Below are 57,671 nucleotides of genomic sequence, written 5' to 3'. Positions count from 1 at the left end.
GGCGGCGCGACCCTCCTGCCGTTCGTCTGGAACGGCGTCACGCTGCACGCCGCCGGCGCCTCGGTGCTGCGGGTGCGGATCGAGCGGCTGAACGGCGACGAGGTGTCGGCCATCGAGGTGGCCGACAGCGAAGGCCGGCCGGTCGCGACCATCGACTCGCTCGTCTCGCGTCCGGTCCGCCGGGAGCTGACGGCGTCGTCCGCCGAAGTTGACGGCTCGCTGCTGAAGATCGCCTGGCAGCCCGTTTCCGTGTCGCAGTCCGACGCCGAAGTCGTCGCCATCGGCCGCGGCCGCGTCGGGGTGGCCGCCACCTACGCCGGGTTCGCCGACCTCACCGCGGCGATCGACCGCGGCGAGCCGGTGCCCAGCCTGATCATGCTGACCGTGCCCGGCGCCAGCGGGGAAGTCACTGCCGACGTCCCGGCGGTGGCCCGCGAGAACGCCGCGTGGCTGCTCGCCGAGCTGCAGGCCTGGCTGGCCGAACACCGGTTCGGGATCACCAAGCTGGCCGTGGTGACGCAGGACGCGGTGCCTGCCGGTGAGTCCACTGTGGACGTCACGCAGGGACTGCTGTGGGGCCTGGCCCGTGGGGCTCAGGCCGAGCACCCCGGACGGGTGTTCGTCATCGACGCCGATTCCGACACAGTGGCCGCCTCGATTGCGGCGGTCGTCGCCTCCGGGGAGCCGGAGGCCGCGATCCGCGACGGTGCGGTGCTCGTGCCGCGGTACGCCAAGACCGAGTCCGGCGAGACCTCGCCGTGGCAGGCCGGTGGCACCGTGCTGATCACCGGCGGCACCGGCGGGCTCGGCAGCCTGCTGGCGCGCTACCTGGTGGCCGAGCACGGCGTCACCGACCTGGTGCTCACCAGCCGGCGCGGGATCGGTGCGCCGGGCGCCCGGCAGCTGGTCGAGGACCTGGCCGACCTGGGGGCCCGGGTGCGGGTCTCCGCGTGCGACGTCACCGAGCGCGCCCAGGTCGAGAGCCTGCTCGGGGCGATCGACAACCTCACCGCCGTGGTGCACGCGGCGGGCACGGCCGACAGCGGCGTCTTCGACTCGCTGACCGCGGAACGGCTCGACTCGGTCCTGCGGGCCAAGGTCGACGCCGCCTGGCACCTGCACGAGCTGACGAAGGACCTCGCCGCGTTCGTGCTGTTTTCGTCTGCTGGTGGCCAGGTGCTGCCCGCGGGCCAGGCGAACTACGCCGCCGCCAACGCGTTCCTCGACGGCCTCGCCGAGCACCGCAAGGCGGCTGGGCTCAAGGCGACGGCGCTGGCCTGGGGTCTCTGGGCCGAGAACACCGGTCTCGGCGGCGACCTGGCCGAGGCGGACCTCGCCCGGATGGCGCGGCTCGGCCTGCCCGCGGTCACCGCGGAGCAGGGACTCGCGCTGTTCGACGCGGCGACCGCCGCCGACGACGACGCCGTGATCGCCCCGCTGCGGGTCGACGTCGCGGCCCTGCGGGCCCGGACCGATGACCTGCCGGCGCTGCTGCGCGGGTTCGTCCCGCCGAAGGCCCGCCGGACCGCCAAGGCGGCGAAGGCGGCCGACAACGCACTGGCCGCGGAGCTGGCTTCGCTGGCCGACAACGAGCGTGACCGCGTGCTGCTGGACATCGTCCGCACCCAGGTGGCCACCGTGCTCGGCTACGCGGACAAGTCCGAAGTGGACGGCACCCGCGCGTTCAAGGAGCTCGGCTTCGACTCGCTGGCCGCGGTCGAGCTGCGCAACCTGCTCGGCACCGCGACCGGCCTGACCCTGCCGGCGACGCTGATCTTCGACCACCCGACCGCCAAGGCGGTGGCGGACTTCGTCAAGGGCAAGCTGCTCGGCGCGGTCGCCAAGGTCCCGGCCACCACGACCCGGACCAACGCGTCGATGCAGGAGCCCATCGCGATCGTCGGCATGGCCTGCCGGTACCCCGGCGGCGTCCGGTCGCCGGAGGACCTCTGGCAGCTGCTGGTCGACGAGGTCGACGCGGTGTCGGAGTTCCCGACCAACCGCGGCTGGGACATCGACAGCATCTACGACCCCGAGCGCGGCAAGCGGGGCAAGACCTACGCCCGCGAAGGCGGCTTCCTCCACGAAGGCACCTTGTTCGACCCGGCGTTCTTCGGCATCGGCCCGCGCGAGGCGCTGGCCATGGACCCGCAGCAGCGGCTCCTGCTGGAGACGGCGTGGGAGGCCATCGAGCGGGCCGGCATCGACCCGACCGCGCTGCGCGGCAGCATGACCGGCGTCTTCACCGGCGCGATGTACGACGACTACGGCAGCCGCGTCCCCGGCGCGCCCCTCGACGTCGCCGCCTACATCCCCAACGGCAGCTCGGGCGCGGTCGTCTCCGGCCGCATCTCCTACCTGCTGGGGCTGGAAGGCCCGTGCATGACGGTCGACACCGCGTGCTCGTCCTCGCTGGTCACGCTGCACCTCGCGGTGCAGGCGCTGCGGGCGGGGGAGTGCGGGCTGGCGCTGGCGGGCGGCGTCACGCTGCTCTCGCAGCCGGACCTGTTCGTCGACTCCAGCCGTCAGGGCGTGCTTTCGCCCAACGGCCGGTCGAAGTCCTTCTCCGCGGCGTCCGACGGCGTCGGCTGGGCCGAGGGCGCGGGCCTGCTCCTGCTGGAGCGGCTGTCCGACGCGCAGCGCAACGGCCACGAGGTCCTGGCCGTGGTCCGCTCCAGCGCCGTCAACCAGGACGGCGCGTCCAACGGCCTCACCGCGCCGAACGGGCCGTCGCAGGAACGCGTGATCCACGCGGCATTGGCCGCGGGAGGTCTGACGCCGTCCGAGGTGGACGCCGTCGAGGCGCACGGCTCGGGCACGAAGCTGGGTGACCCGATCGAGGCGCAGGCGCTGCTGGCCACCTACGGGCAGGACCGTCCGGACGGGCGGCCGCTGTACCTGGGCTCGGTGAAGTCCAACATCGGCCACGCGCAGGCTTCCGGCGGCGCGGCGGGCGTGATCAAGGTCGTGCAGGCCATGCGGCACAACATGCTGCCGAAGTCGCTGCACATCGACGCGCCGTCCCCGGTCGTCGACTGGACCACCGGCGACATCGAGCTGCTGAGCGAGGCCCGGCCCTGGCTGCCCAACGGGCGTCCGCGCCGTGCCGGCGTCTCGTCCTTCGGCATCAGCGGCACCAACGCGCACATCATCATCGAGGAGGCGCCACCGTCCACTGTGGAGCGTCCGCGGCGCACCGCGCCGGCCCTGCCCGCGGTCCCGCTGCCGATCGCCGGCACCACGGCCGCGGCCCTCGCCGGCCAGGCCGCCCGGATGGCCGCGTGGATCCGGTCGAACCCGGAGCTCGACCTCACCGACGTCGGCTACTCGCTCGCCACCGGGCGCGCGGCCCTCGACCACCGCTCGGTGGTCCTGGCGGCCGGCCGCGACGCCGCCTTGAAGGCGCTTGACGGTCTCGCCACCGGCGGGACCCCGGCGGGCACGGTCACCGGCGCGACCAGCGCGGCCGACCTGACCGCGTTCCTGTTCACCGGCCAGGGCGCCCAGCAGCCGGGCATGGGGCGTGAGCTCTACGAGGCCTTCCCGGTCTTCGCGGGCGCCTTCGACGAAGCGTGCGGCCTGTTCGACACCGAGGTCCCGCTGAAGCAGGTCATCTGGGCGGAGAAGGGTTCCGCCGACGGTGAGCTGCTGAACAAGACCGCGTATACGCAGTGCGCCCTCTTCGCGATCGAGGTGGCGCTCTACCGCCTGGTCGAGTCGTGGGGCATCGCGCCGGACTACGTCGCCGGGCACTCGATCGGCGAGCTGGCCGCGGCGCACGTCGCCGGGGTGCTCTCTCTGACCGACGCGTGTGCGCTGGTCGGTGCCCGCGGGCGGCTCATGCAGGCGCTGCCCTCCGGGGGAGCCATGGCGGCGATCGCGGCCACCGAGGACGAGGTGCGCGCCGCGCTCCCGTCCGAAGGGGACACTGTCGACGTCGCCGCGGTCAACGGCCCGCGCTCGGTGGTGATCTCCGGGCCCGAGGCCGCGGTGAAGGCGGCCATGGCGGCCTTCAAGGCGGCCGGACGGCGCGTGAAGCAACTGGTCGTCTCGCACGCCTTCCACTCCTCCCTGATGGAGCCGATGCTGGCCGAGTTCGCCGTGGTGGCGGAGAAGCTGACGTACACGGCCCCGCGCATCCCGGTCGTCTCCAACGTGACCGGCCGGATCGCCACCGCCGAGCAGCTCTGCTCGCCGGAGTACTGGGTGGACCACGTCCGGGAGGCCGTGCGGTTCGCCGACGGCGTCGGCGCGCTGCTCGCGGCCGGGGTGACCCGGTTCGTCGAGCTGGGCCCGGACGCGGTGCTGACCGGCATGGCCCGCGAGTGCGACACCTCGGCCGCCGACCGGCCCGACCGCGTCGTGGGCGTGCCCGCGTTGCGCCGGGGCCGCGACGAGGTGCAGACGCTGTTCACCGCGATGGCCACGCTGTACTCGCGCGGTGCGAAGCCCGACTGGAGTGCCGTGTTCGCCGGGCGCGGTGCGTCCACTGTGGACCTGCCGACCTACGCCTTCCAGAACAAGGAGTACTGGCTCAACGCGACGAAGCGGGCCGGCGACGTCGGCTCGCTGGGCGCCAAGTCCGCCGGGCACCCCCTGCTGGGTGCGCTGGTGGAGCTGCCCGACGGCGGCGCGGTGCTCACCGGCCGGCTCGCGGTGGACCGGCAGACCTGGCTGGCCGACCACGTGGTGATGGGCCGGACGATGCTGCCGGGCACCGCGTACGTCGAGCTGGCCCTGCACGCCGGCGACCAGCTCGGCTGCGACGTCCTGGAAGAGCTGACCCAGCAGGCTCCACTGCTGCTGCCGGCCGAGGGCGGCGTCGACATCCGGGTCGTCGTCGGCGCTCCGGGCGCGGGCGGCCGTCGTGAGCTGTCGGTGCACTCCCGGATCGAGGACGTCTGGACCCAGCACGCGGCCGGCACGCTTTCCGCCGGTGCGCAGCCGGCGGAGTTCGACCTCTCGGTCTGGCCGCCGGAGGGCGCCGAAGCCACCGACCTCACCGGGTTGTACGACGACCTGGCCGGGCTCGGCTTCGGCTACGGCCCGGTGTTCCGGAACCTGCGCGCGGTGTGGCTGCGCGATGGGGAGGTGTTCGCCGAGGTGACGCTGCCCGAGGGCACCGCGGCGAGTGAGTTCGGGCTCCACCCGGGTCTGCTCGACTCGGCGCTGGGCGCCACGGACTTCCTCGTCCCCGGTGGCCCGAAGGCGCTGACCGAGACGACGATCCCGTTCGCCTGGAACCAGGTCTCGCTGCACGCCGCGGGGGCCACGACCCTGCGGGTGTGGGTGCGCAAGGAGGGCAAGGACGCCTCACTCGCGCTGGCCGACGCGACCGGTTCCCCGGTCGCCTGGATCGAGTCGCTGGTGACGCGGCCGGTGTCGGAGGGGCAGCTGGGCGCGAAGGTGCCCGACTCGCTCTACCGGATCGACTGGCAGCCCGCGGCCGGTGTCCGCCTGGTCAAGTCGCTCGAGGGCTGGGCCGTGCTCGGCACCGACGACCTCGGCTTGGGCGTCCCGACGCACGAAGAGCCGGTGGCGGCGGATGTCTTGGTCCTGCCGGTCAGCGCGGCCGAAGGCGATGTGCCGGCCCGGGTCCACGCGACCGTGCAGGAAACCCTGCGGCAGCTGCAGACCTGGCTCGACGGGCCGTCCGACGGCAAGCTCCTGGTCGTCACGCGCAACGCCGTGGCCGACAGCCCGGACCTCGCGCAGGCGCCGGTCTGGGGTCTCGTGCGGGCCGCGCAGGCGGAGAACCCCGGGCGGATCCAGCTCGTCGACGTCGACGAGCTGTCCCAGTCGACGCGGGCGCTGCCCGCGGTGGTCGCCTCCGGTGAGCCGGAAGCGATCGTCCGGGTCGGCGAGGTTCGCGTGCCGCGGCTGGCCAAGGTCACCAGCGTCGGCGACCCGGTCGAGTGGGACCCGGCCGGCACGGTGCTCATCACCGGTGGCGCCGGCCTGCTCGGCGGGCACCTGGCCCGGCACCTCGTCGCCCGCGGGGCCCGGAACCTGGTCTTGACCAGCCGTCGCGGTCTCGACGCGGCCGGGGCTCGCGAACTCGTCGACGAGCTGACCGAGCAGGGTGCCGAGGTGAGCGTCGCGGCCTGCGACGTCACCGACCGGGCCGAGCTGGCCACGCTCATCGGGTCGCTGCCGGACCTCACCGCCGTGGTGCACGCCGCCGGGCAGATGGACAGCGCGGTGCTGAGCGCGCTCACCCCGGCGCAGGTCGAGAACGTCCTGCGGCCCAAGGTCGACGCGGCCTGGCACCTGCACGAGCTGACGGCTTCGCTGGACCTCAAGGCGTTCGTCCTCTACTCCTCGGCGGGCGGCCTGCTGCTCGCCGCCGGGCAGGCGAACTACGCCGCAGGCAACGTCTTCCTGGACGCGCTGGCCGAACACCGCGCGGCGCTGGGCCTCCCGGCGACGTCGCTGGCCTGGGGCCCGTGGGAGGGCAGCGGGGACGCCGTCGACCTGACGCACATCGCCCGGTCCGGGGTCGCGGAGCTGGCCGTCGCCGACGGTCTCGCGCTCTTCGACGCCGCGCTCGCGGCCGGCGAACCGGCGCTGGTGCCGGTGCAGCTCGCCGACCTGCGGGACGCCGACCGGCTCGCGCCGCTCCTGCGGGGCCTGGTCACGGCCACCCCGCGGCGGGCCGCCGCGGCGGCGGGACCGGTGGCGGCGGCCCCCGAAGCCGGGTTCGCCGAGAAGCTGGCCGGGATGTCGGCCGACGAGCGGGAAACCGCGTTGCTCCAGCTGGTCTGCGAGCACGCGGCGGCCGTCCTCGGCTACGACGACGCTTCGGCGGTCGGCGTGGAGAAGGGCTTCACCGACCTGGGCATCGACTCGCTGGCCGCGCTGGAGCTGCGCAACCGGCTCGGGGCCGCCTGCGGGCTGCGCCTGCCGGCGACGCTGATCTTCGACTACCCGAGCCCGCTGCCGCTGACCCGGTTCCTGCTCGGGGAGCTGCTGCCCGAGCTCGGCGAGCCGGTCGAAGAGGTGGCCGAGGCCAACGGAACCGACGAGGTGGCGGCGATCGCCGGGATGGACCTGGCCGACCTGGTCCGGTCCGCGATGGCCGGCACCCAGACCGATGATGGAGGGGACTCGAAGTGACTCAGGCGCCGTCCACCGAGCAGATCGTCGCCGCGCTGCGTCAGTCCATGATGGACAACGAGCGGCTCAAGGCGGACAACCAGAAGCTCACCGCGGCGATGAGCGAGCCGATCGCGATCATCGGGATGGGCTGCCGCTACCCCGGCGGGGTCACCACGCCTTCGCAGCTCTGGGAGCTCGTCGCGAGCGGCACCGACGCGGTCGGCGAGTTCCCCGAGGACCGGGGCTGGGACACCGCGTCGATCTTCGACCCCGCCGGCCGGCCCGGGACGACGTACTCGAAGGAAGGCGGCTTCCTCCACGAAGCCGCCGACTTCGAGCCGGAGTTCTTCGGGATCTCCCCGCGCGAGGCCCGCACGCTCGACCCGCAGCAGCGGGTCGTGCTGGAGACGGCCTGGGAGGCCGTGGAACGCGCCGGCATCGTGCCGTCGACGTTGCGGGGCAGCAAGACCGGCGTCTTCGCGGGCGTGATGTACCACGACTACGGCGCCGGGAGCAGTGACGGGAGTCTCATTTCGGGCCGCATCTCCTACACCCTCGGGCTCGAAGGCCCGTCGGTGTCGGTGGACACGGCGTGCTCGTCGTCGCTGGTCGCCTTGCACTGGGCGGCGCAGGCGCTGCGCCGCGGCGAGTGTTCGCTGGCGCTGGCCGGCGGCGTGACCGTGATGGTGACGCCGGACATGTTCGTCTACTTCAGCGAGCAGCAAGGGCTGTCCCCGGACGGCCGGTGCAAGGCGTTCGGCAGCGGCGCCGACGGGGTCGGCTGCTCCGAGGGCGCCGGGATGCTGCTGCTGGAGAAGCTTTCCGACGCGCGTCGCAACGGCCACCACGTCCTGGCCGTGCTGCGCGGCAGCGCGGTGAACTCCGACGGCGCGTCCAGCGGCATCACCGTGCCGAACGGGCCGGCGCAGCAGCGGGTGATCCGCGCGGCGCTGGCCGACGGCGGACTGGAATTGTCCGATGTGGACGCTGTCGAAGCGCACGGAACCGGCACGAAGCTGGGTGACCCGATCGAGGCGCAGGCGCTCATCTCGACCTACGGCAAGGTGGCGACGCCGGAGCGGCCGCTGCACGTCGGGTCGTTCAAGTCGAACGTCGGCCACACACAGGCGGCGGCCGGCGTCGGCGGCGTGATCAAGATGGTCGAGGCGCTGCGGCGCGGCGTCCTCCCGCGCACGCTGCACGCCGAAGAGCCGTCGCCGCACGTCGAATGGACGGACACCGTCTCGCTGCTCACCGCGGAACGGCCGTGGCCGGAAACGGGACGGCCGCGGCGGGCCGGGGTGTCGTCGTTCGGCATCAGCGGGACCAACGCGCACGTGATCGTCGAGCAGGGCGACCCGGTGGCCGTCTCTTCTTCCTCGGAAGACGGCCCGGTGACCTGGTTCCTTTCCGCCAACGACCCGGAGGCCCTGCGGGCGCAAGCGGGCAAGCTCGCCACGTCCGTGGGCGATACGTCCACTGTGGACGTCGGATACTCGCTGGTGACCACCCGTACCCTCGCCGAGCACCGCGCCGGGGTCGTGGCCGCCGACCGGGCGGGCGCGATCCGGGCGCTCACCGAGTACGCGGCGGGTCGCCCGGCCGGAGTCGTCGAGGGTGTGGCCGGGGCGGGGCGCACGGCGTTCCTGTTCACCGGCCAAGGCGCGCAGCGCGCCGGGATGGGCCTGGAGCTGGCAGCCGCGTTCCCCGCGTTTTCCGAGGTCTTCGACCTGGTGGCCGCCGAGCTGGACAAGCACCTGGACGTTCCCCTGAAGACCGTGCTCGGCTCCGGCGAGACCGGGTACACGCAGCCCGCGTTGTTCGCGGTCGAGGTCGCGGTGTTCCGGCTGCTCGAGTCGTGGGGCGTCCAGCCGGACTACCTGCTGGGGCACTCGATCGGCGAGCTGGCCGCGGCGCACGTCGCCGGGGTGCTCTCGCTCGAGGACGCCTGCACGCTGGTGACGGCCCGGGCGCGGCTGATGCAGGCGCTGCCCGCCGGGGGCGCGATGGTCGCCGTGGCGGCAACCGAAGCCGACGTGGTGCCGCTGCTGACCGACGGCGTGTCGATCGCCGCCGTCAACGGGCCGGCGTCCGTGGTGCTCTCCGGTGACGAGGACGCGGTGCTCGCCGTGGCGTCGAAGTTCGGGAAGACTTCGCGGCTGAAGGTTTCGCACGCGTTCCACTCGGCGCTGATGGAGCCGATGCTGGCGGACTTCGCCTTCATCGCCCGGAACCTGACCTACCGCACGCCGGAGATCCCGATCATCTCCACGGTTTCCCCCGACGCCGACCTGACCTCGCCGGAGTACTGGGTGAGCCAGGTCCGCGACGCCGTCCGGTTCGCCGACGGGATCCGCACGCTGCTCGACGCGGGCGTCACGACGTTCGTCGAGGTCGGCCCGTCGGCGGTGCTCACCGCGATGGGCCAGACCTGCCTGGGCGCGGACGACTCGGCGACGTTCGTCCCGGTGCTGCGCAAGGACCGGCCCGAAGCCGAGTCGGCGGCCGCCGCGGTCGCGGCGCTCTTCGTCGGTGGGTCTACTGTGGACTTCTCGGCGTTCTACGCCGGGGGCACGGTGGTCGAGCTGCCGACGTACGCCTTCCAGCGCAAGCGCTACTGGCTGGAGAACCCGACCGGTGCCCGCGTCCGCGGTGTCGCCGAGATCGGGCAGCGCGATGCCGAGCACCCGCTGCTGGGTGCCGTCGTCGTCGCGGCCGACTCGGGTGGCGTCGTGCTGACCGGCCGGCTTTCGGCGTCGACGCAGCCGTGGCTCACCGACCACGTCGTCCAGGGCTCGCTCGTGTTCCCCGGGACGGCGTTCGTCGAGCTGGCGGTCCGCGCGGGCGACGAGGTGGGCTTCGGGCGGCTCGACGAGCTGACCCTGGCCGCGCCGCTGATCCTGCCCTCGGAAGGGGCCGTCCGGCTGCAGGTCGTCGTCGGCGCTCTCGAATCGGAGCAGTGCTCTCTGTCGATTTATTCGCAGGCCGAGGACGCGTCCGAGTGGGTGCAGCACGGCAGTGGCCGGCTGTCTTCCTCGGCCGTCAGTCCGGCGCCGGCGGCCGAGTGGCCGCCCGCGGGGGCAACCGAGATCGACGTGACCTCGCGCTACGACGACCTCGCCGCCCAGGGCTTCGACTACGGGCCGGTGTTCGCCGGGCTGCGCCGCGTGTGGCAGGACGGCGACCGGCTGGCCGCCGAGGTGGCGCTGCCGGAGGACACGGACGCTTCGGCGTTCGGCCTCCACCCGGCGCTGCTCGACGCCGCGCTGCACACGATCGGCCTGGCCGGGCCGACCGAGGACAAGCCCGTACTGCCCTTCGCGTGGTCAGGCGTGTCACTGCACGCCGCGGGGGCGTCGGAGCTGCGCGTGCTGATCTCTTCGGACGTCGAGAACACCGTCTCGCTGAACGCGACGGACGCCACCGGTGCGCCGGTGCTCAGCGTCGAATCGCTTTCACTGCGGCCGATCGCGGCCGACGCGTTCCGCGCCACGCGCTCGGCGGTGGACGACTCGCTCTTCCGCGTCGAGTGGCAGCCGTTCGCGGGAGACGCCGTTTCGGGTGTCTCGTCCGCGGTGCTCGGGGCCGGCTTCGGGTTGCCGGGTAAGTCCTATGTGGACCTCCCGGCCCTGGTTGCCGACGGGGTGGCGCCTGATGTGGTGTTCGCGCCGTTCGTGGCGCCTGACTCGGCTTCGCCGGTCGCGGCCCGTGAGGCGACGCATCGGTTGCTGGCTCTGGCTCAGGCTTGGGTCGCCGAGGAGACTTTGGCGTCATCCCGGCTGGTCGTGGTCGCTGCGAACGCGATCGGGACGCGTCCCGACGAGGGCGTCGACGACCTGACGCACGCCGCGCTCTGGGGCGTGATCCGGACGGCTCAGCTGGAGTACCCGGACCGGTTCATGGTCGTGGACGTCGACGGTGGTGACCTGCCGCTCGATGCGGTGCTCGGGGCGATGTACGCCGACGAGCCCGGTGTCGCGGTGCGGGACGGCGCGGTGCTGGTGCACCGGCTGGCGAAGTTCGTGCCCACGCCTGGCGGGGCCGGGCTGGATCCCGACGGAACGGTGCTGGTCACCGGCGGTACCGGCGTGCTGGGCCAGCTGATCGCGCGGCACCTGGTGGCCGAGCACGGCGTCAAGAACCTGCTGCTCACGAGCCGTCGTGGTGCTTCGGCGCCGGGGGCGGCCGAGCTGGTGTCGTCGCTGACCTCCTTGGGGGCCACGGTCTCGCTGGAAGCGTGTGATCTCGCCGACCGCGACGCGGCTGCGGCTCTGCTGGACGGGGTCTCGCTGACGGCGGTGGTGCACACGGCCGGCGTCGTCGACGACGGCGTGCTGCTCGCGCTGACGCCCGAGCGGATGGACGCGGTGCTGCGGCCGAAGGTCGACGCGGCGTGGAACCTGCACTCGCTGACCGCTTCGCTGGACATTCCGTTCGTGTTGTATTCGTCGGCGGGCGGCACACTCGGTGCGGCGGGCCAGGCGAACTACTCGGCGGCGAACGTCTTCCTGGACGCGCTGGCCCACCACCGGGCGGCCTCCGGGCGGCACGCGGTGTCGCTGGCGTGGGGGCTGTGGACCGAGGGCGGCATGTCAGGCGAGCTCGCGGACACCGACCTGATCCGGATGGCGCGCTCGGGCGTGCTGGGCCTGTCGTTCGCGGACGGGCTCTCGCTGTTCGACGCGACGTTCGGGACTCCGCAGCCGTCGCTGGTGCCGGTCCGGCTGGACATGTCCGGCGTCCGGGCCGACGCGCACAGCGTCCCGGCGATGCTGCGCGGCCTGGTCCGCGGCGGGCGGCGTCGAGCGGAGGCCGTCGACGACTCTTGGGCCAAGGTGGTGGCCCTGCCGGCGGCGGAGCGCGGACGTGCGCTGCTGGACCTGGTCTGCGCCACGGCGGCGGTGGTACTGGGCCACGAGCGCCGCGACGCGATCGACCCGCGCAAGGGCTTCATCGAGCTGGGTTTCGACTCCCTGACCGCGATCGAGCTGCGCAACCGCCTGGAGTCCCTGACCGGGCAGCGGCTGCCGGCAACGCTGATCTTCGACCACCCGTCGGCGGCGGCGCTGGCTACGTTCCTCGGTGCCGGGCTGGCCGACCCGCCGTCCGCGGTCGAGGCCCGGCTCGCGGACCTGGAGACCGAGCTGCGCGCGCTGGACGCGTCCGCGCGGGCATCGGCGGTGGGCCGGCTGCGCGAGCTGGTGGCGACGTTCTCCCCGGCCGACCGCGAGCTGGCGGAGGCGGGCGCGGACGAGCTGTTCGCGATGCTGGACGAGGAACTGGAGTCACAGGGCTGAGAACTCCCGGCCACCTCCCCCGGCCGGGCCAGGGACCGCTTCCGCCAACGGCGTCGGAGGCGGTCCCTTTGCGTTGGGGCGGCTTCCGCGGCGGCGCCCGGAACGTCATGAACGACTCGTTCATGGCGTCGGATGAGGTGAAAGAGTCTTTCATGACGTCCCGGCCGGGCGGGCGGACTGCGGGAGGGCTCACGGATCGCCGCGCGGGTGGGCGTTCGACGCGAAAGAGAACGGGCGCCGCGGCTGAGGGAATCCCGGCGGCTGCGGGCCGGCGGACAGCCGCTCGGCGCGAGGGAGAGGGCCGCGGCCAGGGCACTCGGTACCGCGGTGTCTTGGAATGACTCATTGAGGTCTTGAGAGCTCCTGAATGACTCATTCAAGACCTTCGAAGACACCAGGCTCGCGGATCGCCGCACCAAACAGGGGCGCTCGACGCGAGCCCAAAACACCCGGACGAACGCCCCCAGGCGTCCGCCGCGGGGTCCTCACACCTCGGCGAGCAGCCCCAGGGAGCACAGGGACCCCGCCAGCAGCATCATGTCGTAGCGGGTGTCCTCGACGTCCGTCTCCCACAGCTTCGCCAGCACCGCGCTCGCGCGGTCCATGTCGCCGTTGTGCTGCTTCAGGGCGATCCACATCGCCGCGGCCACCGGCTCGCACTCGACCTGGCGGCTCGTGTTGCGGCAGCTCAGCTGGAGGTGGCCGTTGGGGAGCATCCGCTGGGTGACACCGGGAACGGTCTGGATCGCCATCATGACTACCTCCGGGGGGTGGGTCGTTTTCTCGATGTACCCAGTTTCGCGGACCGGGACCCGCCGGACCATGGGGTCCGCACCTGAACTCCGCCTGGGGTTTCCTCACCCCACCCCCTAGGGGCTCCAGTCACCCAGCCGGGCCTTGACACTGGCGAGGACGCCCTCGAGCTGCGCGTTCAGGTAGAAGTGCCCACCGGGGAAGACCTCCACGACGCACTCGCCGGTCGTGTGGACGCGCCAGGCGTCCGCCTCGGCGATCTCCGTCACCGGGTCGGCGTCGCCCACCAGGACGTGGATCGGGCACTCCAGCTCGCGTCCCGCGCGGTGGCGGTACGTCTCGACCGCCGTGTAGTCGCCGCGGATCGCGGGCAGCACCATGCGCAGCAGCTCGTCGTCGCCCAGCACCGCGCTGTCGGTGCCGCTGAGCTCCTTGATGGCCGCGATCAGGCCGTCGTCGTCGCGCTGGTGGATGTATTCGATCCGCTGGGCGGACGGTGCGCGGCAGGCGGACGCGAACAGGCCCAGCGGCCGCGCGCCCCGCGCTTCGAGACGTAGGGCGACCTCGTAGCCGAGCGTCGCGCCCATGCTGTGGCCGAAGAGCGCCACCGGGCGGTCGAACCACGGGCCGAGGTCGTCGGCGATCGCGTCGGCCATGGTCCCGACGTCGTCGTGGCAACGCTCACTGAGGCGGTCCTGGCGGCCGGGGTACTGGACGGCGACGATGTCGGCGTCCAGCCCGGCAGCGGTGGCCGCGCGCGAGAACGGGAAGTAGGCCGTCGCCGACCCGCCCGCGTGCGGCAGGCAGACGAGCCGCACGGCGGCGTCGTCGGCCGCGTGGAAGCGCCGGATCCACCGGCTCGTTCTTTCGTTAACGGCAGTCACAGTTTCCGAAGTGTTCGGGGCTTTCCCCGCTCTGACAACCCCTAGCGAAACTGTGTCGGATTCACTCCGTTGGGTGACTTTAGATTGCGGTTGGCCCTGCTTAGGCGCCTGCTGCGAACGTCGTAGGGGCAGGAAGACAACCGCCTGCTTCGAGGAGCTTGCGATGGGCGCGATCTGGGGGCAGAACCGCCGTGAAAATCCGCAGGGGGCCTTGGCTTTTCTCGAGGACCTGCTGATCGAATGCGACGCCGGCGTGGGAGAGACGGTGCTGGTCGGTGGGGGACCGGCCAGCGGGAAGACACACTTGCAGCACCAGGTGGTGGTGCGGGCGAAGGAGCTGGGCATCGTCACGCTCGCCGCCGCCGGCGCCGCCGACGAGCGCGACGTGGACGGCGGGGTGATCGACCAGCTGCTGGCGAGCCCGCTGCTGCCGCCGTCGCTGATCGGGCACACCGCCGGCGGTGGCATCGACGAACGGATCGCCGCGCTGTGCAACGCGGTGCACCGGCTGGCCCGCGAACGCGCGGTGCTGGTGGCCGTCGACGACCTCCACCACGTGGACGAGACTTCGGCGCGGCTCCTGCTGCGCCTGCAGCGCCGGGCGCCGTCCGCCGCGCTGCTGCTGGTCCTGAACCACGCCGACGGGTCGTACGCGGACTCGCCGTTCACCTCGCTGCCGCACCGGCACGTGGAGCTGACGCCGCTGTCGGTCCAGGCCATCGCGGAGCTGGTGCCGGCCGGCGGTGCCGGGCTGCCCGAGCAGATCCACGAGCTGAGCGCCGGGAACCCGCTGCTGGTCCGGGCGCTGGTCGATGCCCACCGCGGCAGCACGGACACCGGCTCGGCGTACTCCGAGGCCGTGCAGCGGCTGCTGCACCGCTACGGCTCGCCGCTGCGCGAAGTAGCGACCGCGATCGCGGTGCTGGACAGCGACGTCACCACCGAGGCCGTGGCCATCGTCGCCGGGGTCGACCCGCTGGAGGCCGAGGCGTCCACCGGGCGGCTCGCCGAAGCGGGCCTGGTCGCGGGCGTCCGGTTCCGGCCGCCGGCCGCCGCCGCGGTGGTGGGCGGGCTGCGCGGGCCCGAGAAGGTCCGGCTGCACGAGCGCGCCGCCGAGGTGAAGCACGCACGCGGGCTGAGCCCGGCCGAAGTCGCCCGGCACCTCGTCGCCGCGGGGGAAGCGGAGGCCGACTGGGCGCTCCCGGTGCTGGTCGCCGCGGCGGAGCAGGTGATGCTCGGCGACGACATCGAGTTCGCCACCCGCTGCCTGAAGCTCGCCGCCTCGGTCGCGAAGGCACGGTGGGAGCAGCAGACGATCTCCCAGCTGCTCGCCAAGATCACCTGGCGCGTCAACCCGGCCGCCGCCGCGCCGCACCTGAGATCGTTGCGGGAGGCGGGTTCGCTGGACCGGTCCGACCGGATCGGGCTCGCCCGGCAGTCGCTGTGGCTCGGTGACCGGGACACCTTCGAGCGCTCGTTCGCCGCGCTCGAGCACGACGTCGAACCGCTCGACCCGCGTACCTCGGCTGAGCTCATCCTGGCCGGCTACTGGCACTACGGCGTCTCGACGACGACAGCCGACCCGGGCGATCCCTGGCTGCACACGGCGAACTCCCTGGCCGCGGTGTGGCGCACCGGGGGCACCGAGACGACTTCGGCGTGCGCGGAACGGATCCTGCAGAACTGCCGGCTCTCGGACACTTCGCTGGAAGCGCTGGCCACGGCGATCCTCGCGCTGGCCCACGACGACAAGGCCGACCGCGCGGAAGGCTGGTGCACCTCGCTCAGCGAGGAAGCCGAGTACCGGGGCGCGATCACGTGGAAGGCGATGCTCGACGCGATCGGCGCGAGCCTGCTGCTGCGCCGGGGCGACGTCGCCGGAGCCGTGGACCTCGGGAACCGGGCGCTGGCCATGCTGGACGCGCCGAACTGGGGCGTCGCGATCAGCTACCCGCTGGCGACGCTGCTGATCGCGCACACCGCGTCCGGGGCGTTCAAGGACGCGGCGGCGGTGCTGCGGCAGCCGCTGCCGGACGCGGCGTGGGCGACCCTGGGGGGCATCCGGTACCTGCGGGCCCGTGGGCACTTCCACCTGGCGACCAACCGCGGCCTGGCGGCCGTGAGCGATCTGCAGCAGTGCCGGCGGATCCTGCACGAGCAGGAGCTGGAGCTGCCGGCGGTCCTGCCGTGGCAGGCCGACCTCGCGGAGGCGAACCTGGGGCTGGGCAACACGGCCATCGCCGTCGAACTGGCCAAGCAGTCGCTGGCCGGCCCGGCCGACGTGTACTCGCGCGGGTCCGCCCTGCGGGTGCTGGCGCTCGCCGGCGACGCGGCGGCCCGCCCGGGGCTGCTGAACCGGGCGGCGGAGGCGTTCAAGGCGTCTGGCGACCGGCTGGAGCTGGCGAAGACGATGCGCACGATCAACCACCTGAGCCAGCGCGCGGAACGCGCCGGCAGCCTGGTGAAAACGGTGCAGGTGCCGCGCCAGGGCCGGTCCCGGCCGGCGGTTCCCCGCCCGGTGGCGCGCCCGGAGCCGGCGTCGCCGTCGGCGTCCGTGCTGAGCGAGGCGGAGCTGAGGGTGGCCGAGCTGGCCGTGGAGGGCCGCACGAACCGGCAGATCGCGGAGACGCTGTACATCACGGTGAGCACGGTGGAGCAGCACCTGACCCGCGTGTACCGCAAGCTCGGCGTCGCGGGCCGGGCCGCACTGGCCGGCGAGTTCGCCGACGCCGAGGGCGTGCAGTGAACGAGCTGCTCACCGAAGTCGAGTTGCGGGTCGCCGAGCTCGCCGCGGACGCGACGGAGATCGAGGCCATCGCGGAGGCGCTGAAAGTCGGGCCGGACGAGGCCGCCGGGCTCCTGGAGACGGTGTACCGCAAGCTGGGGCCGGCCGGGAGCGCATGAAAGACCCTTTCACCGCGTCCGACGCGGTGAAAGAGTCTTTCATGGCTTCTCGGCGCCGAGGAACCCCCCGAACGCGGCGAAGGCCACCCCGGGCGAACCGGGGTGGCCTTCAAAGCAACCAGCTCAGGAACCGCGCTGGTCCGCGACGACCGCCGCGATGATGTCGTCCAGCGTCCGCGTCGGCGAGAACCCGATCTGGCCCAACGCCTTCTCGCAGTTCGGGATGCGGCGCTGCATGTCCTCGTAACCGTCGCCGTAAGCCTCCTCGTACGGCACCTTCGCGATCGTGCTCGACGAGCCCGTCGCCGAGATCACGCGCTCGGCGAGCTGGGCGATCGTCGTCTGCTCGGTGCTGCCGAGGTTGAACACGTTGCTGTACGCCGTTTCGTCGGACAACAGGGCGACCAGCGCCGGCACGACATCGTGGACGTGGCAGAAGCACCGCGTCTGCTGGCCGTCGCCGAACACCGTGATCGGTTCGCCCGCCAGTGCCTGCTTGACGAAGCGCGGGATGACCATCCCGTACCGGCCGGTCTGGCGGGGGCCGACCGTGTTGAACGGGCGGACGATCACCGTGCGCAGGCCGTGCTCGACCGCGTACAGGTACGCGAACGTCTCGTCCAGCGCCTTCGCCTCGGCGTAGGACCAGCGGTTCTTCAGCGGCGAGCCGATGATCCGGTCGGCGTCCTCGGTGAGGCCGTCGGCGGTGTTCTTGCCGTAGATCTCGCTCGTCGAGGCGACCAGGATCGGGACGTCGTGCTGCAGCGCGGCGTCCAGCATGTTCTCCGTGCCGTGCAGGTTGGTGCGGAGGCTTTCCATCGTCTTGTCGAGGATGGTGAAGACGCCGACCGCGGCCGCGAGGTGGAAGATCGCGTCGATGCCGGCCATGCACGCCTCGACCGCCGAGGGGTCGGTCACCGAGCCGCGCACGAAGCGGAAGCCCGGGTTGTCCCGGAAGCCGGCGAGGTTGTCGAGCGTGCCGGTGCTGAGGTTGTCGAGCGCGACGACCTCGTGGCCGCGCTCCAGGAGGTGCTCGGTCAGGTGGGAGCCGATGAAACCGGCGCCGCCGGTGATGAGGTAACGCACGTCGTGTCCTCTCAGTTCGCGAAGAGCGAGGGGTCGAAGCGATAAGTGGCGTCGATGACGACCGGGCACTGCCCGAGCCAGTCGTACCCGTGGCCGGGCTGGATGGTGTGGATCAGCGCGACGTCCCACTCGTCGCCCTCCGGCTCGACGACGCTGTCCAGCTGGCCGCCGGTGACGCGGATGGTCGACACGAGCGGGTCGTGGTAGCCGACCTTCGCGCCCTTGGCCGCCAGCAGGTCGATGATGTCCAGCGCGGACGACGACCGGACGTCCTGGACGCCCGGCTTGTACGTTACGCCGACCACGAGCACGCGGGCGCCCGCGAGGCCCTTTCCGTTGCGGGACAACGTGCTGACCACGCGGTCGACGACCTGCTTGGGGCGTTCGGCGATGGCGTGCATGGCCTGGGTGACCAGCGGTGCGTTCTGCTGCGTCGCCCGCAGCTGCCAGAGCAGGTAGTGCGGGTCGCACGGGATGCAGTGGCCGCCGACGCCGGGGCCGGGGTGGAAGGCCATGAAGCCGTAGGGCTTGCTCGCCGCCGCGTCGATGACCTCGATCGGGTCGATCGAGAAGCCGTCGCTGATCTCCGCGAACTCGTTGGCCAGCGCGATGTTCACCGCGCGGAAGGTGTTCTCGTACAGCTTGGTCAGCTCGGCGACCTCCGCCGAGCTGACGCAGTGCACCGCCGGCGTCAGCAAGTTGATGACGCGCTGCGCCATCGCGGTGCACGCCGGCGTCACGCCGCCCAGGACACGCGGGGTCTCCTGCTGCGTGTGCGTGACGTTGCCGGGGTCGATGCGCTCTGGGCTGGACGCGACGAAGATGTCGCGGCCGACCTTGAACCCCTTGGCGACCAGCGGTTTCACCAGCAGCCGCCCGGCGGTGCCGACGTAGCTGGTGGAGGTGAGGATCAGCGTCTGGCCGGCCCGGGCGTGCGCGATCAGGGCCGTGCAGGCGCTCTCCAGCGGGCCGAGGTCGGGCATCAGGTACTCGTCCAGCCCGGTCGGCACGCACACCAGGACCGCGTCGGCCTCGGCCATCCGCGCCAGGTCGGCGGTGAGCTGGAAGTCCTCCTGGTGCACGGCTTTCTCCAGCCGGCGGTGGTCGGCCTCGATCAGGTCGACCTCGCCGGAGCGGATCGAGTCGAGGCGGTTCTGCGAAAGGTCGATGCCGATGATCCCGACACCGCTCTCGTGCAGGCCGAGCGCGGTCGGCAGCCCGACGTACCCCATCCCGATCACCGCGACGGAGGTCAGCTCGTTCAGCTCGGCCAGGATTTCGTGTTCAGCGACAGTACTCGTCATTGCGGTTCACCCGTCTCTTGCACATAAAAGGTGGTGAGGGGCGGTGTCAGTGCACGGCCCGGACGATTTCGAAAGCCTCGGCGAGGCCGGTGGAGATCTGCGAACCGCGGTACTCCGCCAGGGCGCGGACCCCGCGTTCGCTGCGCGGATGGGGCCAAGGCTCGAGTTCCTTGCCGTACGCCCGCAACGCTTCGATCTTGCGCTCGACGTGCGTCTCCTCGAGGCGCTGCCAGCAGTTGGGGCGGAAGGCGACCGGCAGCCCGGACGCCTCGCCGACGTCGGTGGCCGAGCGGATCTCGAAGGTCCGCACCTCCTGCACGCTGCCCTTGCCCGGCCGGCCCGCCACCCGGGCGGCGCGGCTGACCAGCGCGTGGTCGGTGCTCAGGTCGCACATGCTCGTGGTGAAGATCGTGTCGGGCTCGAAGTCCCGGACCTCGTTCTCCACCGTCCGGTTGAGCTCGAGGTGGCTGACGGTGTCGAGGCGGTTGTCGCCGAACTCGTGGATGCGCACGCGTTCGATGCCCAGGGTCTTCGCGGCCAGCTCGATCGCGGCGGTGCGGTTGACGACACCGGCGCCGTTGGCCGACCGCGAGCCGTCGTCGTTGGTCAGGATGCAGAGCGCGATCGTCACGCCCTCATCGGCGAGCCGCGCGATGGTGCCGCCCGCGCCGAGCGTCTCGTCGTCGCCGTGCGCTCCCACGACCAGCAGCTTGCTTATTTTCCTGCGCATAACGGATCCCCAGTCTTGGTGCTGATGGAAGTGCCGTCGCACGGCATCGCGAGCAACAGAAGTGTCTTCCGGAAATCTGACACCGCCGACCAGGACCGACAACCCCTAAAGACCGTCTAAAGCGGACCTTGGCGGGGGCGCGGACGGCCGGCCTAGGGGCGGGATTCCCGTGTCATCCGGGGCCTTTAGGGGTGGGTGCGCCCGCGGCGCGCTCGTATCGTCAGCTCCATTGCTGTGGGGGCGCGCGCGATCCCCCTTTCCAGCGCAGGCGACGTGGAAGGAAAGAGGACTCGTGGGCAACTCCGAAGACAAGCTGGTCGGTGCGCTCCGTGCCTCCCTCAAGGAGAGCGAGCGGCTGCGCGAGAAGAACCGGCGGCTGACCGACGCCGCGCGGGAACCGATCGCGATCATCGGCATGGCCTGCCGGTTCCCGGGCGGCGCCACGTCCCCGGAGGAGCTCTGGCGCCTGCTGGACGGCGGCATCGACGCGATCGGTGAGTTCCCCGCGAACCGCGGCTGGGACCTGGAACGCCTCTACGACCCGAGCGGTGAGCGTGCGGGCTCGAGCTACGTGCGCGAAGGCGGCTTCCTCCACGACGCCCTGGACTTCGACGCCGACCTCTTCGGCATCAGCCCGCGCGAGGCTCTGCTCATGGACCCGCAGCAGCGGCTCCTCCTGGAAACCTCCTGGGAAGCCTTCGAACGCGCCGGCATCGCGCCGCATTCGGTGAAGGGCAGCGCCACCGGCGTCTTCGCCGGCACGATGTACCACAACTACCAGGGCAGCTACGGCTCGTCCGGTGTCATCTCCGGCCGGCTCGCCTACACCTTCGGCCTGGAAGGGCCCGCGGTCACCATCGACACGGCCTGCTCGTCCTCGCTCGTCGCGCTGCACATGGCGGTGCAGGCGCTGCGCAGCGGCGAGTGCTCGCTCGCCCTCGCGGGCGGCGTCTCGGTGATGTCGACGCCGCGCACGTTCGTCGAGTTCAGCCTCGACGGCACGCTCGCCCGCAGTGCCCGCTGCCGCGCGTTCGCCGACTCCGCCGACGGCACCGGCTGGTCCGAGGGCTGCGGGATGCTGCTGGTGGAAAAGCTTTCCGACGCTCGCCGCAACGGCCACCCGGTGCTCGCGATCGTCCGCGGCACCGCGATCAACCAGGACGGCGCGTCCAACGGCATGACCGCGCCCAACGGTCCCGCGCAGCAGCGCGTGATCCGCCAGGCGCTCGCCAACGCCCGCGTCAGCCCCGACGAGGTCGACGTCGTCGAGGCGCACGGCACCGCCACCAAGCTCGGCGACCCCATCGAGGCCGGCGCGCTGCTCGCCACCTACGGCCAGGGCCGCCCCGAGAACTCGCCGCTGTGGCTGGGTTCGGTGAAGTCCAACGTCGGCCACACGCAGGCCGCGTCCGGCGTCGCCGGCGTGCTGAAGATCGTCCTGTCCCTGAACAACGGGGTGCTGCCGCAGACGCTGCACGTCGACCAGCCGACCCGGCAGGTCGACTGGAGCGCCGGGCAGGTCGAGCTGCTCACCGAGCGGCGACCCTGGGAGCGCAACGGCCACCCGCGCCGCGGCGCCGTCTCGTGCTTCGGCCTGAGCGGCACCAACGCCCACGTCATCCTCGAAGAGGCCCCGGACCCCGAAGACACCGCCGAGGAGACGCCGCGCGACGACGCCGCGATCCCGTTCGTGCTGTCCGGCCGGACGCCGCAGGCGCTGCGGGCGCAGGCCACGCGGCTGCTCGCGGACCTCGACGGGAACCCCGCGGAGCCGCTCGACATCGCCCGCACGCTGGCCGCCGGGCGCACGCACCTCGACCACCGCGCCGCCGTCGTGGCGAGCGACCGCGACGAGCTCCTCGCCGCGCTGCGCGCGTTCGCCGACGGCGAGCCGGGCGCGCTGACCGGCGTCGCCCGCGGGGAGACGAACACCGCGTTCCTGTTCTCCGGCCAGGGTTCCCAGCGTCCCGGTATGGGCTCGGTCCTCGCCGCGAAGTACCCGGTGTTCGCCCAGGCGTACGCCGAGACCTGCACCGAGCTCGACCAGCACCTCGACCGCCCGATCCGCGAAGTGATCGACACCGACGCGGACGCCCTGTCACAGACGCAGAACACGCAAGCCGCCCTGTTCGCCTTCGAGGTCGCGCTGTTCCGGCTCGTCGAGTCGTGGGGCCTGGTCCCGGACGCGGTGTGCGGCCACTCCATCGGCGAGCTCGCGGCGGCCCACTGCGCCGGCGTGCTCTCCCTCGCCGACGCGGCGAAGCTGGTCGCCGCCCGCGGCCGGCTGATGCAGGCGCTGCCCACCGGCGGCGCGATGGTCGCGGTCGAGGGCACGGCCGACGAGGTCGCCGCCTACGATCCACAAGGGACAGTCGACGTCGCCGCCGTCAACGGCCCGCGTTCCGTCGTCATCTCCGGCGACGAAGACGCGGTCATCGCGATCGGGGACAAGTTCGTCGACGCGGGACGCCGGACGACGCGGCTGAAGGTTTCGCACGCGTTCCACTCGCGGCTGATGGACCCGATGCTCGCCGATTTCCGCGCCGTGGCAAGGAGTCTCACTTACGCGCAGCCCGAGCTGACCGTCGTCTCGAGCGTCACCGGCGCCGAGGTCTCCGCCGAGCTGACCGATCCCGAGTACTGGGTGACCAACGTCCGGCAGCCGGTCCGGTTCGCCGACGCCGTGCGCGCGCTGGCCGCCGAGGGCGTCAACCGGTTCCTGGAGCTGGGCCCGGACGCGCCGCTGACCGCCGCCGTCCCGCAGTCCGCCGACACCGCGGTCGCCGTCGCGGCCCAGCGCCGGGACGTCCCCGAGGACGTCGCCGTCGCCACCGCCCTCGCCACCCTGCACGTCCGCGGTGTCGCGGCGGACTGGGCCGCGCACTTCGCCGCCCGCGGCGCGGGCCAGGCGGCCCTGCCGACCTACGCCTTCCAGAACCAGCGGTACTGGCTGGAGGTGTCGAACGAGTCCGGCGACGTCTCCTCGATCGGCCTCGACCCGGTCGACCACCCGCTGCTCGGCGCGGCCACCCTGCTGGCCGACGCCGACGGCGTGGTGCTGTCCGGCCGGATCTCCGCCACCACCCACCCGTGGCTCAACGACCACGTCGTCGGCGGCGCGATCATGCTGCCCGGTACCGCTTTCGTCGAGCTGGCCGTCCGCGCCGGCGACGAGGTCGGCTGCGGCCGCGTCCGCGACCTGACCCTGCACGCCCCGCTGGTGCTGCCCGCGAAGGGCGCCGCGCGGATCCAGGTGCGGATCGGCAAGCCCGCCGCCGACGGGTCCCGCCCGATCGGCGTCCACTCGCGACCGGACGACCTCGCCGCCACCGGCGGCTGGACCCGGCACGCCGACGGCACGCTCGCCCCCGCCACGGCCGGCACCGCGTTCGACCTGAGCGCGTGGCCGCCCGCCGGGGCCGAGGTCGTCGACATCGACGGCATGTACGACCTGCTGGCCGAGTCCGGCATGGCCTACGGCCCGGTCTTCCAGGGCCTGCGCGCGGCCTGGCGGGCCGGCGAGGACATCTACGCCGAAGTCGCCCTGCCCGAGCAGGACCGGCTCGGCGCCGAGGCGTTCGGCCTGCACCCCGCGGTCTTCGACGCGTCGCTGCACGCCGTCGGCCTGAGCAGTGCCGCGGGGGAGGGCACCACGCTGCCGTACTCGTGGTCCGACGTCGAGCTGCTGGCCGCGGGCGCGGCTTCGCTGCGGGTGCACGTCCGTCCGGCCGGGCCGCTGACGGTCGAGCTGCGGCTGGCCGACTCGGCCGGGGCGCCGGTCGCCCGCGTCGGCGCGCTGGGGCTGCGCCGGATCAGCGAGGAACAGCTCGCCGCGGCCCGCGCGAAGCCCGGTGGCACCGACTCCCTCTACCGGGTCGACTGGGTGCCGGCGACGCTGCCGGACGTCTCCGAAGCGCCGGACCTCACCGTGTACGAGGTCAAGCCGGGAACGACCGCCGCGGCAGCGAAGAAGGCCGTCCACAGTGCCCTGTCCGAGATCCAGGAGTGGTCGGCCGCGAACGCGTCCGGCCTGCTGATCGTCGTGACCGCCGCCGACCTGGCCGGCGCTGCCGTCGCCGGGCTCGTCCGCTCGGCCCAGGTCGAGAACCCGGGCCGGATCGTGCTCGTCGAAGGCACCGCGACGCCGGAGCAGCTCGCCGCGATCTCCGCCGCCGACGAGACCTCGGTCCGCGTCGCCGAAGACAAGGTGACCGTGCCGCGGCTGGCCCGCGCCGTGCCCGAGGCCGCCGAAACGCCCGACTGGGGCACGGTGCTGCTCTCCGGCGGTACCGGCGCGCTGGGCAAGCTCGTCGCGAAGCACCTCGTGCGGCAGCACGGCGTCAAGAACCTCGTGCTCGTGAGCCGCCGGGGACCGGACGCCGCCGGCGCACCGGAGCTGGTGGCCGAGCTGGCCGAGCTGGGCGCCGAGGCGACCGTCGTGGCCGCCGACCTCGCGAACCGCACGAAGGTCCGTGCCCTGCTGAAGAAGTACCCGGTGAACTCGGTCGTCCACGCCGCCGGTGTGCTCGACGACGGCGTCCTCGCCTCGATGACACCTGAGCGCATCGACGGCGTCTTCGACCCGAAGGCCCTGGCCGCCTGGCACCTGCACGAGCTGGCCGGCGACCTCACCGCGTTCGTCACGTTCTCCTCGGCCGCCGGTGTGCTCGGCGCGCCGGGCCAGGCCAACTACGCCGCCGCCAACGCCTTCCTGGACGCGCTCACCGAGGTGCGCCGCGCCGAGGGCAAGCCGGCGCACTCGCTGGCGTGGGGCATGTGGGAGTCGTCGGCCGGCATGGCCGGGGAGACCCACGGCAAGCGCGGCCTCGGCGCCTTCGGCGTCGACGAGGGCCTGGCGCTGTTCGACGCCGCGGTCGGCGCGGCGGGCGACCTGTACGTCCCGATCAAGCTCGACCTGCCCGCGTGGCGCGACGCCGGTGGCGTCCCCGACCTGCTGCGCGGCCTCGTCCCGGCGTCCCGTCGGACGGTGTCCGACCGCGACGCGGGCGCGAACTCGTTACTGGGCAAGCTGATCCGGCTGCCCGCCGAGAAGCGCCTCGACCACCTGCTCGACCTGGTGGTCCAGCACTCGGCCGCGGTCCTCGGCCACGGCTCGGCCGACCTGGTCGACGCCGACCGCGCGTTCAAGGACCTCGGGTTCGACTCGCTGACCGCGGTCGAGCTGCGCAACGCGCTCAACGAGGCCACCGGCCTGAGCCTGACCGCGACACTCGTCTTCGACTACCCGACCGCGGGCGACCTCGCGGCACACCTGCACGAGTCGCTGCTGGGCGAACTCGGCGACGCGGGGGAGCCCCAGGAAACCGTCGTCGTCGCGAGCACCGACGAGCCGATCGCGATCGTCGGCATGGCCTGCCGGTTCCCCGGCGGCGTCACCACCCCGGACGAGCTGTGGGACCTGGTGGTGGCCGGCCGCGACGGCACTTCGCGGTTCCCGGAAGACCGCTCGTGGGACCTCGACTACTGGCTCGGCATGGCGGCGGCCTCGGGCAAGGAGCCCAACGGCGGGTTCGTCACCGGCGCCACCGACTTCGACGCCGGCTTCTTCGGCATCAGCCCGAACGAAGCCGTGATGATGGACCCGCAGCAGCGGATGCTCCTCGAAGCGTGCTGGGAGGCGTGCGAGTCCGCGGGCATCGACCCGTTGTCACTCAAGGGAACCGACACCGGCGTGTTCGCCGGCGTGATGCAGTCCGACTACGACCCGGGCCCGCTCGGCACGGTCGAGCACAACGGCCTGTTCCGCGGCTCCGGCGCGCTCGGCAGCGTCGTGTCCGGCCGGGTCGCCTACACCTACGGGCTGGAAGGCCCCGCGGTGTCGATCGACACCGCCTGCTCGTCATCGCTGGTGGCGCTGCACCTGGCCGTCCAGGCGCTGCGGCAGGGCGACTGCTCGCTGGCCCTGGCCGGCGGCGTGGCCGCGCTGGTCTCGCCGGAACCGTTCGTGCACTTCGACAACAGCGGCACCGCCACCGACGGCCGGACGAAGGCCTACTCGGCGGCGGCAGACGGCGTGGGCTGGGCCGAAGGCGTCGGCCTGCTGGTCGTCGAGCGGCTGTCCGACGCCCGGCGCAACGGCCACGAGGTCCTCGCCGTGGTCCGCTCCAGCGCGGTCAACTCCGACGGCGCGTCCAACGGGCTCACCGCCCCGAACGGCCCGTCGCAGGAACGCGTGATCAAGCGCGCACTGAAGCTCGCCGGCCTGACGACGTCCGAAGTGGACGCGGTCGAGGGCCACGGCACCGGCACCACGCTGGGCGACCCGATCGAGGCCAACGCGCTGCTCGCCACCTACGGCCGGGACCGGTCCGAGGACGAGCCGCTGTGGCTGGGGTCGGTCAAGTCGAACATCGGGCACGCGCAGGCCGCGGCCGGCGTCGCGGGCGTGATCAAGATGATCCTCGCGATGCGCCACGGCGAGCTGCCGATGACCCGCCACGGCGACGACCCGTCGCCGCACGTCGACTGGTCCGCGGGCGCCGTGCGGCTGCTCGCCGAGACGATCCCGTGGCCCGACCGGGGGCGGCCGCGCCGCGCCGGCGTGTCGGCCTTCGGCTACAGCGGCACCAACGCGCACGTGATCCTGGAGCAGGCACCGCCGGCCGAAGCGGTCGAGCCCGTGCGTGCCGCGGGGGAGCGGCCCTCGGCGCTGCCGCCGTGGCTGCTGACCGCGCGCACCCCGGAGGCCCTGCCGCTGCAGGCCGCCGCGCTGCTGACCCACCTTTCCGAGAACCCGGAGCTGGACCCCCTGGACGTCGGCTTCTCCCTGGCCGTGCGCGAACCGGTGCTGCCTTACCGCGCCGCGGTGGCCGGGGACGACCGCGCCGAGCTGATCGCCGGGCTCACCGCACTGGCCGCGGGCGACGACTCGCCCGCCGTCGTGCGGGGGACCGCCCGCGGCGGCCGGACGGCGTTCCTGTTCCCCGGGCAGGGCACCCAGCGGCCCGGCATGGGCCGCGAGCTGTGCGCCGCGTTCGGCGTTTTCGAGCACTCCTTCACGCAGACGAGCGCGTTGTTCGACGGCCACCTCGGCCGGTCGCTGCGGCAGGTCATGTTCGCCGAGGAAGGCACGGCCGACGCCCAGTTGCTCGACCGGACGGCGTTCACCCAGGCCGCGCTCTTCACCATGCAGGTCGCCCTCTACCGCCTGGTCGAGTCGTGGGGCCTGCGTCCCGATGTGCTGATGGGGCACTCCGTCGGCGAGATCGCCGCGGCCCACGTCTCCGGGGTGCTTTCGCTGAAGGACGCGGTGAAGCTCGTCGCCCACCGCGGCCAGCTCATGCAGGAGCTTTCCGGCGGTGCCGTCGTCGCGGTCGAAGCCGTCGAGGACGAGGTGACGCCGCTGCTCACCGCCGCCTGCGGGATCGCGGCGATCAACGGACCCACGTCGCTCGTGGTTTCCGGCGCGGAGACCGACGTGCTCGCGATCGCCGAGCACTTCACGGCGCAGGGCCGCCGCACCAAGCGGCTGGTGATCAGCCAGGCGATCCACTCGCCGCTGCTCGACGAGATCCTGGACGAGCTGCGCGAGATCGCCGAGGAGCTCACCTACGAGCCCGCCCGGATCCCGATCGTGTCCACAGTGGACGGCGCTGCGGTGGACCCGGAACGCTGGACCGACCCGGAGTACTGGGTGGCCAACTGCCGGCAGTCCGTCCGGTTCCTCGACGGCGTCCACGCCCTCGAGGCCGCGGGAGTCAGCCGGTACGTCGAGCTCGGCACCGACGGCACCCTCGCCGCGATGACCCAGAGCTGCCTGGCCGGGGACCCGCGCGACGCCGTGGTGATCCCGCTGCGGGCCAAGACGCAGGCGGAGGTCCGGGGCGCGCAGCTGGCCGCGGGCCGGTTCTTCGCCCACGGCCTGGGCCTGACCGGCGCGAAGCTGTTCCGCGGCGCCGAGCGTGTCGCGTTGCCGCCGTACGCGTTCCACCGCAGCCGCTACTGGCCGGACGTCGACATGGAAGCCCTGCACGCCACCGGTGACCTCACCGCGACCGGGCTCGACTCGACCGAGCACCCGCTGGTCTCCGCCGCGCTCGCGGTGGCGGGCTCCACGCAGGTGGTGCTGACCGGGCAGATTTCGGTGTACACGCACCCGTGGCTGGCCGACCACACCGTCGGGGGCACGATCATCTTCCCCGGCGCGGGTTTCGTGGAGCTGGCCGTGCGGGCCGGGGACGAAGCCGGCTGCCCGCGGCTCGACGAGCTGACCCTGGAAGCACCGCTGGTGCTGCCGGAGCTGGGCAAGGTGCGGCTGCAGGTCGTCGTCGACGAGCCGGACGCTGCCGGCCACCGCGCGGTCTCCGTGTACTCGCAGACCGACACCGACGACCCCTGGGTCCGGCACGCGGCGGGCCGACTGGCGCCCGCTGCCGGCGCGGAGCCGGCCGGGCTGACGGCCTGGCCGCCCGCCGGTGCCGAACCGCTGAACCTGGACGGGCTCTACGAAGGATTCGCCGCCGCCGGACTCGGCTACGGGCCCGCGTTCCAAGGCCTGAGCGCGGCCTGGAGCCGCGACGGCGAGGTGTTCGCCGAGGTCGTCCCGGCCGACGCCGGGACCGCCGGGTTCGGGCTGCACCCGGCCGTCTTCGACGCCGCGCTGCACGCGATCGGCCTCTGCGACGCCGTGACGGTCGCGGGCGGGCTGCCCTTCGCGTGGACGGGGGTCGAGCTGCACGCGGCGGGGGCGTCCCGGCTGCGGGTGCGGGTCGTCCCGCTCGGCGCCGACTCCGTCTCGCTCGAGCTGGCGGACCAGACCGGCCGCCCAGTCGCTTCGGTGGGCTCGCTCGTGCTGCGGGCCGGGGCGACGGGCGTTTCGGTGGTCCGCCCGCCCAAGTCACTCCACGGCTGGGCGTGGCAGCCGGTCCCCGTGCCCGCCGGCCCGGTGTCCGACGTCGAGATCCTCGATCTGCTCACCACGGACTCGGTGACGGACACCCTGGCCCGGGCGCTCGACCGGGTGCGGGAACGGCTGAGCGGGTCGCAGGCCACGATGGTGGTGGTCACCCGCGGCGCGGTCGCGCTCGACGGCGAAGACGTCACCGACCTGGCCGGTGCGTCAGTGTGGGGCCTGATCCGCTCCGCGCAGTCGGAAAACCCGGGCCGGTTCGTGCTCGCCGACATCGACGACCACGCCGGTTCGGCGGCCCTGCTGCCGCGGCTCGCGGCCGCCGGGGAACCGCAGCTCGTCGTCCGCAACGGCGTCGCGTACGGCGGGCGGCTGACGCGCCTCGCGCCGTCGTCCGACGCCCCCGCGACGACGTTCGACGCCGACGGCACCACGCTCGTCACCGGCGCCACCGGCGCGCTCGGCTCCCAGCTGGTGCGCCACCTGGTCACCGAGCACGGCGTGCGGAACCTGCTGCTCGTCAGCCGCCGCGGTGCGGCACCCGGCCAGGTCGAGGAGCTGACCGAGCTGGGCGCTTCCGTCACAGTCGCCGCTTGCGACGCCGCCGATGCCGGCGCACTCGAAGGCGTGCTCGCCGCGATCCCGGCCGAGCACCCGCTGACCGCGGTCGTGCACCTGGCCGCGGTCGTGGACGACGCGACCCTCCCGTCGCTGACCCGCGACCGGCTGGCCGCGGTCCTGCGGCCGAAGGTCGACGCCGCGCTCAACCTCCACCGGCTGACGTCGAACTTGGGTGCGTTCGTGCTCTTCTCGTCCGTCGCCGGGCTCTTGGGCAACGCCGGCCAGGGCGCTTACGCCGCTGCCAACAGCTTCCTGGACGGGCTGGCCGCGCACCGTCGCGCTCAGGGCGTTCCGGCGCAGTCCCTCGCGTGGGGGCTGTGGGACGCCACCGCGACGCTGTCGGAGGCCGACCGGGCGCGGATGGCGCGCACCGGCCTGTCACCACTGTCCACAGAGGAAGGCCTGGCGCTGTTCGACGCGGCGTCCGCCCGGCCCGAAGCCTTGCTGGTGCCGATGAAGGTGGACACGGCTTCGGAATCCGGCGACGTCCCGCCGGCCTTCCGGGCACTGGTTCCGCCCACGCGGCGGACGGCTTCGCGGGCGGAGGGCGGTCCGACGCTCAAGGAGCGTCTGGCCGGGCTCGAGCCGCTGCAACGGGAACGGGCCGTGCTCGACCTGGTCCTCGACCGGACCGCGGGCCTGCTCGGCTACTCCGGCGGCAGCGCGATCGAGGCGCAGCGGCACTTCCTCGAGTCCGGTTTGGACTCACTGACCGCCGTCGAACTGCGCAACGGGCTCAACGAGGACACCGGGCTGCGGCTGCCGCCGACGGTCGTCTTCGACCACCAGACCCCGGCGGGGCTGGCCGCCCACCTGCTGTCCGAACTGGACGGTTCCGGGCCGGCCCCCGAACCGGCCGGCGAACCCGACGCGCTGGCGGACGTGTTCGCCGACGCGGTGCGGGCCGGGCGCGTGCAGGACGGGCTGAGCATGCTGGCCGCGGTGGCGAACCTCCGCCCGGCGTTCACCTCGTCCGCCGACATCGACGGCCTGCCGGCCCCGGTGCGGCTGAAGGAGGGCACGGCCGGGGCGCAGCTGTTCTGCTTCAGCACGCCGGTCGCGACCGGCGGTGTCTACCAGTACGCGAAGCTGGCCGCCGGGTTCGACGACGGCCGGGAGCTCCACGCCGTGCCGATGCCCGGTTTCCTGCCGGGAGAAGCCCTTCCGGCGACCCCGGAGGCGATCGTCGAGGTGCTGGCGGAGAGCCTGCGCAAGTCCGCCGGCGACCGGCCGTTCGCGCTGCTCGGGTACTCCTCGGCGGGCATCCTGGTGCACGCCGTGGCGGAGTGCCTGGAGCGCGGCGGCACCCCGGCCGCGGGCATCGTGCTCCTGGACACGTACGTGATCAACGGCGACGACGCGATCGGCGACGGCGCGGCGGACCTGGCGAAGGGCATGCTGGCGAACGAGTCGCAGTACGGCTCCTTCGACCGGGCGAAGCTGACGGCGATGGCCCGGTACATGGACCTGTTGCCCAGCATCGCGATCGGCGGCATCGAGACGCCGTCGCTGCTGGTCCGCGCCGGGGAGGCGTTCGACGCGGAGGCCCGCAACTGGCAGACGACGTGGTCACACGCCGACGAGGTCCGCACGGCGAAGGGGCACCACTTCACGCTGATCGACACCGACGCGCCTACGACGGCCGCCACGGTGGCCAAGTGGCTCGCGGGCCTGGACTGACGGCCGCCGGACGGCATGAAAGACTCTTTCACCGCGTCCGACGCGGTGAAAGAGTCTTTCATGCCACGGGTTCCGGCCGGGCGGCTCAGAAGATGCTCGCCATCCCGGCCACACCGGCCAGCACGGGCTCGAGCCCGGCGCTCAGGAACGCCTCGCGGTCCTCGGCGGTGACCGGGTACCGGCCGTCGGACACCAAGGCTGCCAGCTCGGCAGAGTCGTGACGGGCCAGGTTGGGCGAAAGGTGATCGCGCACGGCCTCGGCCTCGGCGGCCGTCGCCGGGGAGGCCAACCGGATCGCCGCCGCCGTGGCGAACCCCCGCACCATCGTCTCGCAGCCGAGCAGATGCTCGCCGCGGACGCCCGCCGCGGCGCACGCGCGCAGGAGGAGCTCGGTCCACGCCAGGCGGTTCGGGGTCACCGGGTCGCCGCGCATCGGCAGGTCCAGCAGCCAGGTGCGGCTCAGCAGGCGGTCGAGCACCGCCCGCGTCCAGTCGCGGACGTCGGCGCGCCAGTCGCCCGACGACGCCAGGCCCGGGGCCGGCGGGCCCCAGCCCGCGTCGGCGAGCAGGACCGTCAGCTCCTCCTTGGAGCTGACGTAGCGGTACAGCGCGTTGGTCGTCACGCCCACCTCGTGGGCGATGTTCGGGAGCGAGGCGTTCCCGACGCCCTCGGCGTCGGCGAGCCCCACGGCCGCCGCGACGATCTGGTCCACCGAGTGCGACGGCTTGGGCCCGCGGCGCGGCGGTGGCGTGCCGCCCCAGGCCAGTGTCATCCCGGGGGGCAGCTCCGGTGTGGTGTCCCTGTCCAGCATGGTGCGTCTTCCCTGGCGAGTGCTCCGGCAGTAAACTGTGAGAGTCTTACACTGATTTGGGCGGAGGGCGAGCGATCGTGAGCGAGAACAGGCCGGTGGCCACGGCCGTCGGCCGGCTCCTGTGGCCGGAGCGTACGCGGGTCACCGAGCTGGATCGCAAGCTCGCCGTCACGCGGATCGAGCACGACCGCGCCGAGGGCCGGGGCGAAGACGCCGAGGTCAGGCTGGCCCGCGTGCGGGTCGCCACCACCCACGCGGAGCTGGACAGCGCCGTCTCCGGCCGGTCCGGATCCTCGGTGCCGCCGATCCTGGAGGCCGCCCCGCGGGTCGGGCTGGCCGTCTGGGTTCTGGTGAGCCTGGTCAACGTCGCGGTCTACCTGATCATGGGCATGGTCAGCGGCCAGTGGGACGGGCCGTGGGTGCTGTGGCCGGTGCTCGGCGGCGGCCTGCTGGTGCTGGGCCTGTGGTCCACGCGGGAGCGGGACCGCCGGATGCGCCTCGGCGACGGGTGAACCGCAACCCCTGATCCCGCTCGCAGGGGTCCGGGTTCCCCTCAGGCCGGTACTGGGCTAAACTGTGCAACCCATACACAGATTTGTTCGTACCTGAGATCGGGGGCCGAGATGGCCGAGACGACAGACGGTTCCACGGCCGGGGGGCGCACGGCACTGAAAGTGGTCACGATCGTGTGGCTCGCCGGCACCGGCATTCACCTGCTGATCTGGCTGATCATGTGCTTCGCGACGCTCAGCCTGCACTCGCCGTTCTTCATCTGGCCGCTGATCGGCGGCGCGGTCATCGTGGTGCCCTGGTACCTCGCGACCCGCAACCGCTCGAGTGAACGGATCGCGCGGGGATGACGACCATGACGACCACCGGGTCGCCCGTCCGGCTGGACTCGGTGAAGAAGACGTACGGGCGCGGCGAGAGCGCTGTGGTCGCGCTCGCCGGGGTCAGCGTGGAGTTCCCCGCCGGGAGCTTCACCGCGGTGATGGGCCCGTCGGGGTCCGGCAAGAGCACCCTGCTGCACTGCGCCGCCGGGCTCGACCGGCCCGACCAGGGCAGCGTCACGCTCGTCGGCGTCGACCTCAAGGGCCGCAACGAAACCCAGCTGACCGAACTGCGCCGCGAGCACGTGGCGTTCGTGTTCCAGTCCTTCAACCTGATGCCCGCGCTCAACGTCGAGGAGAACATCACCCTCCCGATGCTGCTGGCGGGCAAGGAACCGGACCGGGCGTGGATCGCCCAGGTCGTCGAGCGGGTGGGCCTGTCGCAGCGGGTCCGGCACCGTCCCGGCGAGCTGTCCGGTGGCCAGCAGCAGCGCGTGGCGATCGCCCGCGCGCTCGCCGGTCGCTCGGCGGTGACCTTCGCCGACGAACCGACCGGTGCGCTCGACACGACCACCGCGCTCGAGGTCCTCGGGCTGCTGCGCGAGCTGGCCGACGCCGGGCAGACGATCGTCATGGTCACCCACGACCCGGTCGCCGCGTCGTTCGCCGACGAGGTGCTCTTCCTGGTCGACGGGCAGATCGTGACCAAGATGGCCACCCCGGCCGTCGAGATGGTGGCGGCGGAGCTGGCGCGTCTCGGTGCCCGCGCCAAGCAGGCGAGGGGGCAGCAGTGAGCCCGCGGCGGGTGGTCCTGCGGATGGCGCTGGCCAGCCTGCGGTTCCGCGCGGCCGCCTCGCTGGCGACGTTCGTCGCGGTCCTGGTCGGCTGCTCGCTGCTGATCGCGTGCGGTGGCCTGTTCGAAACCGCGCTGTCGCTGCACTCCCAGCCGCAGCGGCTCGCGGGCGCGCCGGTCGTGGTGACCGGTTCGGCCGGGTTCAAGCTGCCGGACGAGGAGTCGCAGGTCGTTCCCTACGGGGAGCGTTCGGGCATCCCGGCCGGCCAGCTGGCCCAGCTCGCGTCCGTGCCGGGCGTGCGGCAGGTCGTGCCGGACACCACCTTCGCCGCGGTCGTCGTCACCGCGTCCGGGCCGCAGAGCGCCGACGCTCCGCTGGCCGGGCACGGGTGGGACTCGGCCGCGCTGGCGCCCTACTCCCTTGTGGACGGTTCGCAGCCGCGCGCCACGGGGCAGGTCGTGCTCGACGAAGCTTCGGCCGCGACGGCCGGTGTCCGCACCGGGGGCCAGGTGCCCATCGCCGTGAACGGCGCGCCGCCGCGGGACTTCGTGGTCGTCGGTGTCGCGCACGCGGACACGACCGGTCCCGCCTTGTTCTTCTCGCCCGCCGACGCCCAGCAGTTCTCGGTGCACCCCGGCACGGTCGACCTGGCCGGGATCTACCCGGCGGACGGCGTCGACGCCGGTGAGCTCGCCGCCCGGATCGCCGAGAAGGTGCCCGGGCTGAACGTGCTGACCGGCGCGGACCGCGGGTCCGCCGAGTTCCCCGGCATCGACGGGGCCCAGCTGCCGCTGATCCTGCTCGCCGGCGTGTTCGGCGGCATGGTCCTGGTGGTCATGGCGCTCGTGGTGTCGGCGACGATCAGCCTCACCGTGCGCCAGCGGCAGCAGGAGCTCGCGCTGCTGCGGGCCACCGGCGCGACCCCGCGTCAGGTGCACCGCATGGTGCTCGCCGAGACGATGGTGGTGGCGGCTTTCGGCGCCCTCTTCGGGCTGGCCGGCGGCCGCTTCATCGGCGCGGAGATCTTCAGTTTCACCACGGGCAACGGGATGCTCCCGCCCCAGCTGGAGTTTCAGCAGGGGATCATCGCCTTCGGCGGCGGTCTCGTGCTCTCGCTCGGCATCTCGTTCGCCGCCGCGTGGTTCGCCGCGCTGCCGGCGGCGCGGGCCCGGCCGCTGCAGGCGCTCGCCGAGGCGTCCATCCCGCCCGCGAAGGTGAACGACGTGCGCCGCTTCGGCGCGAAGGTGTTCGCCGGGGTCACCGTGCTGCTCGCCGTGGCGACCCTGTTCATGCCGGTGGACATCGCGTCGGCCGTGTGCGGTCCCGCCGTCCTCACCGGTTCGATCGCGGTCGCGCTGATCGGCCCGGAGCTGATGGCGTTCGTCGCCACGCGCTTCGGCCCGCTGATCCGGCGGGTCGGCGGCCGGGACGCGGTGCTCGCGGTGATCAACTCGCGGACCCGGGCGGTGGCGTTCGCCGCCGTGCTGACGCCGATCACCCTGGCCACCGCGGTCGCGCTCGGGAACGTGTACGCCCAAACCACGCAGCAGCACGCCATCATCGGTGCCTACGCCGACCAGCTGCAGGCCGACGCGGTGGTGACCAGCGGTACCGGCGCGGTCTCGCCCGCGCTGGCCGACGCCGTCCGGCAGGCGCCGGGCGTCGGGTCGGTGTCGCCGCTGGTGACCAGTCAGGGCTGGATCGAAGAGCCCTACGACGGCAACGGCAGCGACCCGGGCCGGCTGCTCGGCCTCGACGTCCGGGACGCGAACGGGGTGCTGGCGACGCCGGTGACGTCCGGTTCGCTGGGGGAGCTCACCGGGGAAACGGTGGCGCTGCCCGAAGGCATCGCGGACGACCTCGACCTGAAGCTCGGCGACCAGATAACCATGCGCCTCGGCGACGGCGCGCAGGCGAAGGTGAAGATCGTCGCGTTGCTGGACAGCCCCTCGGGCTACCCCAGCATCGTGCTGCCGGCCGCGCTGCTCGCCCCGCACACGACGTCGGGGGTGGCGAACCGGCTGCTGGTCCGCGGGGCGGACGGGCAGGACGCGGCGGCGGTCGTCTCGGCGGTCACGTCGGCGACGGCGAACTGGGCCGGGGCCACCGTCGGTGACTCCGACGCGGTGGCGGAGAGCTTCGCGGCCAGTGCCGACATCGAGGCGATGATCCACTACCTGCTGGCCGTGCTCGCGATCGCGTACGCCGCGATCGCGGCGGTGAACACGCTCGCCGTGGCGGTACTTTCGCGGCGTCGCGAGTTCGGCGTGCAGCGGCTCGCCGGTGCGCGACGCGGGCAGGTCCGGTCGATGCTGATGATCGAGGGCGGCATCCTGGCCGTGCTCGGCCTGGTGCTCGGGACGGGGATCTCGCTGTTCACGGTGATTCCCATGGCGCTCTCGTCCGGCACCATCGTGCCGATCGGCCCGCTGTGGGTGTTCCTCGCGGTCATCGCCGCGGTGTTCCTGATCGTCTGGCCGGTGACCGCGCTTTCCGCGCGGCTCGCGATGCGGCGCAGCCCGATCGAAGCGGTGACGTTGCCGGGGCAATAGGAATTTGTAGGGGTTAGCGGGCCGGCCCGGTGCGGATAGTGTCGAAATCGACTATCCGCACCGGGCCGGCCCGGTTTCCTTTTCTGGAGTGGATCCCATGCGTGTACTCCTGGCCGCTCCGTCGTCGCCCGCGCGGCTGCACAACCTGGTTCCCCTCGCGTGGGCGCTGCGCACCGCCGGCCACGACGTGAAGATCGCCGGACGCCAGTCCTTCGTCGACGAGATCCTGCGCACCGGCTGCGTCGCGGTCGACCTCGGAACCGAGGACACGGAGTCCGCGGCGCTGGCCGAGTTCGCCGAGCTGTGGCGGCCCGAGGTCGTGGTCGCCGACGCGCAGGCACCGGCGGCCGGCGTCGCCACGATCCGGCTACTGGGCCCGCTTGACGAGTCCGGCCCGGCCGACTTCGACACGGCTTATGACACGGTTCCGCCGTCGCTGCGGGACTCCTCGGACGCCCGGCCGGTCCGGCACGTGCCCTACTTCGGTCCGGTCGTGGTGCCGGAGTGGCTGCGCCGCAAGGCCAGGCGCAGCCGGGTGCTGCTCTCGCTCACGGACGTGACCCTCGCGGGTCCGGTGTTCGACGCCGTCGCCGCGGTGGACGCCGAGGTGGTCTGGGCGACCGACTCGACCCGGATCCCGGCCGGCGTCACGATGCCGCCCAACGTCCGGCTGGTCGACACGGCACCCCCGGCGGCACTCCTGCCGGCGTGCAGCGCGGTCATCCACGACGGCGACGCGTCCCTCGCCCTCGCGGCGGCGACCCACGGCGTGCCGCAGCTTTCCCTGACGGAGACGGCGATCGGTGCTCGGATCGCGGCTTTCGGTGCCGGGCGAGTGGGTTCCGCCGAGCACGTCGCGGAACTGGCTTCGCTGAGTGGCGCGGCGACCGCGCTACGGGACGAGATCGCCGCATTGCCGGCGCCGCGCGAACTGGTCGCCGCGCTGACCCGCTGATTGTGGGGCCGTTAGGGGTGGGACGGCCCCACGGACCTCGGTAGCGTTTTCGACGTGGCACCTTCCACCCCTTTCGCGGTTAGGTGGTCGATTACGTGAGTACCGTTTTTCCTGCCATTTCCCGGCTGCGCGCCGGAACGGGGGCAATGGCGTGAGCGCCGAGAACGAGCGGAAACTGCTCGACTACCTCAAGCGCGCGACCGCCGACCTGCGCGAGGCCAAGGGTGCCCTGCAGGAGGTCCGGCGGCGCGACAGTGAGCCGATCGCGATCGTCGGCATGGACTGCCGCTTTCCCGGCGGCGTCGCGAGCCCCGACGACCTCTGGGAGCTGGTCGGCACCGGGACCGACGCGATCGGCGCGTTCCCGGCCGACCGCGGCTGGCCGCTGGACCGCCTCTACGACCCGGCGGGTGAGCGGCCCGGTACCACGAACACGCGTGAGGGCGGCTTCCTTCGCGACGCCGCCGAGTTCGACCCCGAGTTCTTCGGGATCTCGCCCCGCGAGGCGCTCACCATGGACGCCCAGCAGCGGCTGCTGCTGGAGACGTCGTGGACCGCGCTGGAGCGTGCGGGCATCGTCCCGGAAACCCTGCGCGGCAGCAGCACCGGCGTCTTCGCCGGCGTGATGTACCACGACTACCTCGGCCACGCGGCCGCCGGCAGCGTCGTCTCCGGCCGGGTCGCCTACGCGCTCGGGCTGGAAGGCCCCGCGGTCTCGGTCGACACCGCCTGCTCGTCCTCCCTGGTCGCCCTGCACTGGGCCACGCAGGCGCTGCGCCGCGGCGACTGCTCGCTGGCCCTCGTCGGCGGCGTCACGGTGATGGCCACGCCCGAGACCTTCGTCTACTTCACCGAGCAGCGCGGCCTGTCCGACGACGGCCGCTGCAAGGCCTTCGCCGCCGGTGCCGACGGCACGGGCTGGGGCGAAGGCGTCGGCGTCCTCGTCGTCGAACGCCTTTCCGACGCCCAGCGACTGGGCCACGACGTCCTCGCGGTCGTGCGCGCCAGCGCGGTCAACTCCGACGGCGCCTCCAGCGGCCTGACCGTCCCCAATGGACCGGCTCAGCAACGCGTGATCCGCCAGGCCCTCGCGACGGCCGGACTGTCCACAACGGACGTCGACCTGGTCGAAGGCCACGGCACCGGCACGAAGCTCGGCGACCCGATCGAGGCGCAGGCGCTGCTGGCCACCTACGGCCAGGACCGCGCCGCGGACCAGCCGCTGTGGCTCGGCTCGCTCAAGTCCAACATCGGGCACACCCAGGCCGCCGCCGGGGTCGGCGGCGTGATCAAGGTCGTCCAGGCCATCCGGCACGGTGTGCTCCCGAAGACCCTGCACGTGGACACGCCGTCGCCGCACGTCGACTGGTCGGCCGGGGCGGTGGAGCTGCTCACCGAGTCCCGTGAGTGGCCCGCCGTCGAGCGGCCCCGCCGGGGCGCGGTGTCGTCGTTCGGTATCAGCGGTACCAACGCCCACGTGATCATCGAGCAGGCCGAACCCGTCGCCGAAGAGGCCGGTGACCCGCAGGTCCCGGTGGTCGCGTGGCCGGTCTCGGCGGACTCCGCGGACGCCGTCGCCGCGCAAGCTCAGCAGCTGGTGGACCACGCCGGGGACCTGGCCGACGTCGGGTTCTCGCTGGCCACCACGCGCTCGGCGCTGGACCACCGCGCCGTCGTCGTCGGCTCCGACCCCGCCGAACTGCGCGCCGGGCTGGTCGCGCTGGCCGCCGGCGAGAACGCGCCGAACGTCGTCCGCGACCGCCGCGGCACCGGCCGGACGGCCTTCCTCTTCACCGGCCAGGGCGCCCAGCGCGCCGGCATGGGAAAGGTCCTCGCCGCGAAGTACCCGGTGTTCGCCGAAGCGCTCGACGCCGCCTGCACTCGGCTGGACCTCGACCGCGCGGTCTTCGACGATGCCGAAGCCTTGGCCCAGACCGGTTTCACGCAGCCCGCGCTGTTCGCGTTCGAGGTCGCGCTCTACCGGTTGCTCGAGTCCTGGGGCATCCGTCCCGACCACCTGCTCGGCCACTCGATCGGTGAGCTGGCCGCGGCCCACGTCGCCGGGATCCTTTCGCTCGACGACGCCTGCACGCTCGTCGCGGCCCGCGCCCGGCTCATGCAGGCCTTGCCCGCAGGCGGCGCGATGGTCGCGATCGCGGCCACCGAGGCCGAGGTGACCCCGCTGCTGACGGCCGGGGTGAGCATCGCCGCGATCAACGGCCCCGGCTCCCTGGTGGTCTCGGGTGCCGAGGACGAGGTCGCCACCGTCGTCGCGCACTTCGAGCGTCCGAAGGAGCTGCGCGTTTCGCACGCCTTCCACTCACCGCTGATGGAGCCGATGCTCGCCGAGTTCCGCGCGGTGGCCGAGAAGCTCACCTACGCGAAGCCCGGGATCCCCATCGTCTCCACGGTTTCCGCCGGCGCCGACCTGACTTCGCCGGAGTACTGGGTGGAGCAGGTCCGCGCGACCGTCCGGTTCGACGACGGCGTGCGCGCGCTCGCCGCCGAAGGCGTCGGGACGTTCCTCGAGATCGGCCCGGCCCCGGTCCTGACCGCCGCCGCGAGCACCGCCCTGGACGACGATGCGCTCGTGTTCGTCCCGGCCCTGCGCAAGGACCGCGACGAAGCCCACGCCGTCGTCACCGCGGTCGCCACCCTGCACGCCCGCGGGATTCCCGTGGACTGGCAGGCGTTCTACGCCGGGGCCCGCCGCGTCGAGGTGCCGACCTACGCCTTCCGCCGCACCCGCTACTGGGTCTCCGCCACCACCTCGACCGGCGATGCCGCGGACCACGGCCAGCAGCCCGCCGCGCACCCGATGCTCAGCGCTGTCGTCCGGGTCCCCGAGACGGACACGGTCGTGCTGACCGGGCGGCTCTCGGCCGACACCGTGCCGTGGATCGCCGACCACGTCGTGCTCGGCACGATCCTGCTGCCCGGCACGGCGTTCGTCGAGCTGGCGCGCGCCGCCGCCGACGAGGTCGGCTACGGCAGCATCGAAGAGCTGACGCTGCAGGCCCCGCTCGCCCTGAGCAAGGGCGCCGCCCTGCAGGTGTCCCTCGGCGCCGAGGAGGACGGACGCCGCCGCGTCACCGTCCACTCGCGAGCCGACGGCGAGGACGCCTGGACGCTCCACGCCGAAGGCTTCGTGACCGCCGAAGCGGCCGAGCCGTCGTTCGACCTCACCGAGTGGCCGCCCGCGGGCGCCACCGAGGTCGCCCTGGACGACCCCTACGCGCAGCTCGCGGACCTCGGCTACGACTACGGCCCCGCGTTCCAGGGGCTGACCAAGATGTGGCGCCACGGCGACGACGTCTACGCCGAGGTCACCTTGGCCGATGCTCGCGACTACGGCCTGCATCCGGCCCTGCTCGACGCCGCCATGCACGCCCAGCTGCTCGGCCCGGTCCCGGAGGACGGCGAGGCGAAGCCGATGCTGCCGTTCGCCTTCAGCGGCACCACGTGGCACGCCGCGGGCACCTCCGCGCTGCGCGTCCACGTGTCGCCGGCCGGCCCGGACACCATCACGCTGCGGATCGCCGACGCCACCGGCGCCCCGGTGCTGTCCGTCGACTCCTTGGCCGCCCGGCCGATCTCGCTCGGCAAGCTGGCGCCCAGCTCGCTGTTCCGCGTCGCTTGGGAGCCGGCGCCCGCGGGCACGGCGGTCGCCGCGAAGGTCCTGGAAGTGTCCACATCGGACGGTTCGGTGCCGGAGCGGGCCCGCGCGGCCACCCGTCAGGTGCTCGCCGCCATCCGGGACTCCGAAGACCGCCTGGCCGTCGTCACGCGCGGTGCGGTTTCGGTGGACGGCGAGGACGTCGACCCGGCCCTCGCGACGGTCTGGGGCCTGGTCCGCGCGGCCGAAGCCGAGAACCCGGGCCGGTTCGTGCTGATCGACGGCGAAGACGTCGAAGCGGCCTTGGCCACCGGTGCGCCCGAGGCGGCCGTCCGCGACGGCAAGGTCCTGGTGCCGCGCCTGGTCGCGGCGGCCCCGACCGGCGATCTCGGCTGGGACCTGGAGCGCACGGTCCTGATCACCGGCGGCACGGGCGGGCTCGGAGCCGTCGTCGCGAAGCACCTGGTGACGAACCACGGTGTCCGGCACCTGCTGCTCACCAGCCGCCGCGGCGCCGACGCTCCCGGTGCGGCCGAGCTGCGTGACGAACTCACGAGTCTGGGCGCCGAGGTCACCATCGCGAGCTGCGACGTCACCGACCGCGCGTCCGTGGCGGCGCTGCTCGACGGCGTCGAGCTGACCGCGGTGGTGCACGCCGCGGGCGTCCCGTCCGCCGGCCGCGTGGAGAACCTCACCGACGAAGAGCTCGAGCGCGTCTTCGCCCCGAAGGTCGACGGCGCCTGGCACCTGCACGAACTCACGAAGGACCTCGACGCGTTCATCCTGTTCTCCTCGGCCGCGAGCACGGTGCTGGCCGCCGGACAGGCCGGGTACGCCGCGGCCAACGCGTTCCTCGACGAGCTGGCCCGCCACCGTCACGCCCAGGGGCTCCCGGCGACAGCGCTGGACTGGGGTGCTTGGGCCGAGGACGGCGGCATGGCCGGCGAGCTCGTCGAGGCCGACTTCCGCCGCCTGCGCCGCCTCGGCACCCCGCCGATGGCCACCGCCGACGCACTCGCCCTGCTCGACGCGTGCCTCGTCGCCGAGGACGCCGTCCTCGCGCCGGTGAAGCTGGACGTCGCGGCCCTGCGGTCCCGCGCGGACTCGCTGCCGCCGGTCCTGCGCGGCATGGTCCGCCCCGCGGCCCCTCGCCGCACGGCGGCGAAGAACGACGGCGCCGTCACGGCCCGGCTCGCGACGCTGCCGGAGTCCGAGCGTCAGGCGTACCTCCTGGAGGTCGTCTCCGACCAGGTCAAGGCCGTGCTGGGGCTCGGGTTCGTCGAGCCGGAACGAGCCTTCCAGGAGATGGGGTTCGACTCCCTGACGTCGGTGGAGCTGCGCAACCAGCTCGGCGCCCTGACCGGCCTGAAGCTGACCGCGACGATCGTGTTCGACCACCCGACGCCGGCCGCGCTGGCCTCGCGACTGCACGCCTTGCTGGGCCCCGCGCGAGGCGCGGCCGACTCGCTGTTCGCCGAGATCGACCGCCTGGAAGCCCTCCTGGCCGGCGCGGGATCACTGAACGGCTCGACGGCGAAGGTCACGGCCCGCCTCGAGGCGCTGTCCCGCAAGTGGACCGAAGCGAACACGGGCGCCGCCGAAGCCGCCGATCTGGACGAAGCCACCGACGACGAGCTCTTCGCCGTGCTCGACGAAGAACTGGGGATCTCATGAGCAACGAGGACAAGCTTCGCGACTACCTGAAGCGCGCGACGGCGGATCTGCAGGCGGCCCGGCGTCGCGTGCAGGAGCTGGAAGCCAAGAACGCCGAACCCATCGCCATCATCGGCATGAGCTGCCGCTACCCCGGGGACGTCCGCACGCCGGACGACCTGTGGGCCCTGGTCGACCAGGGCCGCGACGTCATCGGGGAGTTCCCCGCCGACCGCGGGTGGGACCTCGAGGGCATCTACGACCCCACCCCCGACCGGCCCGGCAAGACCTACACGCGCCACGGCGGGTTCCTCTACGACGCCCCGGGCTTCGACGCCGAGTTCTTCGGCATCAGCCCGCGCGACGCCCGCCGCGCCGATCCTCAGCAGCGCATCCTCCTCGAAGCCTCGTGGGAGGCCTTCGAACGCGCCGGGCTCGACCCGCACGCGCTCAAGGGCAGCCCGACCGGCGTCTACGCCGGCGTGATGTACCACGACTACAGCGGCGGGAGCCCCGACGGCAGCCTCGTCTCGGGGCAGGTCTCCTACACCCTCGGCCTCGAAGGCCCCTCGGTGTCGGTGGACACCGCGTGCTCGTCGTCGCTGGTCGCGCTGCACATGGCCGCGCAGGGCCTGCGGGACGGCGACTGCACGCTCGCGCTGGCCGGCGGCGTTGCCGTGATGGGCACCCCGGAGATGTTCGTCGACTTCAGCGGACGGCGCGGCCTCTCCGCCGACGGCCGCAGCCGGTCCTTTTCGGACGACGCCGACGGGACGTCGTGGGCCGAGGGCGTCGGTGTCCTCGTGCTGGAGCGGCTTTCCGACGCGCGCCGCAACGGCCACCGCGTCCTCGCGCTGGTGCGCGGCTCCGCGATCAACCAGGACGGCGCCAGCAACGGCTTCTCCGCGCCGAACGGCCCGTCGCAGGTCCGGGTGATCGAAGCCGCGCTGGCCGACGCCGGGCTGTCGCGGTCCGATGTGGACCTCGTCGAGGCGCACGGCACCGGCACCGCGCTCGGCGACCCGATCGAGGCGCAGTCGCTGATGGAGACCTACGGGCAGCGCACCACGGGCGAGCCGCTGATGCTCGGCTCGATCAAGTCCAACATGGGGCACCCGCAGGCCGCGGCCGGCGTCGCGGGCGTGATCAAGATGGTGCAGGCGCTGCGGCACGGCAAGGCGCCGCGCACCCTGCACGTCGGCACGCCGTCGACGCACGTCGACTGGACCGCCGGCGCGGTCGAGCTGCTCACCGAGCCGCGTGACTGGCCCGAGGTGGGCCGTCCGCGCCGCGCGGCCGTCTCGTCGTTCGGTGTCAGCGGTACCAACGCCCACGTCATCCTGGAGCAGGCTCCCGAGACCGACGCCGTCGAGACGCCGAAGCCCGCGGTGCACCCGCTGGTGCTGTCGGCGAAGACCCCGGCCGCGCTGGCCGAGGCCGCCGGGCAGCTCGCCACCCAGGTGGACGGTGACCTCTCGGACATCGCTTACACCCTCGCCACCGGACGCGCGAAGCTCGACCACCGCGCCGTGGTGCTCGCGGGAGAAGACGCGCAGGAGGCCTTGAAGACACTGGCCGCCGGCGGTTCGCGGCCCGATGTCATCACCGGCACCGCCGACGTCCGCGGCAAGACCGTGTTCGTCTTCCCCGGCCAGGGCTCGCAGTGGAACGGCATGGCGACCACGCTGCTGGAGCAGTCGCCGGTGTTCGCCGCGCGGCTGACCGAATGTGACGCGGCCCTGCGGAAGTTCGTCGACTGGTCGGTGATCGCGGTCCTGCGCGGCGAGCCGGGCACGCCGCCCGCCGACCGGGTGGACGTCGTCCAGCCCATGCTCTGGTCGGTGATGGTCTCGCTGGCCGCGCTGTGGCGCGCGCACGGGGTCGAACCGGACATGGTGATCGGCCACTCGCAGGGCGAGATCGCCGCCGCGAGTGTCTCGGGCGCACTGTCGCTCGAGGACGGTGCCCGCGTGGTCGCGCTGCGCAGCAAGGCGATCGGGGACGTCCTGGGCGGCCGCGGTGGCGGCATGCTCGCCGCCGGACTGCCCGCCGCCGAGCTGCTGACCCGGCTCGACGCCTGGGACGGCCGGATCTCCCTGGCCGCCGACAACGGCGCCACCTCGGCCGTGCTCTCGGGCGACGGCGAGGCCCTCGACGAGCTGCGCGACCAGCTCGTCGCCGAAGGCTTCCGCGCCAAGCGCGTGCCGGTGGACTACGCGTCGCACTCCGCGCACGTCGAGCACCTCGCCGACCGGCTGCTGGAAGACCTCGGCCCGATCACGCCCGGCGCCGGCACGGTCGCGATGACCTCCACGGTGACCGAGCAGCCCGTCACCGAGTCCACTGTGGACGCGAAGTACTGGTTCACCAACCTGCGCACCACGGTCCGCTTTGCGCCGGTCGTCGCGAAGCTCGCCGAGGCGGGCTACACCCGGTTCGTCGAGGTCAGCCCGCACCCGGTGCTGGCCATGAGCATCCAGGAGACTCTCGACGAAGGCACGCACAGCGGTTCCGTCACCGGTACCCTGCGTCGCGACGAGGGCGGCCTGACCCGCTTCGCGACCTCGCTGGCCGAGCACTCCGTCCGCGGCGGTGCGGCGGACTGGGCCTCGCTGGTGCCCGGCGGCCGGATCGTCGACGTGCCGACCTACCCGTTCCAGCACAAGCGCTTCTGGCTCGAAGAGGAAGCCGCCGCCCAGGCCGCACCCGCGGCCGTCGCCGACCAGGACTTCTGGCAGGACGTCACGAGCGGTGACGTCGACGCGCTGGCTTCCCGGCTCGGCGTCGAAGCCGCTCCGCTGGCCGAGGTCGTCCCGGCCCTGGCCGCGTGGCACGGCCGCCGCACCGAGCTGTCCACAGTGGAGTCCTGGCGCTACCGCGTCTCCTGGGCGCCGGTGAGCGTCACGGGTGGGCTGACCGGCACCTGGCTGGTCGTCGTGCCCGCGGACGTCCCCGCGGCGGCCGAGCTGGCCGACGCGCTCGCCGAACAGGGCGACGTCGTGCGCGTCATCGCCACGGCGGACCGTGAAGCCCTGGCCGAGCTGGTCACCGAAGCGACGGCGCTGCGGCCGTTCGACGGCGTGCTGTCGCTGCTCGCCCTCGACACCCGCGAACACCCGGAGCACCCCGCGCTCAGCACCGCCGTCGCCGCCACCATCGCGCTGCTGCAGGCATTGCGCGACACCGGCGTCGACGCTCCCACCTGGGTGGTCACCCGCGGCGCGGTCGCGGTGGACGCCTTCTCCGACGCCGACCCGGCCGCCGCGGCGGTGTGGGGCCTCGGCACGGTCGCCGCGCTCGACCTGCCCGCCACCTGGGGTGGCCTGGTCGACGTCGACGGGCCCGCCGACGCCGCCCGCCTGGCCGCGGTGGTGTCCGGTGTGGACAGTGAGGACCAGGTCGCGATCCGGCCGTCCGGGGTGTTCGCCCGGCGGATGGTCCGCGCTCCACTGAAGGGCATCGCGGACGAGTGGCAGCCACGGGGGACGGTCCTGGTCACCGGCGGCACGGGCGCGGTCGGCGCGCACGTCGCCCGCTGGCTGGCCGGCCGCGGTGCCGGGAAGATCGTGCTCACCAGCCGCCGCGGCCTCGACGCCGAGGGTGCGCGTGAGCTGGCCGACGAGCTGGGTGCCACCGTGGTGGCCTGCGACGTCTCCGACAAGGAACAGCTGAAGGCCCTGCTGGCCGAACACCCGCCGACCGCCGTCGTGCACGCCGCCGGGGTGCTCACCGCCGAGTCGCCGCTGGCCGACGTCACGCCCGCGGAGTTCGCCGCGGCCACCCGCGCCAAGGTCACCGGCGCCGCGCTGCTCGACGAGCTCCTCGGCGACACCGAGCTCGACGCGTTCGTCCTGATGTCCTCCGGCGCCGCCGTGTGGGGCACCTCCGGCCAGCCCGCGTACGCCGCGGGCAACGCCTACCTCGACGCCCTCGCCCGGCGCCGCCGGGCCGCGGGCCGGACTGCGACCGCGATCGCCTGGGGTTCCTGGGGCGGCGGGGGCATGGTCGACGCCGAGGCGAGCGACCTGCTGCGCCGCATGGGCCTCGCCGAGATGTCGCCGGAACTGGCCGTCGAAGCACTGGGCCAGGCACTGGACCACGACGAGACGCACCTGGTGGTCGCCGACATCGACTGGGCCGCGTTCGCCCCGGTGTACCAGCTCGCCCGCCCGCGCCCGCTGCTGCGCGCGCTGCCCGAGGTCGCCGAGGAGAAGACCGAAGCCGTCGAGAACACCGGCGACCTCCAGGCGAAGCTGGCCGCACTCACCCCCGCCGAGCAGCAGCGGACGCTGCTGGAGCTGGTCCGCGGCCAGGTCGCCGTGGTCGCCGGCTATGACACCGGCTCGGCCGTCGAACCGGCCCGCGCGTTCAAGGAGCTCGGCTTCGACTCGGTGACCGCGGTCGACCTGCGAAACCGCCTCGGCGCGGCCACCGGGCTCAAGCTCCCGGCGACCGTCGCCTTCGACCACGTCAACCCGCAGGCGCTGGCCGAGCACCTGTGGACCCAGCTGGGCGGTGGCGAGGCCGCGGTGCCGCTGGAAGTGGAGCTGGACCGGCTGGAAGCGGTCGCGGCCGGCCTGGACGCCGCCGAGATCGACCGGTCCCGGATCGTCGCCCGGCTGCAGGCGATGGTGACCACCCTGCACAAGACCCTGTCCGGCGGCGGCCACGCCGGCGAGGCACTGGAGACCGCGACCACGGACGAGCTGTTCGCCCTCATCGACAACGAGCTCGGCGCCTGAGCGCCCACCCACCCAGCGACAAGAGGTTTTTCCGATGACTGACGAAAGCAAGCTGGTCGACTACCTGAAGCGGGTGACCGCCACCCTGCAGGAGACGCGGGAACGGCTGCGCGAGGTCGAGGCCGCGGACGCCGAGCCGATCGCCATCGTCGCGATGGGCTGCCGGTACCCGGGCGACGTCCGCTCACCGCAGGACCTCTGGGACCTGGTCGCCGGTGGCCGCGACGCCATCGGCCCGTTCCCCACCGACCGCGGCTGGGGCCTGGACTCGATGTTCGACGCCGACCCCGACAGCCCGGGCACGAGCTACGTGAGCGAGGGCGGCTTCATCCACGACGTCGCCCAGTTCGACGCGCCGTTCTTCGGCGTCTCGCCGCGTGAGGCGCTCGCCATGGACCCGCAGCAGCGGCTCGTGCTGGAGCTGGCGTGGGAGACCTTCGAGCGCGGCGGCATCGCCCCGCACTCCCTGGCCAAGCAGCAGGTCGGCGTGTTCCTCGGCAGCGGCGACCAGGACTACTACGACGAGCTGCCGCCGTCGGTGCTCGCCGGCGAGGTCCAGGACTACCTGAGCACCGGCAACGCCGGCTCGGTCATCTCCGGCCGGATCGCCTACGCGCTGGGCCTGGAAGGCCCGGCGATCACGATCGACACGGCCTGCTCGTCTTCGCTGGTCGCGCTGCACCTGGCCGTGCAGGCACTGCGCCAGCGTGACTGCGCGCTGGCGCTGGCCGGCGGCGTGATGGTGATGTCGCGGCCCGGCCCGTTCGTCGCGTTCAGCCGGCAGCGCGGGCTCGCCGCCGACGGCCGCTGCAAGCCGTTCTCCGACAGCGCCGACGGCACCGGCTGGGCCGAGGGCGCGGGCACGCTCCTGCTGGAGCGGCTGTCCGACGCGCGCCGCAACGGCCACCCGGTCCTCGCCGTCGTGCGCGGCTCCGCGGTCAACTCCGACGGCGCGTCCAACGGCCTCACCGCCCCGAACGGCCCGTCCCAGCAGCGCGTCATCCGCCAGGCACTGGCGAACGCGCAGCTCTCGGCGTCCGATGTGGACGCCGTCGAAGGCCACGGCACCGGCACCACGCTCGGTGACCCGATCGAGGCCCAGGCCCTGCTCGCCACCTACGGCCAGGACCGGGACCGCCCGCTGTGGCTCGGCTCGATCAAGTCGAACATCGGGCACGCCCAGGGCGCGGCCGGGGTCGGCGGCGTGATCAAGATGGTGCAGGCCCTGCAGAACGGCCTGCTGCCGAAGACCCTCCACGTCACCGAGCCGACCACCGAGGTCGACTGGGCGGCGGGCAACGTCGAGTTGCTGACGGAGGAACGACCGTGGGTCGCGGGCGAGAAGCCGCGTCGCGCCGGTATTTCTTCGTTCGGCGTGAGTGGCACCAACGCGCACGTGATCGTCGAAGAGGCCCCGCCCGTCGAGGTCGAGGAGACGACGCCGAGCTGGCCCGCCGAAGTGCCGGTCCCGTGGCCCCTTTCCGGGCACGGCACCGCGGCCCTGAAGGCGCAGGCATCCCGGCTCTTGTCCGTTGTGGACGGTGTGTCGCCGCTCGACTTCGGCTTCTCCCTGGCGACGTCCCGCTCGCCGCTGTCCCACCGCGCCGTCGTGCTCGACGGGAAGGCCGGCGTCGCCGCGCTCGCCGACGGTGAGCCGACGCCGGACGTGGTCACCGGCACGCCGGTCGAAGGGCTCACCGCGTTCCTGTTCTCCGGCCAGGGCGCGCAGCGCGCCGGGATGGGGGCCGAGCTGGCCGCAGCGTTCCCGGTGTTCGCCGCCGCACTGGACGAGGTCTGCGCGGAGCTGGACCAGCACCTCGACCGCCCGTTGAAGACGGTCGTCTTCGACAAGCCGCGCCTGATCAACCAGACCGGCTACACCCAGCCCGCGCTGTTCGCGATCGAGGTCGCGCTGTTCCGGCTGCTGGCGTCGTGGGGCCTGAAGCCCGACTTCCTGCTCGGTCACTCGGTCGGCGAGCTGGCCGCCGCGCACGTCGCCGGGGTGCTGTCTCTGGCCGACGCCTGCACGTTGGTCGCCGCCCGCGCGAAGCTCATGCAGGCGCTGCCCACCGGCGGATCGATGGTCGCGATCCAGGCGACCGAGGACGAGGTCACGCCGCACCTGACCGCCGATGTCAGCATCGCCGCCATCAACGGCCCGGATGCCGTCGTGATCTCGGGCGCGGCCGACGCCGTCGCCGAGGTGGCCGCGAAGTTCGAGCGCACCAAGCAGCTGAAGGTGTCGCACGCGTTCCACTCGCCGCTGATGGAGCCGATGCTGGCCGAGTTCGGCGAGGTCGCCCGCACCCTCGCCTACTCCGAGCCCACGATCCCGCTGGTCTCCAACGTCTCCGGCGCACTGGCCGGGGGAGAGGTCGCCACGCCGGAGTACTGGGTCTCGCACGTCCGCGCGGCCGTCCGCTTCCACGACGGGCTCACCGCGCTCAGTGCCCAGGGCGTTTCGCGGTTCGTCGAGGTCGGGCCGGACGGCGTGCTGTCCGCCCTCGCCCGCCAGAGCTTGGACGCCGTGGTCGTGCCGGTCCTGCGCAAGGACCGCCCCGAGCCGCGCGCCGCGCTCACCGCGCTGGCCGAGCTGTACGTCAGCGGCCTGGCCCCGGACTGGGCCGCGGTGTTCGAGGGCCGCGGCGCCCGGCGCGCCGACCTGCCGCCGTACGCCTTCCAGCGCAAGCGCTACTGGCTCGACGCCCGCGCGAACCGCGACGAGGTGACCGCCGCCGGCCTCACCTCCGCCGGGCACCCGCTGCTCGGCGCGGCCATCGCACTCGCCGACACCGACGGTGTCGTGCTCACCGGCAGGCTCTCGCTCGAGACCCACGCGTGGCTGGACGAGCACCGGCTCGGCGACGTCGCCACCGTGCCCGGCACGGCCTTCTTGGAGCTGGCGATCCGCGCCGGCGACCAGGTCGGCTGCGGCCGGATCGAGGAGCTCACGCTCGGCAGCCCGCTGGTCGTCCCGGACCGTGGCGGCGTCCAGGTGCAGGTGACGGTCGGGGTGGCGGACGAGAACGGCGTCCGCGCCGTCCAGATCCACTCGCGTCCCGAGGACAGCGGCGAGCCGTGGCTGCTGCACGCCGGCGGCACCGTCGCACCGCAGTCCCACCGCGGCACCGAGCTGACCGAATGGCCGCCGTCCGGCGCCGAGCCGGTCGCGATCGACGGCATCTACGACGACTTCGCCGACACGGGCCTCACCTACGGCCCGCTGTTCCGCTCGCTCAAGGCGGTCTTCCGGCGTGGCCGCGAGGTGTTCGCCGAGGTCGCCCTGCCCGAAGACAGCGACGCCGAACGCTTCGGCCTCCACCCGGCCGCGCTCGACGCCTGCACGCACGCCCTGCGCGTCGCGGGCGGGGGAGACGGCGGAGTCGGCCGCGTCCCGTTCTGCTGGACGGGCGTCGAACTGCACGCCACCGGCGCTTCGGCGCTGCGGGTGCGGTTCACCCCGACCACCGAGGACGGCTTCGCCCTGGACCTCGCCGACACGACGGGTGCACCCGTCGCCACCGTCGCCGAGACCGTGTTCCGCGCGTTCACCGCGCCGATCGCGACCGAAGCCCCGCTGTACCGGATCGAGTGGCAGCGGATCCCCAGTGAGTCCACTGTGGACGCCTCCGCCGTCGAGATCTTCGACTGCACCGGCCCCGAGACCCATGAGCTGACCCACCGCGTGCTCGGTGCGCTGCAGAACTGGCTCACCGAGGAGCACCCGGAGGACGCGCGCCTGGTCGTCGTCACCCGGGGTGCGGTCGCGGCGGCCGGGGGCGTCACCGACCTCGCGGGGTCCGCTGCTTGGGGTCTCGTGCGCTCGGCGCAGGAGGAGAACCCGGACACGTTCGTACTGCTGGACCTGGACGCCGAAACCGAGGCGGACGCGGTCCTGCCGCAGGTCCTCGCCACCGGGGAACCCCAAGCCGCCGTCCGCTTCGGCACGGTCCTCGTCCCGCGGCTCGTCCGCACCGCGGCGGCGGCCGAACCGGCGTACTTCCACCCGGGCGGCACCGTGCTGGTCACCGGCGCGTCCGGCGCGATCGGTGGCGCGCTCGTCCGGCACCTGGCGCGGCAGTACGACGTCCGGCGCTTTCTGCTGGTCAGCCGCCGGAGCACGCCCGAGCTGGAAAGCCTGGCCGCCGAGCTGGACGCGCACGTCGACATCGCCCAGTGCGACGTCGCCGACCGCGCCGCGCTCGCCGCGGTGCTGGCCGCGATCCCCGCCGAGCACCCGCTCACGTCCGTGGTGCACGCCGCCGGCGTCCTCGACGACGGCGTCATCACCGCACTGACGCCCGAACGCATCGACACCGTGCTGCGGCCGAAGGTCGACGGTGCGCTCAACCTGCACGAACTGACCCGCGACACCGCGCTCTCGGCGTTCGTGCTGTTCTCCTCGGTCTCCGGCGTGCTCGGCGCGCCGGGCCAGGGCGGGTACGCCGCCGCGAACGCGTTCCTCGACGGGCTCGCCGGTCACCGCGTCGCCCAGGGCCTGCCCGCGCAGTCGCTGGACTGGGGCCTGTGGGGCGAGGTCGGCGGTATGGGCGGCACCTTGACCGAGGCCGAGGTCGCCCGCCTGGGCACGAGCGGCATCGTTCCTCTGTCCACTTCGGACGCACTGGAGCTCTTCGACCGCGCGCTGGCGTCCCGGCAAGCCGCCGTCGCGCCGGTGAAGCTCGACCTCCCCGCGTTGCGGAAGCTGGACCGGATCCCGAAGACCCTGGAGGAGCTGACCGGCCGGCCCACCCGGCGGGTGGCGGCCGGAGCGGTGGCGGTCACCGATTCGTTCGCGACCCGGTTGCTGGCCCTGCCCGAGGCGGACCGGGCCGACGCCGTGCTGGAGCTGGTCCGCGGCCACGCCGCGACCGTGCTGGGCTACGGCGGCGCGCACGAGATCGAGGCGGCCGCGCAGTTCCAGTCGCTCGGCTTCGACTCGCTCACCGCGATCGAGCTGCGCAACGGCCTCACCGCGGCGACCGGGCAGCGGCTGCCCGCGACCCTGATCTTCGACCACCCGACGCCGTCGGCGCTGGCCGCGCACCTCCTCACCGAGCTGGCGGGTGCGCCGGACCAGGTCGCCGCGGCGGTGTCCCAGGCGCACGACGAGCCCATCGCGATCGTCGGCATGGCCTGCCGGCTGCCCGGCGGGGTCACCTCGCCGGAGCAGCTGTGGGAGCTGGTCGCCAACGGCCGCGACGCCATCGGCGACTTCCCCGCCGACCGCGGCTGGGACGTCGACGGCCTGCTCGACCCGACCGGCCGGCGCGCCGGGACCACCTACGTCGCCCGCGGCGGGTTCGTCCACGACGCCGGCGACTTCGACGCGACGTTCTTCGGGGTCTCGCCGAAGGAAGCCCCGGCCATCGACCCGCAGCAGCGGCTGCTGCTGGAAGCGTGCTGGGAGGCCCTCGAGCGCGCGGGCATCGACCCGTCCTCGCTCAAGGGCAGCCCGACCGGCGTCTACGCGGGTGTCCAGTACCACGACTACGTGGGCGCGAACAGCGCCGGTTCGATCGTCACCGGCCGGGTGTCCTACACCCTCGGGCTGGAGGGGCCGGCGGTCAGCGTCGACACGGCGTGCTCGTCCTCGCTGGTCGCGATGCACATGGCGGCCCAGGCCCTGCGCGGCGGCGACTGCTCGCTCGCGCTGGCCGGCGGCGTGACCGTGATGGCGACGCCGGAGACGTTCGTCGAGTTCAGCCGCCAGAAGGGGCTGGCCGCCGACGGGCGCTGCAAGGTGTTCTCCGACGACGCCGACGGCACCACCTGGTCCGAGGGCGTCGGCGTGCTGGTGCTGGAGCGGCTGTCCGAGGCCCGGCGCCTCGGCCACCCGGTGCTCGCGGTGCTCAAGGGCAGCGCGGTCAACCAGGACGGCACGTCCAACGGGCTCACCGCTCCCAACGGCCCCGCGCAGCAGCGCGTGATCCGCGCGGCGCTGGCCGACGCCGGCATCACCGCGGCCGACGTCGACGCCGTCGAGGCGCACGGCACCGGCACAAAGCTGGGTGACCCGATCGAGGTCCAGGCGCTGCTGGCCACCTACGGCAAGGAGACCTCGGCCGACCGTCCGCTGTGGATCGGCTCGGTCAAGTCGAACCTCGGCCACACGCAGGCCGCGGCCGGCGCGGCCGGGGTGATCAAGATGGTGATGGCCATGGGCCAGGGCGAACTGCCCGCCACGCTGCACGTCGGCCGGCCGTCGACCGAGATCGACTGGTCGTCCGGTGCGGTCCGCGCGCTGGTCGAGCCGGTGAAGTGGCTGCCCAACGGGCACATCCGCCGGGCCGGCGTCTCGTCGTTCGGCGTCAGCGGCACCAACGCCCACGTGATCCTCGAAGAGGGCGACCGCCGGGAAGTGACCGGCGGGCACGACCACGAAGGCCCGGTCGCCTGGCCGGTCTCCGGGCGCGGCGCCGCCGCGATGCGCGCCCAGGCCGAGCAGCTCATGTCCTATGTGGACGAAGAGCCGGAAGGCAGCCTCGCCGACATCGGGTTCTCGCTGGCCACCACGCGCAGCGCGTTCGACCGCCGCGCGGTGCTGATCGGGCAGCGGTCGCCGCAGTTCGTCCGCGGTCTCGCCGCACTGGTCGACGAGGAAGAGGCGCGCGGGGTCGTCAGCGGCATCGCGACGGCGGGCGGGCGCACGGCGTTCCTGTTCGCGGGCCAGGGTTCGCAGCGCGTCGGCATGGGGACCCGGCTCGCCGAGCAGTTCCCGGCCTTCGCGGCCGCGTACGACGAGGTCTGCGCGGAACTCGACCGGCACCTGGACCGCCCGATTCGCTCGGTCACCGACGAGCTGGACGAGACCCGGTACACCCAGCCCGCGCTGTTCGCGCTGGAAGTCGCGCTGTTCCGCTTGGTGCGGTCGTGGGGCGTCAAGCCGGACGCCCTGCTCGGCCACTCGATCGGCGAGATCGCCGCGGCTCACTGCGCGGGCGTGTTCTCCCTGGCGGACGCGGCCAAACTGGTGGTCGCCCGGGGTGCGCTGATGCAGGCGCTGCCGACCGGCGGCGCGATGGTGGCGATCGAAGCGACGCCGGAGGAAGTTCGCGACCACAGCGTCGACATCGCTGCTGTCAACGGGCCGAACTCGGTCGTGATCTCGGGAGCGGCCGACGCCGTGGCCGCGGTGGCGGCGAAGTTCGAGCGCACCAAGCAGCTGAAGGTGTCGCACGCTTTCCACTCCCGCCTGATGGAGCCGATGCTCGAGGAGTTCCGCGCGATCGCCGCGGAGCTGACCTACTCGTCGCCGCGGATCCCGGTCATCTCGACGGTCGCCGAGGGCGCCGACCTGACCTCGCCGGAGTACTGGGTCCAGCAGGTGCGCGAAGGCGTCCGGTTCGCCGACGCGGTCACCCGCGCCGCGGCCGAGGGCGTCAACCGGTTCCTGGAGCTGGGTCCGGACACCACGCTCGCCGCGATGACGGCGGCGTGCTTCGACGAACGGCCGGAGGTCGTGGCTTCGATGCTGCACAAGGAGAACGACGAAGCCGTGGCCGCGCTGACCGGCGTCGCGCAGCTGCACGTCAGCGGCGTCGACGTCGACTGGGCCGCGATCTACGAGCCCACCGGCGCCCGGCCGGTCCCCGTGCCGACCTACCCGTTCCAGCGGCAGCGCTTCTGGCTGGAGAGCACCACCGGCGCCGTGAGCCAGGACGACCACCCGCTGCTCGGGGCGGCTCTCGAACTGGCCGGCGCCGACGGGCTGCTGTTCACCGGACGGCTGTCCGTGGGCACGCACCCGTGGCTGGCCGACCACGTCGTCGGCGGCTCGATCCTGTTCCCCGGCACCGGGTTCGTCGAGATGGCGATCCGGGCGGGCGACGAGGCCGGCTGCCCGCGGCTCGACGAGCTGACCCTGGAGTACCCGCTGGTCGTGCCGGAGCGGACCGGCGTCCGCGTCCAGTTCGCCCTCGACGCCCCGGGCGCCGACGGCACCCGCGCGTTCAGCGTCCACTCGCGGGCCGAAGGAACGACGGCTGCCTGGACGCGGCACGCGACCGGCAAGCTGGCCAAGGCGGGCAAGGCGGCGGAGTTCGACCTGACCGCGTGGCCGCCCGCCGGCGCCGAGCAGGTGCGCCTGGAGGGCACCTACGAGGAGCTGGCCGCCGACGGGCTCGCCTACGGTCCCGCGTTCCGGGGGCTCGTCGCGGCCTGGAAGCGCGACGGCGAGGCGTTCGCCGAGATCCGGCTCCCGGCGTCGGTGTCCGATGTGGACCGTTACGGCGTCCACCCGGCCGTGCTCGACGCCGCGCTGCACACGATCGGCGTCTCCGGCGCGGCGGGCAGTGAACCGGCCTTGCCGTTCGCGTGGGAAGGCGTGCGGCTGCACGCCGTCGGTGCGACGACGCTGCGGGTCCACGTCCGTCCGGTCGGCACCGGCGCGGTCGCGCTGGACGTCGCCGACGGTGCCGGCGCCCCGGTCGCGTCGGTGGAGTCGCTGCTGCTGCGCCCGATGTCCGCCGTCCCGCAGGCCTCGCAGACCGGCGGGGGAGACTCGCTGTTCCGGGTCGCGTGGGAGCGGACCGACCTCGACGCGGTCGCGGAAGTCACCGACTGGTCCGTGCTGGGCGACGATGCCTTCGGCCTTACCGAGGCCCTGGGCGCCCAGACGGCGGCAACCGGCCACGCTGTGCTCCCGGTGGCCGGCGACGACCTGCACGCCGAACTGCACCGCGTGCTCGGTCTGCTGCAGTCCTGGCTGGCCGGACCGGGGGAGTCGCTGATCGTCGTGACCCGCGGTGCGGTGGCTGCCGAAGAGGGGGAGAACCCCGACCCGGTCGGCGCCGCCGTGGCCGGCCTGGTGCGTTCGGCGCAGGCCGAGCACCCGGACCGGATCACCCTCGTCGACCTCGGCGCGGGCACCCCGGCGGGCCGGACGCTCGCCGCGGTGGCCGCTTCCGACGAGCCGCAGGTCGCCCTGCGGGCCGGTGCGGTCCTGGTGCCGCGGCTGGCCAAGGCGGCCGACGCGGTCGCGGCCCCGGTGTGGGACCCCGAAGGCACGGTCCTGGTCACCGGCGCCACCGGCGCGCTGGGCTCGGCCGTGGCGAAGCACCTGGTCGCCGAGCACGGCGTGCGGAACCTGCTCCTGGTCAGCCGCCGGGGCGCCGACGCGCCCGGGGCGGCCGAACTGGCAGCGCTCGATGCGGACGTCACGATCGCCGCTTGCGACGTCGCCGACCGCGACGCCGTCGCCACGCTGCTGGCCGGGATCCCGGCCGAAGCGCCGCTGCGGGCGGTGGTGCACGCCGCCGGCGTCCTCGACGACGGCATCCTGACGTCGCTGACGCCGTCGCGGTTGGACACCGTGCTGCGCCCGAAGGCCGACGCGGCATCGGTCCTCGACGAGCTGACCCGGGACCTGGACCTGACCGCGTTCGTGCTGTTCTCCTCGGCCGCCGGCGTCCTCGGCGCCCCGGGCCAGGGCAGCTACGCCGCCGCCAACGCGTTCCTCGACGCGCTGGCGGCCAGGCGCCGGACCGAAGGACTCCCGGGCACTTCCCTGGCCTGGGGCCTGTGGGCCGACGGCATGGGCGAGGCACTCGACGGCGCGGACGCGCACCACATCGGGATCACGGCGCTGTCTACAGAGGACGGACTGGACCTCTTGGACTCGGCGGCCGGCGCCACCGACGCGCTGCTCGTGCCGATCGCGTTGGACACCCGGGTGCTGGCTTCGTCGGGAGACGACGACCTGCCCGCCGTGCTGCGCGGGCTGGCGGGCACGCCGGGCCGCCGTGCGGCGCAGGACGCGGCCGAGGACACCGAGTCGCTGGCGAAGAAGCTGGCCGGGCTGCCGGTGGCCAAGCGCGTCCCGACCGTGCTGACCCTGGTGCGCACGCACGCCGCGGCGCTGCTGGGCCACGCCGGGCCGGAGGCGGTGGAGCCGGACCGCTCGTTCAACGAGGTCGGCTTCGACTCGTTGTCCGCCACCGGGTTCCGCAACAAGCTCAGCCTCGTCACCGGCCTGAAGCTGCCGGTGAGCCTGATCTTCGACTACCCGACCCCGCGGATCCTCGCCGAGCACCTGGTCGGCGAACTGGCCCCGGCCGAGGTCGAGGTGAGCGCGGAAGCCGTTACCGAGCAAGGGGTTCGCGACGCGCTGGCGGGCATCCCGCTGGAGAAGCTGCGCGCCGCCGGGCTCCTGGACGGGCTGCTGGAGCTGGCCGGCGTGCGCCTGCCGGAGGACAGCGTCGAACCGGAAGCCGTCGAGGAAGCCACGATCGACGACCTCGACACCGACGCCCTGATCAGCATGGCGATCGGCGGTGGGGACGACGACTAGCCCCGGCGCCACCCCTAACCCGGCCGGACCCGGCCATTATTGCCGCCCCGGAACGGGCTGTGGCCCACTGGAACGGACAGTTCCCCTGCTTCACAACGATCTTGACCCGAATGAGGAGAGGTAACCGATGGTCACCGGCTACGCAATCGAAGCACGGGGGCTGCGCAAGTCCTATGGCGACGTGGACGTCCTGGAAGGCGT

General features: G+C 73.3%; 20 protein-coding genes (2 of these 20 only partly in view). 14 read left to right on the top strand and 6 right to left on the bottom strand.

Features of this window, described 5'->3' with window-relative positions:
• Both AB0C38_RS11935 and AB0C38_RS11930 read left to right on the top strand, forming a co-directional pair.
• Positions 1-7,116 carry the end of a type I polyketide synthase gene (locus tag AB0C38_RS11935; RefSeq protein ID WP_360670607.1) on the top strand. It extends 8,706 nt beyond the left edge of the window, so only the last 7,116 of its 15,822 coding nucleotides appear in the window; the start codon falls outside the window, past its left edge; it ends in the stop codon at positions 7,114-7,116.
• Positions 7,113-12,395: a type I polyketide synthase gene (locus tag AB0C38_RS11930; RefSeq protein WP_360670604.1), complete on the top strand. Its 5,283-nt coding sequence runs from the start codon at positions 7,113-7,115 to the stop codon at positions 12,393-12,395. Before AB0C38_RS11935 ends, AB0C38_RS11930 begins: the two co-directional genes overlap by 4 nt.
• 485 nt (positions 12,396-12,880) lie before the next feature.
• Here AB0C38_RS11930 and AB0C38_RS11925 read toward each other — a convergent pair whose 3' ends face one another.
• The gene (locus AB0C38_RS11925; protein WP_360670601.1) at positions 12,881-13,147 is read right to left on the bottom strand and encodes a hypothetical protein; all 267 of its coding nucleotides are present in this window, start codon (positions 13,145-13,147) and stop codon (positions 12,881-12,883) included.
• Between the two features lie 117 nt (positions 13,148-13,264).
• Positions 13,265-14,032, bottom strand: coding sequence for an alpha/beta fold hydrolase (locus AB0C38_RS11920; RefSeq protein ID WP_360670598.1), 768 nt, complete (start codon positions 14,030-14,032; stop codon positions 13,265-13,267).
• A 163-nt stretch (positions 14,033-14,195) separates the two neighbouring features.
• Here AB0C38_RS11920 and AB0C38_RS11915 point away from each other — a divergent pair, with 163 nt between their 5' ends.
• Together AB0C38_RS11915 and AB0C38_RS11910 are read left to right on the top strand one after the other, a co-directional pair.
• Entirely contained in the window at positions 14,196-16,778 is a 2,583-nt protein-coding gene (locus tag AB0C38_RS11915; RefSeq protein WP_360670595.1) for a LuxR C-terminal-related transcriptional regulator, read from the top strand.
• Positions 16,775-16,936 carry a hypothetical protein gene (locus AB0C38_RS11910; RefSeq protein ID WP_360670592.1) on the top strand — a complete coding sequence of 54 codons (162 nt, stop codon included), beginning with the start codon at positions 16,775-16,777 and terminating at the stop codon, positions 16,934-16,936. The genes AB0C38_RS11915 and AB0C38_RS11910 overlap by 4 nt, the downstream gene beginning before the upstream one ends.
• A gap of 123 nt (positions 16,937-17,059) precedes the next feature.
• Here the strand turns inward: AB0C38_RS11910 and AB0C38_RS11905 are convergent, their stop codons facing one another.
• Genes AB0C38_RS11905 through AB0C38_RS11895 form a run of 3 tightly spaced genes read right to left on the bottom strand, consistent with a single transcriptional unit; the run spans position 17,060 to position 20,056 of the window.
• Complete coding sequence (locus AB0C38_RS11905; RefSeq protein WP_360670589.1) at positions 17,060-18,022, bottom strand: NAD-dependent epimerase/dehydratase family protein; 963 nt, start codon at positions 18,020-18,022, stop codon at positions 17,060-17,062.
• Positions 18,023-18,033: 11 nt separating this feature from the next.
• Positions 18,034-19,326 carry a nucleotide sugar dehydrogenase gene (locus AB0C38_RS11900; RefSeq protein WP_360670586.1) on the bottom strand — a complete coding sequence of 431 codons (1,293 nt, stop codon included), beginning with the start codon at positions 19,324-19,326 and terminating at the stop codon, positions 18,034-18,036.
• Positions 19,327-19,372: 46 nt separating this feature from the next.
• Positions 19,373-20,056, bottom strand: coding sequence for a PIG-L family deacetylase (locus AB0C38_RS11895; protein ID WP_360670583.1), 684 nt, complete (start codon positions 20,054-20,056; stop codon positions 19,373-19,375).
• A 292-nt stretch (positions 20,057-20,348) separates the two neighbouring features.
• On the opposite strand from AB0C38_RS11895, the gene AB0C38_RS11890 reads away from it, so the two are divergent.
• Positions 20,349-31,226 carry a type I polyketide synthase gene (locus AB0C38_RS11890; RefSeq protein ID WP_360670580.1) on the top strand — a complete coding sequence of 3,626 codons (10,878 nt, stop codon included), beginning with the start codon at positions 20,349-20,351 and terminating at the stop codon, positions 31,224-31,226.
• An 85-nt stretch (positions 31,227-31,311) separates the two neighbouring features.
• Here the strand turns inward: AB0C38_RS11890 and AB0C38_RS11885 are convergent, their stop codons facing one another.
• Entirely contained in the window at positions 31,312-32,037 is a 726-nt protein-coding gene (locus tag AB0C38_RS11885) for a TetR/AcrR family transcriptional regulator (RefSeq protein ID WP_360670578.1), read from the bottom strand.
• 77 nt (positions 32,038-32,114) lie between these two features.
• Between AB0C38_RS11885 and AB0C38_RS11880 the strand changes: the two genes are divergently transcribed.
• From AB0C38_RS11880 to AB0C38_RS11840, 9 genes are all read left to right on the top strand, one after another.
• Entirely contained in the window at positions 32,115-32,549 is a 435-nt protein-coding gene (locus AB0C38_RS11880; protein ID WP_360670575.1) for a hypothetical protein, read from the top strand.
• Between the two features lie 111 nt (positions 32,550-32,660).
• The gene (locus AB0C38_RS11875) at positions 32,661-32,897 is read left to right on the top strand and encodes a hypothetical protein (protein WP_360670572.1); all 237 of its coding nucleotides are present in this window, start codon (positions 32,661-32,663) and stop codon (positions 32,895-32,897) included.
• 5 nt (positions 32,898-32,902) lie between these two features.
• A complete protein-coding gene (locus AB0C38_RS11870) occupies positions 32,903-33,661 on the top strand; it encodes an ABC transporter ATP-binding protein (RefSeq protein WP_360670569.1) in 759 nt (252 codons plus the stop codon).
• Positions 33,658-36,213, top strand: a complete 2,556-nt coding sequence (locus AB0C38_RS11865; protein ID WP_360670566.1) for an ABC transporter permease — start codon at positions 33,658-33,660, stop codon at positions 36,211-36,213. The genes AB0C38_RS11870 and AB0C38_RS11865 overlap by 4 nt, the downstream gene beginning before the upstream one ends.
• A gap of 97 nt (positions 36,214-36,310) precedes the next feature.
• Positions 36,311-37,168, top strand: a complete 858-nt coding sequence (locus tag AB0C38_RS11860; RefSeq protein ID WP_360670563.1) for a nucleotide disphospho-sugar-binding domain-containing protein — start codon at positions 36,311-36,313, stop codon at positions 37,166-37,168.
• 151 nt (positions 37,169-37,319) lie between these two features.
• The gene (locus AB0C38_RS11855; protein ID WP_360670561.1) at positions 37,320-42,458 is read left to right on the top strand and encodes a type I polyketide synthase; all 5,139 of its coding nucleotides are present in this window, start codon (positions 37,320-37,322) and stop codon (positions 42,456-42,458) included.
• A complete protein-coding gene (locus AB0C38_RS11850) occupies positions 42,455-47,179 on the top strand; it encodes a type I polyketide synthase (protein ID WP_360670558.1) in 4,725 nt (1,574 codons plus the stop codon). The genes AB0C38_RS11855 and AB0C38_RS11850 overlap by 4 nt, the downstream gene beginning before the upstream one ends.
• Before the next feature lie 34 nt (positions 47,180-47,213).
• Entirely contained in the window at positions 47,214-57,470 is a 10,257-nt protein-coding gene (locus tag AB0C38_RS11845) for a type I polyketide synthase (RefSeq protein WP_360670555.1), read from the top strand.
• Between the two features lie 127 nt (positions 57,471-57,597).
• Positions 57,598-57,671: the 5' end (the start) of an ATP-binding cassette domain-containing protein gene (locus tag AB0C38_RS11840; RefSeq protein ID WP_360670552.1), read on the top strand. Its footprint extends 853 nt past the window's final position; 74 of the gene's 927 nt are visible here — the first part of the coding sequence; its start codon is at positions 57,598-57,600; its stop codon lies off the right edge, out of view.

This window comes from Amycolatopsis sp. NPDC048633 (assembly GCF_040650695.1).
Lineage (GTDB): Bacteria > Actinomycetota > Actinomycetes > Mycobacteriales > Pseudonocardiaceae > Amycolatopsis.
Note: the sequence above shows the minus strand (reverse complement) of the source record. Positions and strands in the feature narration are given on the sequence as shown.

Bases quoted from the DNA above. Each gene is read 5' to 3' on its own strand.
- AB0C38_RS11925 (WP_360670601.1), bottom strand. From the start codon at position 13,147: ATGGCGATCCAGACCGTTCCCGGTGTCACCCAGCGGATGCTCCCCAAC.
- AB0C38_RS11915 (WP_360670595.1), top strand. From the start codon at position 14,196: ATGGGCGCGATCTGGGGGCAGAACCGCCGTGAAAATCCGCAGGGGGCC.
- AB0C38_RS11900 (WP_360670586.1), bottom strand. From the start codon at position 19,326: ATGACGAGTACTGTCGCTGAACACGAAATCCTGGCCGAGCTGAACGAG.
- AB0C38_RS11895 (WP_360670583.1), bottom strand. From the start codon at position 20,056: ATGCGCAGGAAAATAAGCAAGCTGCTGGTCGTGGGAGCGCACGGCGAC.
- AB0C38_RS11885 (WP_360670578.1), bottom strand. From the start codon at position 32,037: ATGCTGGACAGGGACACCACACCGGAGCTGCCCCCCGGGATGACACTG.
- AB0C38_RS11875 (WP_360670572.1), top strand. From the start codon at position 32,661: ATGGCCGAGACGACAGACGGTTCCACGGCCGGGGGGCGCACGGCACTG.
- AB0C38_RS11870 (WP_360670569.1), top strand. From the start codon at position 32,903: ATGACGACCACCGGGTCGCCCGTCCGGCTGGACTCGGTGAAGAAGACG.
- AB0C38_RS11860 (WP_360670563.1), top strand. From the start codon at position 36,311: ATGCGTGTACTCCTGGCCGCTCCGTCGTCGCCCGCGCGGCTGCACAAC.
- AB0C38_RS11850 (WP_360670558.1), top strand. From the start codon at position 42,455: ATGAGCAACGAGGACAAGCTTCGCGACTACCTGAAGCGCGCGACGGCG.
- AB0C38_RS11845 (WP_360670555.1), top strand. From the start codon at position 47,214: ATGACTGACGAAAGCAAGCTGGTCGACTACCTGAAGCGGGTGACCGCC.